This window comes from Vibrio sp. S/42/10 (assembly GCF_029890535.1).
In the GTDB taxonomy this organism is placed as follows: Bacteria; Pseudomonadota; Gammaproteobacteria; order Enterobacterales; family Vibrionaceae; genus Vibrio; species Vibrio cyclitrophicus.
This window is the reverse complement of record NZ_JAKMZC010000020.1, coordinates 1-57,671: the sequence shown is the minus strand read 5'-3', so window position 1 is coordinate 57,671 and position 57,671 is coordinate 1. Positions and strand designations below refer to the sequence as shown.

The 57,671-nt window shown below is 45.2% G+C and carries 53 protein-coding genes (1 of these 53 running past the window's edge); 20 read left to right on the top strand and 33 right to left on the bottom strand.

Translation table 11 applies throughout. The features are described from left to right. Positions 1-281, top strand: partial view of a thiol:disulfide interchange protein DsbA/DsbL gene (locus L8S15_RS18740; RefSeq protein WP_010433299.1) — the end only. It extends 319 nt beyond the left edge of the window; 281 of the gene's 600 nt are visible here — the last part of the coding sequence; its start codon lies beyond the left edge, outside the window; the stop codon is at positions 279-281. Between the two features lie 139 nt (positions 282-420). Beyond that, a complete protein-coding gene (locus tag L8S15_RS18735; protein WP_065100906.1) occupies positions 421-1,374 on the top strand; it encodes a DUF2860 domain-containing protein in 954 nt (317 codons plus the stop codon). 127 nt (positions 1,375-1,501) lie between these two features. Here L8S15_RS18735 and L8S15_RS18730 read toward each other — a convergent pair whose 3' ends face one another. After that, on the bottom strand, positions 1,502-3,025 hold the full coding sequence (locus tag L8S15_RS18730; protein ID WP_280574635.1) for a YifB family Mg chelatase-like AAA ATPase: 1,524 nt from the start codon (positions 3,023-3,025) through the stop codon (positions 1,502-1,504). A 471-nt stretch (positions 3,026-3,496) separates the two neighbouring features. Between L8S15_RS18730 and ilvG the strand changes: the two genes are divergently transcribed. The 5 genes from ilvG to ilvA are packed head-to-tail and all read left to right on the top strand — an operon-like array spanning position 3,497 to position 9,832. Then, on the top strand, positions 3,497-5,143 hold the full coding sequence (gene ilvG / locus L8S15_RS18725) for an acetolactate synthase 2 catalytic subunit (protein WP_010433260.1): 1,647 nt from the start codon (positions 3,497-3,499) through the stop codon (positions 5,141-5,143). Between the two features lies 1 nt (position 5,144). After that, complete coding sequence (ilvM, locus tag L8S15_RS18720) at positions 5,145-5,429, top strand: acetolactate synthase 2 small subunit (protein ID WP_010433257.1); 285 nt, start codon at positions 5,145-5,147, stop codon at positions 5,427-5,429. A 12-nt stretch (positions 5,430-5,441) separates the two neighbouring features. Next, complete coding sequence (locus tag L8S15_RS18715; protein WP_010433254.1) at positions 5,442-6,410, top strand: branched-chain amino acid transaminase; 969 nt, start codon at positions 5,442-5,444, stop codon at positions 6,408-6,410. Between the two features lie 33 nt (positions 6,411-6,443). Continuing rightward, a complete protein-coding gene (ilvD, locus tag L8S15_RS18710; protein WP_280574632.1) occupies positions 6,444-8,285 on the top strand; it encodes a dihydroxy-acid dehydratase in 1,842 nt (613 codons plus the stop codon). A 2-nt stretch (positions 8,286-8,287) separates the two neighbouring features. Then, positions 8,288-9,832 carry a threonine ammonia-lyase, biosynthetic gene (ilvA, locus tag L8S15_RS18705; protein ID WP_016767538.1) on the top strand — a complete coding sequence of 515 codons (1,545 nt, stop codon included), beginning with the start codon at positions 8,288-8,290 and terminating at the stop codon, positions 9,830-9,832. Positions 9,833-9,931: 99 nt separating this feature from the next. Here the strand turns inward: ilvA and punR are convergent, their stop codons facing one another. After that, positions 9,932-10,846: a DNA-binding transcriptional activator PunR gene (punR, locus tag L8S15_RS18700; RefSeq protein ID WP_010433246.1), complete on the bottom strand. Its 915-nt coding sequence runs from the start codon at positions 10,844-10,846 to the stop codon at positions 9,932-9,934. Positions 10,847-11,009: 163 nt separating this feature from the next. Here punR and punC point away from each other — a divergent pair, with 163 nt between their 5' ends. Beyond that, positions 11,010-12,221 carry a purine nucleoside transporter PunC gene (gene punC, locus L8S15_RS18695; RefSeq protein WP_010433243.1) on the top strand — a complete coding sequence of 404 codons (1,212 nt, stop codon included), beginning with the start codon at positions 11,010-11,012 and terminating at the stop codon, positions 12,219-12,221. 78 nt (positions 12,222-12,299) lie between these two features. Here punC and glmU read toward each other — a convergent pair whose 3' ends face one another. The 23 genes from glmU to L8S15_RS18580 form a co-directional block, all read right to left on the bottom strand. Continuing rightward, positions 12,300-13,661: a bifunctional UDP-N-acetylglucosamine diphosphorylase/glucosamine-1-phosphate N-acetyltransferase GlmU gene (gene glmU, locus L8S15_RS18690; RefSeq protein ID WP_010433241.1), complete on the bottom strand. Its 1,362-nt coding sequence runs from the start codon at positions 13,659-13,661 to the stop codon at positions 12,300-12,302. 183 nt (positions 13,662-13,844) lie between these two features. Further along, the gene (locus tag L8S15_RS18685; protein WP_010433239.1) at positions 13,845-14,267 is read right to left on the bottom strand and encodes a F0F1 ATP synthase subunit epsilon; all 423 of its coding nucleotides are present in this window, start codon (positions 14,265-14,267) and stop codon (positions 13,845-13,847) included. Between the two features lie 18 nt (positions 14,268-14,285). Next, on the bottom strand, positions 14,286-15,689 hold the full coding sequence (gene atpD / locus L8S15_RS18680; RefSeq protein WP_009848119.1) for a F0F1 ATP synthase subunit beta: 1,404 nt from the start codon (positions 15,687-15,689) through the stop codon (positions 14,286-14,288). A 34-nt stretch (positions 15,690-15,723) separates the two neighbouring features. Continuing rightward, entirely contained in the window at positions 15,724-16,590 is an 867-nt protein-coding gene (gene atpG, locus L8S15_RS18675) for a F0F1 ATP synthase subunit gamma (RefSeq protein WP_009848120.1), read from the bottom strand. A gap of 48 nt (positions 16,591-16,638) precedes the next feature. After that, on the bottom strand, positions 16,639-18,180 hold the full coding sequence (gene atpA / locus L8S15_RS18670) for a F0F1 ATP synthase subunit alpha (protein ID WP_010433235.1): 1,542 nt from the start codon (positions 18,178-18,180) through the stop codon (positions 16,639-16,641). 13 nt (positions 18,181-18,193) lie between these two features. Continuing rightward, positions 18,194-18,727: a F0F1 ATP synthase subunit delta gene (gene atpH / locus L8S15_RS18665; RefSeq protein ID WP_010433233.1), complete on the bottom strand. Its 534-nt coding sequence runs from the start codon at positions 18,725-18,727 to the stop codon at positions 18,194-18,196. 15 nt (positions 18,728-18,742) lie between these two features. After that, complete coding sequence (atpF, locus tag L8S15_RS18660) at positions 18,743-19,213, bottom strand: F0F1 ATP synthase subunit B (RefSeq protein ID WP_010433231.1); 471 nt, start codon at positions 19,211-19,213, stop codon at positions 18,743-18,745. A 59-nt stretch (positions 19,214-19,272) separates the two neighbouring features. Continuing rightward, entirely contained in the window at positions 19,273-19,530 is a 258-nt protein-coding gene (gene atpE, locus L8S15_RS18655; RefSeq protein WP_004411110.1) for a F0F1 ATP synthase subunit C, read from the bottom strand. A gap of 49 nt (positions 19,531-19,579) precedes the next feature. Next, positions 19,580-20,377 carry a F0F1 ATP synthase subunit A gene (gene atpB / locus L8S15_RS18650; RefSeq protein WP_009848124.1) on the bottom strand — a complete coding sequence of 266 codons (798 nt, stop codon included), beginning with the start codon at positions 20,375-20,377 and terminating at the stop codon, positions 19,580-19,582. 8 nt (positions 20,378-20,385) lie between these two features. Next, positions 20,386-20,775, bottom strand: a complete 390-nt coding sequence (locus tag L8S15_RS18645) for a F0F1 ATP synthase subunit I (RefSeq protein ID WP_010433210.1) — start codon at positions 20,773-20,775, stop codon at positions 20,386-20,388. A gap of 191 nt (positions 20,776-20,966) precedes the next feature. Further along, a complete protein-coding gene (locus L8S15_RS18640) occupies positions 20,967-21,848 on the bottom strand; it encodes a ParB/RepB/Spo0J family partition protein (RefSeq protein WP_010433208.1) in 882 nt (293 codons plus the stop codon). A 23-nt stretch (positions 21,849-21,871) separates the two neighbouring features. Next, the gene (locus L8S15_RS18635) at positions 21,872-22,645 is read right to left on the bottom strand and encodes a ParA family protein (RefSeq protein ID WP_010433205.1); all 774 of its coding nucleotides are present in this window, start codon (positions 22,643-22,645) and stop codon (positions 21,872-21,874) included. A gap of 14 nt (positions 22,646-22,659) precedes the next feature. Then, a complete protein-coding gene (gene rsmG / locus L8S15_RS18630; RefSeq protein WP_016767540.1) occupies positions 22,660-23,292 on the bottom strand; it encodes a 16S rRNA (guanine(527)-N(7))-methyltransferase RsmG in 633 nt (210 codons plus the stop codon). Then, complete coding sequence (mnmG, locus tag L8S15_RS18625) at positions 23,292-25,187, bottom strand: tRNA uridine-5-carboxymethylaminomethyl(34) synthesis enzyme MnmG (RefSeq protein WP_010433200.1); 1,896 nt, start codon at positions 25,185-25,187, stop codon at positions 23,292-23,294. The genes rsmG and mnmG overlap by 1 nt, the downstream gene beginning before the upstream one ends. 482 nt (positions 25,188-25,669) lie before the next feature. Next, positions 25,670-26,104, bottom strand: coding sequence for an FMN-binding protein MioC (mioC, locus tag L8S15_RS18620; protein ID WP_193846897.1), 435 nt, complete (start codon positions 26,102-26,104; stop codon positions 25,670-25,672). 49 nt (positions 26,105-26,153) lie between these two features. Then, positions 26,154-27,515, bottom strand: a complete 1,362-nt coding sequence (gene mnmE / locus L8S15_RS18615; RefSeq protein WP_010433195.1) for a tRNA uridine-5-carboxymethylaminomethyl(34) synthesis GTPase MnmE — start codon at positions 27,513-27,515, stop codon at positions 26,154-26,156. Between the two features lie 130 nt (positions 27,516-27,645). Further along, on the bottom strand, positions 27,646-29,265 hold the full coding sequence (yidC, locus tag L8S15_RS18610; protein ID WP_010433191.1) for a membrane protein insertase YidC: 1,620 nt from the start codon (positions 29,263-29,265) through the stop codon (positions 27,646-27,648). A gap of 2 nt (positions 29,266-29,267) precedes the next feature. Next, positions 29,268-29,525, bottom strand: a complete 258-nt coding sequence (gene yidD, locus L8S15_RS18605) for a membrane protein insertion efficiency factor YidD (protein WP_004735802.1) — start codon at positions 29,523-29,525, stop codon at positions 29,268-29,270. Beyond that, positions 29,492-29,815, bottom strand: coding sequence for a ribonuclease P protein component (gene rnpA / locus L8S15_RS18600; protein ID WP_016767542.1), 324 nt, complete (start codon positions 29,813-29,815; stop codon positions 29,492-29,494). The genes yidD and rnpA overlap by 34 nt, the downstream gene beginning before the upstream one ends. Before the next feature lie 45 nt (positions 29,816-29,860). Next, positions 29,861-29,995 (bottom strand): 50S ribosomal protein L34, encoded by a 135-nt coding sequence (rpmH, locus tag L8S15_RS18595; protein ID WP_004735800.1) that lies wholly within the window; start codon positions 29,993-29,995, stop codon positions 29,861-29,863. 206 nt (positions 29,996-30,201) lie between these two features. Continuing rightward, positions 30,202-30,939: an amino acid ABC transporter ATP-binding protein gene (locus tag L8S15_RS18590; protein WP_010433180.1), complete on the bottom strand. Its 738-nt coding sequence runs from the start codon at positions 30,937-30,939 to the stop codon at positions 30,202-30,204. Then, entirely contained in the window at positions 30,936-31,607 is a 672-nt protein-coding gene (locus L8S15_RS18585) for an amino acid ABC transporter permease (RefSeq protein WP_010433176.1), read from the bottom strand. Before L8S15_RS18585 ends, L8S15_RS18590 begins: the two co-directional genes overlap by 4 nt. Before the next feature lie 130 nt (positions 31,608-31,737). Then, positions 31,738-32,487 (bottom strand): amino acid ABC transporter substrate-binding protein, encoded by a 750-nt coding sequence (locus tag L8S15_RS18580; protein WP_193846898.1) that lies wholly within the window; start codon positions 32,485-32,487, stop codon positions 31,738-31,740. A gap of 310 nt (positions 32,488-32,797) precedes the next feature. Between L8S15_RS18580 and dnaA the strand changes: the two genes are divergently transcribed. The 5 genes from dnaA (at position 32,798) to L8S15_RS18555 (ending at position 39,886) form a co-directional block, all read left to right on the top strand. Next, positions 32,798-34,219 (top strand): chromosomal replication initiator protein DnaA, encoded by a 1,422-nt coding sequence (gene dnaA / locus L8S15_RS18575; protein ID WP_016784132.1) that lies wholly within the window; start codon positions 32,798-32,800, stop codon positions 34,217-34,219. Between the two features lie 81 nt (positions 34,220-34,300). Then, positions 34,301-35,401 (top strand): DNA polymerase III subunit beta, encoded by a 1,101-nt coding sequence (dnaN, locus tag L8S15_RS18570; RefSeq protein ID WP_010433159.1) that lies wholly within the window; start codon positions 34,301-34,303, stop codon positions 35,399-35,401. Between the two features lie 53 nt (positions 35,402-35,454). After that, positions 35,455-36,534 carry a DNA replication/repair protein RecF gene (gene recF, locus L8S15_RS18565; RefSeq protein WP_010433158.1) on the top strand — a complete coding sequence of 360 codons (1,080 nt, stop codon included), beginning with the start codon at positions 35,455-35,457 and terminating at the stop codon, positions 36,532-36,534. A gap of 17 nt (positions 36,535-36,551) precedes the next feature. Then, on the top strand, positions 36,552-38,969 hold the full coding sequence (gyrB, locus tag L8S15_RS18560; RefSeq protein WP_016767545.1) for a DNA topoisomerase (ATP-hydrolyzing) subunit B: 2,418 nt from the start codon (positions 36,552-36,554) through the stop codon (positions 38,967-38,969). Between the two features lie 482 nt (positions 38,970-39,451). Continuing rightward, on the top strand, positions 39,452-39,886 hold the full coding sequence (locus tag L8S15_RS18555; RefSeq protein ID WP_010433156.1) for an Hsp20 family protein: 435 nt from the start codon (positions 39,452-39,454) through the stop codon (positions 39,884-39,886). Positions 39,887-39,993: 107 nt separating this feature from the next. Here L8S15_RS18555 and L8S15_RS18550 read toward each other — a convergent pair whose 3' ends face one another. From L8S15_RS18550 to glyQ, 4 genes are all read right to left on the bottom strand, one after another. Beyond that, entirely contained in the window at positions 39,994-41,244 is a 1,251-nt protein-coding gene (locus L8S15_RS18550; RefSeq protein WP_010433155.1) for a valine--pyruvate transaminase, read from the bottom strand. 256 nt (positions 41,245-41,500) lie between these two features. Continuing rightward, positions 41,501-43,588, bottom strand: coding sequence for an alpha-amylase (locus L8S15_RS18545; protein WP_010433154.1), 2,088 nt, complete (start codon positions 43,586-43,588; stop codon positions 41,501-41,503). Positions 43,589-43,790: 202 nt separating this feature from the next. Then, positions 43,791-45,857, bottom strand: a complete 2,067-nt coding sequence (glyS, locus tag L8S15_RS18540; protein WP_280574611.1) for a glycine--tRNA ligase subunit beta — start codon at positions 45,855-45,857, stop codon at positions 43,791-43,793. A 2-nt stretch (positions 45,858-45,859) separates the two neighbouring features. Next, positions 45,860-46,789: a glycine--tRNA ligase subunit alpha gene (glyQ, locus tag L8S15_RS18535; protein ID WP_004736678.1), complete on the bottom strand. Its 930-nt coding sequence runs from the start codon at positions 46,787-46,789 to the stop codon at positions 45,860-45,862. A gap of 420 nt (positions 46,790-47,209) precedes the next feature. Here glyQ and L8S15_RS18530 point away from each other — a divergent pair, with 420 nt between their 5' ends. Further along, on the top strand, positions 47,210-47,764 hold the full coding sequence (locus L8S15_RS18530) for a TMEM165/GDT1 family protein (protein WP_010433152.1): 555 nt from the start codon (positions 47,210-47,212) through the stop codon (positions 47,762-47,764). Between the two features lie 151 nt (positions 47,765-47,915). Next, positions 47,916-48,170 (top strand): hypothetical protein, encoded by a 255-nt coding sequence (locus L8S15_RS18525; RefSeq protein ID WP_016767550.1) that lies wholly within the window; start codon positions 47,916-47,918, stop codon positions 48,168-48,170. An 83-nt stretch (positions 48,171-48,253) separates the two neighbouring features. On the opposite strand, the gene tusA is transcribed toward L8S15_RS18525, so the two are convergent. Then, complete coding sequence (gene tusA, locus L8S15_RS18520) at positions 48,254-48,505, bottom strand: sulfurtransferase TusA (RefSeq protein WP_004736675.1); 252 nt, start codon at positions 48,503-48,505, stop codon at positions 48,254-48,256. Between the two features lie 149 nt (positions 48,506-48,654). Between tusA and L8S15_RS18515 the strand changes: the two genes are divergently transcribed. Together L8S15_RS18515 and L8S15_RS18510 are read left to right on the top strand one after the other, a co-directional pair. Continuing rightward, positions 48,655-48,840, top strand: coding sequence for a hypothetical protein (locus tag L8S15_RS18515; protein WP_010433144.1), 186 nt, complete (start codon positions 48,655-48,657; stop codon positions 48,838-48,840). Positions 48,841-48,995: 155 nt separating this feature from the next. Further along, positions 48,996-49,937: a LysR family transcriptional regulator gene (locus L8S15_RS18510; protein WP_010433141.1), complete on the top strand. Its 942-nt coding sequence runs from the start codon at positions 48,996-48,998 to the stop codon at positions 49,935-49,937. Between the two features lie 120 nt (positions 49,938-50,057). Here L8S15_RS18510 and L8S15_RS18505 read toward each other — a convergent pair whose 3' ends face one another. The 3 genes from L8S15_RS18505 to fadB all read right to left on the bottom strand — a co-directional run bounded on the left by L8S15_RS18505 (position 50,058) and on the right by fadB (position 54,642). After that, entirely contained in the window at positions 50,058-51,038 is a 981-nt protein-coding gene (locus tag L8S15_RS18505) for an MDR family oxidoreductase (protein ID WP_010433138.1), read from the bottom strand. Positions 51,039-51,280: 242 nt separating this feature from the next. Further along, complete coding sequence (gene fadA, locus L8S15_RS18500; RefSeq protein WP_009848166.1) at positions 51,281-52,444, bottom strand: acetyl-CoA C-acyltransferase FadA; 1,164 nt, start codon at positions 52,442-52,444, stop codon at positions 51,281-51,283. Between the two features lie 26 nt (positions 52,445-52,470). Then, on the bottom strand, positions 52,471-54,642 hold the full coding sequence (gene fadB / locus L8S15_RS18495; protein WP_016767551.1) for a fatty acid oxidation complex subunit alpha FadB: 2,172 nt from the start codon (positions 54,640-54,642) through the stop codon (positions 52,471-52,473). Positions 54,643-54,869: 227 nt separating this feature from the next. Between fadB and L8S15_RS18490 the strand changes: the two genes are divergently transcribed. The 3 genes from L8S15_RS18490 to hemG are packed head-to-tail and all read left to right on the top strand — an operon-like array spanning position 54,870 to position 57,523. After that, entirely contained in the window at positions 54,870-55,493 is a 624-nt protein-coding gene (locus tag L8S15_RS18490) for a YigZ family protein (protein WP_016767552.1), read from the top strand. A gap of 34 nt (positions 55,494-55,527) precedes the next feature. Then, positions 55,528-56,985: a TrkH family potassium uptake protein gene (locus tag L8S15_RS18485; RefSeq protein ID WP_016767553.1), complete on the top strand. Its 1,458-nt coding sequence runs from the start codon at positions 55,528-55,530 to the stop codon at positions 56,983-56,985. 10 nt (positions 56,986-56,995) lie between these two features. Next, on the top strand, positions 56,996-57,523 hold the full coding sequence (hemG, locus tag L8S15_RS18480) for a menaquinone-dependent protoporphyrinogen IX dehydrogenase (RefSeq protein WP_016767554.1): 528 nt from the start codon (positions 56,996-56,998) through the stop codon (positions 57,521-57,523). Positions 57,524-57,671 lie beyond the last annotated feature (148 nt).

The window sequence follows — 57,671 nt, the reverse complement described above, 5'->3', positions numbered from 1 at the left end:
TGATGTTTAACCGCATTCACAACATGAACAAGCCACCACGCGATGAAGCAGAGCTACGTCAAATTTTCTTGGACGAAGGCGTCGACGAGAAAAAATTTGATGCGGCTTACAATGGCTTTGCAGTAGATTCTATGGTTCGTCGCTTCGACAAAGCATTTAAAGATAGTGGCCTGTCAGGCGTTCCCGCTGTTGTAGTCAATAATCGCTACCTGATCGATGCTCAAGGTATTAACTCTCTCGATGAGTACTTCGAGCTGGTTAACTTCTTATTAAAGAAGTAAGTTAATGATTAAAGGAAGCTCAGGCTTCCTTTTTTTTCCTAAATCAAAAACCATCATTGAGAAATAATCAGCCAGGAAATACCGTGCTTTACTGATATTAATAACCCGTCCTAAGAACCGGTGGGCAAGGAGCCCGTAAATGAAAATAAAAATCACACTTCTCGCATTAAGCGTTGCTGCTTCGCCTGCCTTTGCCAAGCTTGCAAACGAACAAGGCTTCAGTGGTGAAATCTCTATCAATACCGGGGTAACCTCTTCCACCTCAAATTTTAATACCGATACTGATAGCACCATCTCGTCAAATAACCAGAAAGCCTCATCTGAGAGCTCATTTCTAGTCGCGCCTTTGGGCAATGTCGCTTACACCTTTGGTGAAAAATTAAATCATCAAGTGTATACGGGTACCGCTCGTGATGACGTAGCAACAGGTACTGTTGTGCTAGAGGTTGGTTATAAATACCAACTAGAGTCAGGTATGGTCATTGACGCTTCACTTCTGCCAACCATTATGTCAGGTAAAACTTGGGCGAATCCATATGCAGAAGACGTTACTCGAAGCAAAACCGATGAAACTGGCAATGCCTTTCGTTTGAAGCTAAGCAGCATTGCAGGCTCAGCTTTTTCGCTAGACATGGCCTACGCCACCAAAGATGTAGAAGATGATTTAGTTAGAGAAGAACTCCAACGTGATGCAGAAACCTTCTACCTGAAAGGCCAATACCGCGTTCCACTCAGCCGTACCATGATGTTAGTACCATCATTGATTTACCAATCAAGCTCTGCAGATGGCAAGGCTGCCTCTTATGAACAGTTTGGCGGTGAGGTAAGTCTATTTGGTGGCATGGGTCGTCACCAATACGCGTTGACTGCGGGTTACAACCAACGATCCTACGATGCTAGCAACCCGATTTACGGCAAAACGCGTAGCGATGACAACATTAACCTGTTTGCCGCATATGAGTATGAGCAGTTCATGAACTGGGAAAACTGGTCGTTTGTTTCACTGGCGGGCTACGGTACCAGCGACTCGAATATTACCTTCTACGATGAGTCTCAATACATCGTCTCAGTAGGTCTGAACTACAAGTTCTAGTTAGGCTTCATTGCTCGCTCATAACCATTAGTTCATAACAACGAAAGCCTGCGTAAAAAGCAGGCTTTCTTGTTTTTATACCAATCGTAGTAAATAAATGACCCGTTGTTTACTACGATTGGTATTACTATACAGCTTGAGCTGTGAGTTGCTTCAACAACCGATCCATGGCTCGATAGCCAAGCGCTTCCGATAGGTGCTTCTTTTCAATCTGCTCATTACCGTCAAGGTCAGCAATGGTTCGCGCCACCTTGATGATCCGGTGGTAAGCGCGAATCGATAAGCCCAATCGGTGCAATGCCGTTTCCAGAAACTCCGCATCCTCACGTCTTAACGGGCAATACTTTTCAATTTCTCGGCTACCTAACAGTGCATTCGATTTATGATTGCGAGATAGCATCAGCTCACGAGCCTGCCTGACCCTTTGCTTTACGACTTGAGTCGTTTCACCACGGTCGCTACCTTCGGCTAACATCCCTTTGGGCAACAGGGGGATCTCTAACGACATATCGAATCGGTCCAATAACGGCCCTGATAGTCGATTGAGGTAGCGAAGGATGATTTGTGGGTTCGCTCGAGCTTGATTGCCTTCATAATAACCTGTAGGGCTTGGGTTAAGTGCACCGACTAATTGAAAGCGCGCAGGAAAACGCGTCTTACCTGCCGCACGAGAGATAATGATTTCACCCGACTCCAACGGCTCTCGCAAAGAATCGAGTACCTTGCGCTCAAACTCAGGCATCTCATCAAGAAACAATAACCCGTTATGCGCCAAAGATATCTCACCAGGGCGAGGCACCGAACCACCACCCACCAATGCTGCCATTGAGCTCGAATGATGGGGGGACCGAAAAGGTCGTTGCTTCCAGTTGTATTGATTGATCTCTTGTTGAGTTAAAGAAGCGATCGAAGCCGTTTCCATCGCTTCTTCGTTACTCATCTCAGGCAATAAATCGCGTAGTCGCGAGGCCAACATCGTTTTGCCAGTTCCAGGCGGGCCGAGGAACAATAAATTATGGTTACCAGCAGCAGCGATTTCTAATGCTCGCTTGCCTTGCTGCTGGCCGATAATATCTTGTAGGTCGCGAAGCACTGAAACATCAGCCTGATGATGTTCCGTTCTATATAGACCAAGCTGAGCCTGACCACACATATCTGCACAAACCTCCAACAAGGTTTGCGCCGACTTATGTGCCCCTTTACCGACTAAAGCAGCCTGATCGCCATTGTGATGCGGTACGACTAAGCAACGCTCAACTCTGTCAGCAGCGAGTGTTGCAGGCAGTACCCCTTTCACCGAGCGCAACTCACCCGACAGCGCTAACTCACCAATAAATTCATGTTGAGCTATTTTTGATGTGGGTAACTGGTCCGACGCAACTAAAATCCCAAGCGCGATAGGCAAGTCAAACCGCCCACCTTCTTTCGGTAAATCTGCGGGAGCTAAGTTAACCGTGATTCTTTTCGATGGAAACTCAAAGCGAGAATTGATGATCGCGCTTCTCACTCGATCTTTAGATTCCTTGACCGTTGTTTCAGGTAAACCCACCAACGTAAAACCGGGCATTCCATTGCTGATATGCACCTCGACTGTCACTTCTGGAGCCTCTACACCCACACTAGCTCGACTATGAATTATCGCGAGTCCCATAACTTTCCTTTGTCTTTGATTTAAAAGTATTCGCCCTGGATATTCATTGCTCACCAAAGCGATAAGGTTGTTATATAGCGTGGTGGAATGGTGTTTTAATGTGAAAAAAGAATGACATTTTCCTTGTCATGCAGCAGATTTGTGTGATAACACTAGAGATGTAGACATTTACTTAAGACAATAAACGAGAAAACTCGAATTTTATGACATTTAACGCTCGCATTTATGCACTGATTAACCTGATTATCGTAGTCATTATTGAGACTGCGCGGGGGCGAGTGGGAAAAAAGTAACCACGAATTAGAAAAAACCCCCGCACTGAAAAGTTCGGGGGTTTTTTCTAATTTAAAGATTCGATTTTTATAATTTTATTATTTTCGGCTTTGCCGATTTACAGGAAGAATGGGAGCACAAGATGTGCAGAGACAATGGAAACAATTACCAAAATAAAGGTAATACGGAGGAATTACGATGAAAGGCGCAGAACTGGTCGTATCCGCACTCAAGCAACAAGGCATTGAGACCGTATTTGGTTACCCAGGCGGTGCCATCATGCCAATCTACGATGCTCTTTATGACGGCGGTGTTGAACATATCCTATGTCGCCATGAGCAAGGTGCAGCAATGGCTGCCATTGGTATGGCTCGTGCAACTCAAGATGTGGCTGTTTGTATGGCAACCTCAGGCCCTGGTGCGACAAACCTAGTAACCGGCCTTGCTGATGCCTTTATGGATTCCATCCCACTCGTTGCTATCACAGGTCAAGTTGCTAGCTCACACATCGGTACTGATGCATTTCAAGAAATGGATGTGATTGGCATGTCTCTGTCATGTACTAAACACAGCTACCTAGTAACCGATATTGAAGACCTCGCTCCAACACTAGCGGAAGCGTTTGTCGTAGCAAAATCAGGTCGTCCCGGCCCGGTTATTGTTGATATCGCAAAAGACGTTCAATTAGCAGAAACACCTGTCGATGTTCTTCCTGAATTTACACCACCAGCGATACCTGTTGCGACAACTGACGCGATTGAACAAGCACAACACTTCCTATCTCAAGCGACTCGTCCTGTTTTATACGTAGGTGGTGGCGTTCAACTGGCTAAAGCAACGGAATCCGTTCGCGAATTTTTACGCCTAAACCCAATGCCAGCCGTAAGCACGCTCAAAGGCTTAGGTACTATCGAGCGTGACGACCCACATTACCTTGGTATGCTTGGTATGCACGGCACCAAGGCCGCTAACCTAGTTGTTCAAGAGAGTGACCTGTTGATTGTTGTCGGTGCTCGTTTTGATGACCGAGTAACAGGCAAGCTCGATACCTTTGCTCCTCACGCAAAAGTCATTCATATCGATATCGATGCGGCTGAGTTCAGTAAATTGCGCCTGGCAGATGCACCAATTCGTGGTGACATCAACAAAATCATGCCTCAACTGGAACTGAGCCAAGACATCTCATCTTGGGTTCACCACTCTGAAGGGCTACGTACTTCGTTCAAATGGCGCTACGACCACCCAGGCGATCTTATCTTTGCTCCACTACTGCTCAAGCAACTATCTGACATGATGCCTTCAAGCTCTATAGTTTCGACAGATGTAGGCCAACATCAGATGTGGGCAGCTCAGCATATTCAACCACGCGATCCACAAAACTTCATCACCTCTGCTGGATTGGGCACCATGGGCTTTGGTTTACCAGCAGCAATGGGTGCATCGGTTGGTCGTCCTGATGACCAATCTATTCTTATCTCTGGTGACGGTTCATTCATGATGAACGTACAAGAACTTGGCACGTTAAAACGTCGTCAAATCCCAGTGAAGATGGTACTGCTTAATAACTCTCGCTTAGGCATGGTTCGCCAATGGCAATCTCTGTTCTTTGATGGCCGCCATAGTGAAACCATCTTGGATGACAACCCAGATTTCGTAATGCTGGCAAAAGCATTCGATATCCCGGGCAAAACCATCACACGTAAAGAAGAAGTAGAACCTGCATTAAAAGAGATGCTTGAGAGCAAAACCGCTTACCTACTTCATGTTCTTATCGATGAAGAAGAAAACGTATGGCCACTAGTACCGCCAGGTGCTTCAAACAGCGAAATGTTGGAGAACACATAACATGAAAAGATACTTACTAGACATCAAAGCCGATGATAAACCAGTACTACTAGAACGTGTTCTTCGTGTTATCCGTCACCGTGGTTTCATCGTTAAACAAGTGGCAGGAACCCAAAACCAAGAAAGCAAAGTGGCAAGCGTTGAGATCATTGTTGACAGTGACCGTCCGATTTCATTCTTGGTTAATCAAATAGAAAAGCTGTGGGATGTGCGTACCGTTGACGTTATCTCTATCAGCCGTAATGAATTGCCAAACAACAACTTACAACAAAAGATAAGCGCATAAGGAACCGCAAACATGACAGCTAAAACAGCAGACTATATTTGGTTTAACGGTGAAATGGTTCCTTGGGCAGAGGCGAACGTTCACGTCCTGACTCACGCAATGCACTACGGTACTTCTGTATTTGAAGGCGTTCGTTGCTACAACACGCCAAAGGGTCCGGTTATCTTCCGTCACCCAGAGCACGCAAGACGTCTAAAAGACTCAGCGAAAATCTACCGTTTCCCAATTCCTTTTACTGAGGAAGAAATTATGGAAGCGACTCGCGAAACGCTACGTCAAAATAAGCTAGAGTCAGCGTACATCCGCCCTCTCGGCTTTGTGGGTAACGTAGGTCTAGGTGTTTGCCCTCCAGAAAACACAGAAATGGATCTGATCATCGCCGCTTTCCCATGGGGTTCTTACCTTGGTGAAGAAGCGCTAGAAAATGGCGTAGATGCGATGATCTCAAGCTGGAACCGTGCAGCGCCAAATACTATCCCAACCTCAGCAAAGGCTGGTGGTAACTACCTATCTTCATTGCTAGTTGGTGGTGAAGCGCGTCGTCATGGTTACGATGAAGGTATTGCTCTGAGTGTTGATGGTTATCTTTCAGAGGGTGCAGGCGAGAACATTTTTGTTATTCGTAACGGCATTCTCTCTACACCACCAGCAACCAGCGCGATTCTGCCGGGTATCACTCGTGACTCGATCATGACACTAGCAAAAGACATGGGTTATGAAATCCGTGAAGAGAACATTGCTCGTGAAGCCCTGTACCTTGCTGACGAAGTCTTCATGACAGGTACAGCAGCAGAAATCGTTCCGGTTCGCAGCGTAGACAAAATTACAGTAGGTGAAGGCAAACGCGGTCCTATCACTGAAAAAGTTCAAGCGGCTTACTTTGGTTTATTCAATGGCACGACTGAAGATAAGTGGGGCTGGTTAGATTATGTTTACCCAGCAGACCACGCGTCAGAAAACCAAACGCAAACAACTAAGTAAGCAACAGCCAAATATTTTATAAGGATTTAAGCAATGCCAATCTATCGTTCAGCAACGACTACCCACGGACGCAACATGGCTGGTGCGCGCGCTTTATGGCGTGCAACTGGCGTTAAAGATGATGACTTCGGTAAGCCAATCATCGCGGTTGTAAACTCGTTCACTCAATTCGTACCAGGCCACGTTCACCTTAAAGATATGGGTCAACTGGTTGCGGGTGAAATCGAGAAAGCGGGCGGTATCGCTAAAGAATTCAACACCATCGCTGTGGATGATGGTATCGCAATGGGTCACGGCGGCATGCTGTACTCACTGCCATCACGTGAGCTTATCGCAGACTCAGTAGAGTACATGGTGAATGCGCACTGTGCAGATGCGATGGTGTGTATCTCTAACTGTGACAAAATCACTCCGGGAATGATGATGGCTGCAATGCGCCTCAACATCCCTGTAATCTTTGTTTCTGGCGGCCCAATGGAAGCCGGTAAAACCAAGCTTTCAGATCAAATAATCAAGCTAGACCTTGTTGATGCGATGATTCAGGGTGCCGATCCAACCATTTCTGATGCGCAAAGTGAGCAAGTAGAACGTTCTGCATGTCCAACATGTGGCTCATGTTCAGGCATGTTCACGGCTAACTCAATGAACTGTCTGACAGAAGCGCTTGGCCTCTCTCAGCCAGGTAACGGTTCTATGCTAGCAACGCACGCTGACCGTGAAGAGCTATTCATCAATGCTGGTAAACGCATCGTTGACCTAACTAAGCGTTACTACGAGCAAGATGACGAATCAGCACTGCCACGCAACATTGCTAACCGCGCAGCCTTTGATAATGCAATGGCGCTAGATATCGCGATGGGTGGTTCAAGTAACACAGTACTTCACCTTTTAGCGGCAGCTCAAGAAGGTGAGATTGATTTTGATATGGGTGATATCGACGAGATGTCTCGCCGCGTTCCACACCTATGTAAGGTTGCTCCTTCAACACCTAAATACCACATGGAAGACGTGCACCGTGCTGGTGGCGTAATGGCTATCCTAGGTGAGCTTGATCGTGCAGGTCTATTGAACAACCAAACTCGCACCGTTCTTGGTCTAAGCATGCAAGAGCAACTTGCTCAATACGACATCATGCAGACAGAAGACGAAGCCGTACTTAAATTCTTCCGCGCTGGCCCTGCGGGCATCCGTACCACCAAAGCTTTCTCACAAGATTGTCGTTGGGATCGTCTTGATGACGACCGCAAAGAAGGTTGTATTCGTACCAAAGAGAACGCATTCAGCCAAGAAGGTGGCCTAGCGGTACTTTCGGGTAATATCGCCGTTGATGGTTGTATCGTTAAAACCGCGGGTGTTGATGAAGAAAACCTTAAATTCCAAGGCCCTGCAATCGTATTCGAAAGCCAAGATACGGCAGTAGACGGTATCTTAGCGGGTAAAGTAAAAGCAGGCGAAGTGGTTGTTATTCGCTACGAAGGTCCTAAAGGTGGTCCGGGCATGCAAGAGATGCTCTACCCTACCACTTACCTAAAATCTATGGGTCTAGGTAAGTCTTGTGCACTATTAACTGACGGACGTTTCTCTGGTGGTACATCAGGTCTGTCTATCGGTCACGCCTCTCCAGAAGCAGCAAGCGGTGGTGTAATTGGTCTAGTGAACACAGGCGATATTATCACTATCGATATCCCTAGCCGCTCAATCACGCTTGATGTTCCTGAAGAAGAACTAGAAGAACGTCGTGTTAAGCAAGATGCACTAGGCTGGAAACCAGAAAACCGTCAACGTGAAGTGTCTTTCGCATTGAAAGCTTACGCAAGCATGGCAACCAGTGCTGACAAAGGCGCTGTACGTGATAAGTCTAAGTTAGAGGGCTAACTATGAGTGATGACGCCTCCAGTCCCCAGAAACAAACTGGCGCAGATTATCTGCGTCAGATCCTGAGAGCGCCAGTTTACGAAGCGGCGATTGTGACACCTCTACAGGATATGCCACGTTTAAGTGCTCGAATTGGTAACCTGGTTCAGCTAAAACGCGAAGATCGCCAACCTGTGCACTCGTTCAAGTTGCGTGGTGCCTACAACATGGTATCAAGCCTCAATGAGCAACAGAAAGCCGCTGGTGTGATTGCGGCATCGGCTGGTAACCACGCTCAAGGCATGGCACTGTCGGGTTCTAAATTGGGTATTCAGACCACGATTGTGATGCCAAAAACCACACCAGACATCAAGGTTGATGCGGTACGTGGATTTGGCGGTAATGTTGTTCTGCACGGCAGTAACTTTGATGAAGCGAAAGCGGAAGCGGAACGCCTTTCGGCTAAACATGGCTACACTTTTGTTCCTCCTTTCGATCACCCATTGGTGATTGCTGGGCAAGGTACGATGGGTATGGAGATGCTGCAGCAAAACGGCCACATGGATTATATCTTTGTGCCTGTTGGTGGCGGTGGCTTAGCGGCTGGTGTTGCTGTGTTAATCAAGCAGCTGATGCCAGAGATTAAAGTCATTGCGGTTGAACCGGAAGACTCGTCTTGCTTGAAGGCAGCGCTGGATGCAGGCGAGCCTGTGGTCCTGGATCAAGTCAGCATGTTTGCAGATGGCGTTGCGGTTAAACGTATTGGCGAAGAAACCTTCCGGCTTTGCCAGCAGTACATCGATGGCCATGTTGCGGTTTCTAGTGATGAGATCTGTTCTGCGGTTAAAGACATCTTTGAAGACACCCGTGCGATTGCCGAACCTTCGGGAGCACTTGCTCTGGCTGGCTTGAAAAAGTTTGCTGAGCAGAACCAACTGCAAGGCAAGCAACTGGCGACGGTACTGTCTGGTGCTAACACCAACTTCCACGGTCTGCGCTATGTGTCTGAACGTTGTGAGTTAGGTGAGAAGCGCGAAGGTTTGCTTGCGGTGACTATCCCTGAGCGACAAGGGGCATTCCTAGAGTTCTGCAATATTATTGGCGGCCGAGCGGTGACGGAGTTTAACTACCGCCACAACGACGAAAGCCTAGCGAATATCTTCGTTGGTGTACGACTGCAAGGTGGTCAAGAAGAGCTCGAGCACATCATCAATGACCTACGTGAGGGCGGCTATCCAGTCGTCGACCTTTCTGATGATGAGATGGCAAAACTGCACATTCGCTACATGATTGGCGGCAAACCATCGAAGCCATTGAAAGAACGCCTATACAGCTTTGAGTTTCCGGAATACCCAGGTGCCTTGATTAAGTTCCTTGATACCTTAGGTACCCATTGGAACATCAGCCTGTTCAACTATCGTAACCACGGTGCCGATTATGGTCGCGTATTGTGTGGCTTCGAACTTGGCGATGATGATTTAGCTCAGTTCTCAACACATTTACGAGAGCTTGGTTATCAGTGTAAAGATGAAACCGATAACCCTTCTTACAAGTTCTTCTTGTCTTAAGAATTAAGCTATCGAACCAAAAAGAGCGAGTTTTTACTCGCTCTTTTTATTGGTGAATATTCAGCTCAAGCTTGAAAAAGATCATCTTATAAAGAGTTATTAGATCGCCTTTCGATGATCCAACCAATCTTGATGAAGTTGCTCACTCGATCCTAAGTACTTCACCATCCATTCGATCAATTTATGGTTATCGTCTTTTCGCCACACCAAACAGCAATGACTCTGCGGGCTTGGTTCTGGCAGTATTTTCTCCACCAGCAAGCCTTGCTCGATAATAGGCGCGGCAATGTGCCTTGGCATGTAACCTACACCAACGCCATTTTTTAGACATTCAATCGCACTATACCAGTTAGGTAACAACAGTCGCCTTTGATTCGAAAAGTGTCCTGTGTGTCGCTTAGGCAGTACACTAGAAGTATCATCCAAACATATTGCTGGGTATTGGCTAACAAACGCTTCATTAAGGTTTTGCTCACGGACGCATGGGTGACTTGGCGACATCACAAATGCCCAATCTAAACGCCCCATATCCTTTACTTCGAAGTCGCCACCGACCGGAATCGCCGAAGTGGCTCCAATGACGACATCCGCCCTGCCCTGTGCAATGGCTTCCCAAGAACCATTAAACACTTCCATGTTGATCTGCAGCTCAGCGAACTCAAAGGTTTGATAAAACTCTTCAATCATCGGCTTCATCTTATCGAGCTTAACCACGTTATCGAGCGTTAGGCGCAAGGTTTTCTTCCAACCACGTGCCGCTCGGCGAGTCTGGGCACTGACCTCCTCCATCTGTCTCAGTAACGCACGTGCCTCTTCAATGAACAACTCACCTGCTGGTGTCAGCTCTACCTTTCTCGGTAAACGTCTGAAAAGTAGAACATCCAGTTCTTGCTCGACTTGCCGAACACCATAGCTGATCGCTGAGGGTACTTTGTGTAATTGCTCTGCAGCCGCAGTAAAACTGCCTAAGCGAGCAACCGTATCGAGCATTTCTAAAGAGGATTTAGAGAACATAAGCCTTCAAAATTTTTGATTGATAACCATATATTTTAGCGTTTTATTTTATCAGTTCTGAAAAATAGAATGTCAGCATAAACAAACAGGGACTTTAACCTCTGTATATCAAACAATTTTTTTGATGATAAAAACATCACTACCTTTAGTTTAATGGCATCTTATGAATATTTCTAAATTTCAATTGGTCTATCTTGCAGTTCTCTCAATGCTTGGTTTTATCGCGACTGATATGTACCTCCCTGCATTTAAGGCAATGGAGATTGATTTCGCAACTGGTCCAGAACAAATCGCACTGTCTCTAACCGTATTCCTTGGCGGTATGGCAATGGGTCAACTTCTTTGGGGTCTAGCGAGTGACAAGTATGGCCACCGAAATACACTGGCGGTTGGTCTTGTTATCTTTACTGCAGCGTCATTCGGCTTAGCATTCAGCACCGAGGTATGGCACCTACTGACACTACGATTCATTCAAGCAATCGGTGTATGTGCCCCAGCGGTAATCTGGCAAGCAATGGTTATCAAGCGCTACTCGCAAAGCAGTAGCCAGCAAATTTTTGCGACTATCATGCCTTTGGTAGCGCTATCTCCTGCACTAGCACCTCAGTTAGGTGTGTTGCTAGCAGACAGTTTTGGTTGGCACAGTATCTTTATCACATTGACGCTAATGGGCGCATTGTTGATCGCAACGACCATGGCTCAACCAAAAGAAGCGCCAGAAGTAAAACAAACATCGATCAAAACCGACATCAAAGCACTGCTTCATTCAAAGCCATACATGGGCAACGTATTGATGTTTGCATCGGCGTCAGCTGCGTTCTTCGCTTATCTAACGGGTATGCCAGAGATCATGGCTCAACTGGGTTATGAAGCAAAAGATATAGGCCTTAGCTTCATTCCACAGACAATTGCATTCATGGCTGGTGGTTATTTCGGTAAGCAAGCAGTGAAGAAGTACGGTGATGGTGTGGTACTAAGAAACCTTATCGGCTTGTTCAGCGTAGCGGCGATGCTTATCTTTATCGCATCACAGTGGGAACTGACATCAATCTGGCCTCTACTAGCACCTTTCTGTTTGATTGCTGTAGCAAATGGCGCACTTTACCCAATCGTGGTAAACCGTGCTCTATCAAGTGCCAAGCAAAGCCCAGCAACGGCGGCTGGTTTACAGAACAGCCTGCAAATCAGTATCAGTGGCCTATCAAGTGCCTTGGTGGCAGCAATGGCTAGCCAAGCATTGAGCGCAACAGGTATCGCAGTGGTAATTTGTTTAGGTGCATTGTGGGTTGGCTACATCATTTCAAACAAAGAGCTATCTGAACATTTCGCTACACCGGATAACTCTCGAGTGGTGACAGATGAGAAACAAGACTAGTTTCTAATCCAATCCCCAAAAAAAAGAGCGATATTATTCGCTCTTTTTCATATCTAGATAATCATGTTTATTACGAGACTATTTTTTCTTAACCGGACGTTGCCAGTTCGCGATCTTGCGCTCTTTAGCTCGGCTGATAACTAATTCATTTTCAGCAACATCACGAGTTACTGTAGAGCCAGCACCAACGGTAGCGCCGTTGCCAATAGTAACTGGTGCGATTAATTGGCTGTCTGAGCCAACAAATACGTCGTTGCCGATGATAGTCTTAAACTTATTAGCACCATCGTAGTTACAAGTAATTGCACCCGCACCTACGTTTACACGCTGACCAATTTCAGCATCGCCTAGATACGTTAAGTGGTTCGCTTTAGAACCTTCACCAAGGCGAGTGTTCTTCACTTCTACAAAGTTACCAACGTGCGAGTTATTACGCATGTCAGCACCAGGGCGTAGACGAGTGAAAGGACCAACCGTACAGTCTTCACCGACCGTTGCACCTTCAATTACGCTGTATGGACGAACGATGGTGTTGTCATCAATCTCACAGTCTTTCAATACACAACCCGTACCGATAACCACGTTGTCGCCGATGCTTACGCTGCCTTCGATGATAACGTTAGTATCAATCTCAACATCCATACCGCACTGCAATTCACCACGCAAATCGAAACGGCTTGGGTCGCGTAACATTACGCCTTGCTTCAATAGCTTATCAGCCTGCTCAGCTTGGTAAGCGCGCTCTAAACGAGCCAGTTGAGAGCGGTCGTTCACGCCTTCCACTTCAATAGGGCTTACCGGGTGTACTGCTTCAACGGCACGACCTTCATCGTGAGCTGCAGCAATAACGTCAGTCAGGTAGTATTCACCTTGTGCGTTATCGTTGCTTAGGCCTGACAACCAACGTTTCAGATCGCCACCAGTAGCAACCATAACGCCAGTATTGATCTCTTTGATAAGCTTCTGCTCATCCGTAGCGTCTTTTTGCTCAACGATAGCGACAACAGGACCGTTACGACGAATAATACGACCGTAGCCCATTGGGTTGTCCAACACGACCGTTAACAATGCAATACCACCGTTGGGTTGAGCGTCTAATAGATTTTCAATGGTTTCTGGAGAGATGAGAGGCACGTCGCCGTATAGCACAAGTACTTTTTCATCATCCGCGAAGTGCGCAGATGCTTGATCAACCGCATGACCAGTACCCAACTGCTCAGCTTGTAGTGCCCAGTTAACAGACTCTTCAGCTAAAACAGCTTTCATCTGATCACCACCGTGGCCGTAAACCAAGTTGATGTTTTGAGCGCCTAGCCCATTACAAGTGTCGATCACATGTTTCACCATTGGCTTGCCCGCAAGCGTATGCAGAACCTTTGGTGTGTTTGAATACATGCGAGTGCCTTTGCCCGCTGCGAGAATCACTGCGCTAAACTTCATTGTAAACCTATCCAACATTATTTTTATTAAGCCGATATTGTAACCGTTTTGGGTCTATAAATTAAATCTCAATCACACTAAACCATTATTAATACGTAAAACTGAACAATTTCGATGTATCAAAAATGCAAAAAGGCGACCCGTAGGTCGCCTTTATCTCAGAGCCAATAATCTTATAAAAGATTAACGGCGCTGCTTCGTCAGTTCGATAACTCGTAACTGAGCAATGGCTTTAGCCAGTTCACCGGCCGCTTGTGCGAAGTCCATGTCGCCATGCTGATTTTGGATATTCTCCACAGCCTTGCGCTTAGCTTCTTCCGCCTTTGCTGCGTCTAGTTCTTCACCACGGATAGCAGTATCAGCCAGTACAGTCGCTGTACCAGGTTGAACTTCTACCATACCACCAGAAACATAAATGATTTCTTCGTGGCCGTGCTGCTTAACAATACGCACCATACCAGGCTTGATAGCGGTCAGCAGTGGAGTGTGACCATGGAAAATACCAAGTTCACCTTCACTACCGGTCACCTGAAACGTTTCAACAAGACCAGAGAAAAGTTGTTTCTCTGCACTTACAACGTCTAGATGAAAGGTTATTGCTGCCATATCGCCTCCTAGTTAGCCTTATAGCTTCTTAGCATTCTCGATAGCTTCGTCAATTGCACCACAGTACATGAACGCTTGCTCTGGAATGTCATCGTATTCACCAGATAGAAGACCTTGGAAGCCACGTAGAGTCTCTTTAAGAGGTACGTAAACGCCTGGGTCACCTGTAAATACTTCCGCTACGTGGTAAGGCTGAGTTAGGAACTTCTCAATCTTACGAGCACGAGATACAACTTGCTTATCTTCTTCAGATAGCTCGTCCATACCTAGGATAGCAATGATATCTTTCAGCTCTTTATAGCGCTGAAGTGTAGACTGAACGCCACGAGCGATGTCGTAGTGCTCTTGTCCAACTACCAATGGATCCAGTTGACGTGAAGTAGAATCTAGCGGGTCGATCGCTGGGTATAGACCCATAGATGCGATATTACGGTTAAGTACTACCGTTGCATCCAAGTGAGCGAACGTTGTTGCTGGAGACGGGTCAGTCAAGTCATCCGCAGGTACATATACCGCCTGTACAGACGTGATAGAACCAGCTTTAGTTGACGTGATACGCTCTTGCAGAACACCCATTTCTTCAGCTAGTGTAGGTTGGTAACCTACCGCAGAAGGCATACGACCTAGAAGTGCTGATACTTCAGTACCTGCTAGTGTGTAACGGTAGATGTTATCAACGAACAGTAGAACGTCACGACCTTCGTCACGGAAGCGCTCTGCCATTGTTAGACCAGTCAGTGCAACACGTAGACGGTTACCTGGTGGCTCGTTCATCTGACCGTAAACCATCGCTACTTTTGATTCTTCAGGTTTTTCGATGTTTACAACACCTGCTTCCTGCATTTCAAAGTAGAAATCGTTACCTTCACGAGTACGCTCACCTACACCTGCAAATACAGATAGGCCTGAGTGTTGAAGTGCGATGTTGTTGATAAGTTCCATCATGTTAACGGTCTTACCTACACCAGCACCACCGAATAGACCGATTTTACCACCCTTAGCGAATGGACAAATCAAGTCGATTACTTTAACACCAGTTTCTAGAAGAGCTGTCTCGTTAGACTGCTCTTCGTAGCTTGGAGCTTCACGGTGAATGGCGTAATGCTCTTCAGCACCAATCTCGCCACACTCATCAATCGCGTCACCTAGGACATTCATGATACGACCCAATGTCTTAGTACCTACTGGTACTGAGATTGGAGCGCCAGTATTTTCAACTGTCAAACCACGACGTAAACCATCAGAGCTACCCATTACGATTGCGCGAACTACGCCACCGCCAAGTTGTTGCTGAACTTCAAGAACTAGACGCTCTTTCACTTCATTAACATTCAGAGCATCGTATACACGAGGTACTTCGCCCTGTGGGAACTCTACGTCGACTACCGCACCGATGATCTGTACGATCTTACCTGTAGCCATCGTTAATCCTCTAACTATTTAGTTTTACCTAAGCTTAAACCGCAGCTGCGCCTGAAACGATCTCAGAAAGTTCTTGTGTAATCGCCGATTGACGGGCTTTGTTATACACAAGTTCTAAGTCATCAATAATGTCACCAGCGTTATCTGTTGCTGATTTCATAGCAATCATTCGAGCTGCTTGCTCACAAGCAAGATTCTCGACCACACCTTGGTACACTTGAGATTCGACATAACGAACCAATAGTGCATCTAGTAGTGGTTTTGGCTCGGGCTCATAAATGTAGTCCCAAGAATGACTGCGTTTCATTTCTTCGCTATCTGATTTAGGCAAAGGAAGTAATTGATCGATCGTTGGTTCTTGAACCATAGTGTTTTCAAACTTGTTGAACACTACGAACAGGCGATCTAATTCGCCTTCATCATATTTCTTCAGCATAACGCTTACAGAGCCAATCAAGTCTTCAAGGCTTGGACGATCGCCCAGACCTGAAACTTGAGCTGCTACTTTCGCGCCGCTGTTGTTGAAAAATGCTGTTGCTTTAGAACCTACAATTGCAAGCTCTACATCAGCACCTTTCTCAGACCAATCTTTCATGTCGTTCATGGCTTTCTTGAACAAGTTAATGTTCAAACCACCACAAAGACCACGGTCTGTAGAAACGATGATGTAACCAACACGTTTGGCTTCACGTTCCTCAAGATAAGGATGCTTATACTCGAGGCTACCATTAGCCAAATGACCGATCACTTTACGCATTGTTTCTGCATATGGACGAGTAGCTTCCATTGCGTCTTGAGAACGACGCATTTTTGAAGCTGCTACCATTTCCATTGCTTTCGTAATCTTCTGTGTGCTTTTAACACTACCGATTTTATTACGTATCTCTTTTGCGCCGGCCATCGTTACTCTCCGTTAATGGTATGAGGTGGCCCTAAGACCACCTACCAATTACCAGGTCTGGGTTGCCTTGAAATCGTCAACAAGCTTCTTCAGCTCAGCTTCGATTTCTTTATTGAAAGCACCCGTTGTGTCGATCTGTGTTGCTAGATCGGCATATTGACCACGAGCAAACGACAGTAAAGCAGCTTCAAAATCTAGAACTTTTGACAGTTCAACATCTTGAAGGTATCCACGCTCTGCAGCGAAGATTACTAGAGCTTGGTCAAATACAGACATAGGAGCGTATTGCTTCTGCTTCATCAGTTCTGTAACTTTTTGACCGTGGTCTAGTTGCTTCTTAGTCGCTTCATCAAGATCCGATGAGAATTGTGCAAATGCAGCAAGTTCACGGTATTGAGCTAGAGCAGTACGGATACCGCCAGATAGCTTCTTGATGATTTTAGTCTGCGCCGAACCACCTACACGAGAAACTGAGATACCTGGGTCAACAGCTGGACGTACGCCGGCGTTGAATAGCTCAGTTTGTAGGAAGATCTGACCATCAGTAATCGAGATTACGTTCGTTGGTACGAATGCAGATACGTCACCAGCTTGCGTTTCGATGATAGGAAGAGCAGTTAAAGAACCAGTCTTGCCTGTCACTTCACCGTTAGTGAATTTTTCTACGTATGCTTCGCTTACACGAGCAGCACGCTCTAGTAGACGAGAGTGAAGGTAGAAAACATCACCTGGGAACGCTTCACGACCTGGTGGACGCTTAAGTAGTAGCGAGATTTGACGGTAAGCTACAGCTTGCTTAGATAGGTCATCATAAACAATCAGTGCATCTTCACCGCGATCACGGAAGTATTCGCCCATCGCACAACCAGCATACGGTGCAAGGTATTGCAGCGCTGCAGATTCAGAAGCCGATGCAACAACAACAACAGTGTTTGCTAGTGCGCCGTGCTCTTCTAGTTTGCGAACTACGTTAGCAATAGTCGACGCTTTTTGGCCGATAGCTACGTAGATAGAGAAAATACCAGAATCTTTTTGGTTAATAATCGCATCGATCGCCATTGCTGTTTTACCAGTCTGACGGTCACCGATTACTAGTTCACGTTGACCACGACCGATAGGGATCATTGAGTCAACAGACTTGTAACCAGTTTGAACAGGTTGATCTACCGATTTACGGTCGATTACACCTGGTGCGATAATTTCTACAGGCGAAGTCAATTTAGCTTCGATTGGACCTTTACCATCAATTGGCTCACCTAGCGTGTTTACAACACGACCAAGCATTTCAGGACCTACTGGTACTTCTAGAATACGACCAGTACCTGTAACTTTCATGCCTTCCTGTAGGTCAGCATACGGGCCCATTACAACAGCACCAACCGAATCACGGTTCAAGTTCAGTGCTAGAGCGTAACGGCCACCCGGTAGTTCGATCATTTCACCTTGCATCACGTCCGCTAGGCCGTGGATGCTAAGGATGCCATCGCTTACAGAAACGATAGTACCTTCATTGCGAGCTTCACTAACAACGTCGAAAGATTCAATACGTTGTTTAATTAGATCGCTAATTTCAGTGGAATTAAGTTGCATGCTCCAATCCCCATTAAGACTGCAATGCATCGCTCAGGCGGTCTAAACGACTGCGCGCTGAGTTATCGATGACTAGGTCTCCGGCTCGAATAATAACTCCACTAAGTAGAGTCTCATCTATACTGCAATTCAGCTGAACTTTGCGCGCAAGGCGCAGTTCCAATTTGCTGATAATGCTTGTGCGTTGTTCTTCAGAAAGTTCAACAGCTGAAGTAACTTCAACGTCGATCTCTTTCTCATACTCTTTTTTGAGTATAAAGAACTCTTTACAAACATCAGGAAAAGCCATTAAGCGGCCATTCTCTGCCATCACTTTAATTAAGTTCTGGCCGAATTCATCAAATTGTTCGCCACAAATTACAATGAATACTTCAGCTAATTTTTCAGCAGTCATAGAACCGCTTAATAAATTGTGAACATCATCATTTTGTGCCACTTCGGCAGCAAAAGTAAGCATTTGACCCCATTGGTCTAGCTCACCTTTATCTACCGCAAAGTCAAACGCTGCTTTAGCATAGGGGCGTGCGATTGTAGTCAAATCAGACATATACAGCCCCTTGCTTTAAAGTTTTGCAGTAATGTTGTTAAGAAGATCATCGTGTACATCTTTATCGATTGTACGCTCAAGGATTTTCTCAGCACCAGCTATAGCCAGAGTTGCGACTTGTTTGCGCAGGTCATCACGGGCACGTGTACGCTCTGCTTCAATTTCTGCTTCAGCTTGCGCTAAGATTTTCTGGCGTTCTGCCTGAGCTTCTTCGCGTGCTTCATCAATAATTTGAGCTTTACGTTTGTTTGCCTGATCAATAACCTCAGTTGCAGTGCGCTTTGCTTCTTTCATTTGCTCAGAAGCGTTGGCTTGTGCCAGGTTCAAGTCTTTAGCAGCGCGTTCAGCGGCTACAAGACCGTCAGCAATTTTTTTCTGACGTTCTTCAATTGCTTGCATGATTGGTGGCCATACATATTTCATGCAGAACCAAACAAACAGTGAAAAAGCAATTGCTTGACCTAGCAGAGTTGCGTTCATATTCACAACAGCTACCCCTCGTTAAGAATCAACTACAAAAATTTAATTAACTATTAAAGAGTTAATTAGCCTGCTAGTTGACCAACAAATGGGTTAGCAAACGTGAATAGTAGTGCGATTACGATACCGATCATTGGAACAGCATCCAGTAGACCAGCGATGATGAACATCTTAACTTGTAGCATTGGAGCCATTTCAGGTTGACGCGCAGCGCCTTCTAGGAATTTACCACCAAGAATAGCAAAACCAATTGCAGTACCTACGGCACAAAGACCAACAATAATAGCAACAGCGATTGCTGAAAAACTTAGTACAGTTTCCATTTACGTTCTCCGATTAACATTAATAGTTAGAATAAAGCTTAAAAATTTTTTAGTGATCACTATCTTCATGAGCCATTGATAAGTAAACGATTGTCAACATCATGAAAACAAACGCTTGAATCAATATAACTAAGATATGGAAGATAGCCCAAGGTAGTGCACCTACCCATTGTAAGTACCACGGTAGCATTGCCGCGATAAGAATAAACACCACCTCACCCGCAAACATATTACCAAATAAACGCATACCTAGAGATAGTGGCTTCGCTAATAACGAAATTACCTCAAGTACCAAGTTAAATGGGATCATGATTGGGTGATTAAATGGATGCAGTGCCAATTCTTTAGCAAATCCGCCTAGGCCTTTCACTTTGATGCTGTAGTAGATCATCAGAGCAAAAACACCCAAAGCCATTGCCATGGTTATATTTACATCAGCTGTAGGAACCACTTTCAAGTAAGGGATACCTAGCCAATGCTCTGCAGGATATGGTAAGAAATCGATAGGCACTAAGTCCATCAAGTTCATAATGATAATCCAGCAGAATATAGTCAGTGCTAGTGGGGCAATCAGAGGGTTGCGACCATGGAAAGTTTCTTTAACGTTGTCGCCAACGAATTCCACTACCATTTCAACAAAACACTGAAGCTTACCAGGTACACCTACTGTTGCTTTCTTAGCGACTGAGCGAAAAACCCAAAGGAATAACATCCCTGTCAACACCGAAAAAAACAGACTGTCTATATGTACGTTCCAGAAACTTGTCTCCTCTACAAGACCAAACTTAGCTAAAGAAAGGTTTTGTAAATGGTGTTCAATGTATCCGGATGCTGTTGGCGCAGCCATAACTCATCCTATTTTTTATTGTTAATGAAAAGCACTGGCGCAAAGATATTAATACCTAGAACCAGTAAATAGGTCAGTTTGAGGGGAATTAATTCCACCTGCATATACATGTAGACAATAGAGAATAGTAGAACTGTGATAAGGATCTTTAGTGCTTCGCCTGCGTAAAACGACGCCGCAACTAACTTAGTTGCGCGAGCTCCACAAAATAGGAAAGCACACACACAAAAAACCACATTCGCGATGACAAAAATACCGCCACCAACCAATGCAGCAAAACCCCAATCAGGATTAACAGCTAAACCTAACCCTATCGCCACTAATATAACCGCGCTAAGCTCGATCAATAACATTTGCTTTGCAAGCACTCGTCCTGGTCTTGCTAACGCCGCTACCATGTATTCGTTCCTCTTTAAGCCCACTTTACCACTCGCTTAAAAGCGTGCTGAGAAATTGGCGAAAATTATACGTTCAGCCAAATTGATTGCAATAAGAATGCAGCAATCATTTACATTTCTGTATACAAACCGACAACTTTTGTAAGAAATTACTTGTTTATTTCATAATTGACCTAAATCAATTATCTCATTTAGTACTCTAGTTTAGCAATAAGTTGCTCTAATTTGTGAGGCTCATCAAGAGTAATTGTCACTTTTGACTTACCGCTAACAGAACGAGTAACTGAAACGTTTGCTTGCAATTTTTCCGTGAGTCTTCGTGAAAGTTCGATGGCCTCAGTGTCTTCGGGCTTCGATTCAGCTTCAACGTCTGGTTTTAAGCACTTTTTGACAAGTTGCTCAGTTTGACGCACGGTCATTTTTTTGGTTGCTGCAGTATTCGCTGCCTCAACCTGGGTAACACCTTCAAGCGCAAGCAATGCTCTAGCATGCCCCATTTCTAGTTGTTTACTGGAAACTAAACCTTTTACTTCATTTTCGAGCTGATTTAGACGTAATAAGTTACTAACGGTAGCTCTGGATTTACCAATCACATCGGCGACCTGCTGATGTGTCAGTGAAAACTCGTTCTGCAAGCGCTCTAGCGCTTGTGATTCTTCGATAACATTCAGATCTTCACGTTGAATGTTCTCGATCAATGCCATCGCAATCGCGGCCTTGTCTTCTACTCTCTTGATCAAGCATGGAACTTGTTTAAGACCAGCTTGACGAGCCGCTCTCCAACGACGTTCACCAGCAATAATCTCAAATTGGTCGTGCGCTAAAGGGCGTACAACGATCGGTTGGATAATGCCTTGAGATTGGATAGATACCGCTAACTCTTCTAGCGCTTCCGGCGCAATATCCTTACGCGGTTGATATACACCTGGCTTTAAGCAACCGACAGCAAGTTCGATGAGCTCACCATCAGCCGATAACGCTTGACTATGAGAAGCTACTTGTTGTTTTTCACGAGCCAGAGAGCTAGTTGCAAGCAATGCATCTAGCCCCTTTCCTAAACCGCGCTTAGACATTGAGCGAATTCCTTTGGTTAGACCTATACTGGGACTTCTTCACGACGCAACATTTCGCCTGCAAGAGCAAGATATGCCTTCGCTCCTGCGGAATATTTGTCGTAGTACATTGCTGGCTTGCCATGACTAGGCGCTTCTGCCAGACGCACATTTCTAGGGATAACAGTTCGGTAGACTTTGCTACCAAAATGTTTTTTGAGTTGATCAGATACTTCGTTCGATAAGCGGTTACGAGGATCGTACATAGTACGTAGAAGACCTTCGATCTTAAGATTCTCGTTTACTACCGCAGCGAGTTTACTGATGGTATCCATCAACGCAGTCAAACCTTCCAATGCAAAATATTCACATTGCATCGGAACCAATACGGAATCAGCCGCAGCCATCGCATTGATTGTAAGCAGGTTTAAAGAAGGTGGGCAATCGATAAAGATGAAATCATAGTTATCGCGAACTGATGCGAGCGCGTTCTTAAGACGAACTTCACGAGCAAACACTTCCATTAATTTGATTTCTGCCGCAGTCACATCACCGTTTGCGGCGATGAGGTCATAATTGCCAGATGTACTCCGACAAACTACCTCATCAAATGGGGTGTCTTCAACCAACAAATCGTAAGCAGTTGCTTCAACCTGATACTTGTCGACACCGCTCGCCATAGTGGCATTACCTTGAGGATCGAGGTCAACAACCAATATCTTGCGTTTTGTTGCCGCCATTGATGCTGCCAAATTAATGCAAGTTGTTGTTTTTCCTACGCCACCTTTCTGGTTGGCAATTGCTACTATTTTACCCACTATGGCCTCGCTGATTATCCCTGACGCGATAAAGTAACTAGATGACGCTCTCCATCAAGCTCTGGTACTTGCAAAGCTTTAATGTCTGTCACTGAACACCATTCAGGTAACAGATCAATTTCGTCTCTAGGATGTTGTCCTTTAAGAGCCAAAAATACACCGGATTGCTCTTTAGGTAAATGGTGACACCACTCTACCATGTCTGTCATTGACGCAAACGCACGACTGAGCACTGCATCAAACTTTTCTTCAGGTTGAAATTCTTCAACGCGACTTTGAACCGGTACTACGTTGTCGATACCCAGCTCATGAATCACCTGCTTGATGAAACGAATACGCTTACCTAAGCTATCTAACAAGTAAAACTCACGGTCAGGGTTCATGATTGAGAGCGGAATCCCAGGAAGACCAGGGCCGGTACCGACATCAATAAAGCGCTTGCCTTGTAAGTGAGTGCTAACAATGATGCTATCTAAGATATGTTTCACCATCATTTCTTGCGGGTCACGAACAGACGTTAAATTATAGGCCTTGTTCCATTTATTGAGTAACTCAACGTAGCCCACTAATTGGCTACGTTGTTTTTCCGATACTTCAAGTTCAGTCTGGCCAATCAGGTGATCTAGTTTTTCGCGCAATACGCTCATTATGCTTCCTCACCTTTTTTCAACAGGCCATGCTTTTTCAGATAAACCAACAAAATCGAGATTGCAGCAGGTGTAATACCAGAGATACGCGATGCAATACCGATCGAGTCAGGTTTAGCGGTAGTTAGTTTTAGAACCACTTCATTAGAAAGCCCTTTTACCTTGCTGTAGTCGATGTCAGCCGGCAGTTTGGTGTTTTCATGACGCAGTGATTTTTCAATTTCATCTTGTTGACGCTGGATATAACCATCGTACTTTACTTGGATCTCAACTTGCTCAGACGCTTGTTGATCTTCCAGTGCCGGACCAAAACGATCCAATGCAGTTAGCTGTGAATAAGTCATTTCAGGGCGACGAAGAAGATCTTCACCGCTCGCTTCACGAGACATTGGTGTTTTAAGAATTTGGTTCAGTTGATCAATATCTTCAGATTTAGGATTAATCCACGTTTCTTTCAGACGTTGACGCTCTTTCTCCATGTTTTCTACTTTCTCATTGAATCGAGCCCAACGAGCGTCATCCACCAAGCCAAGTTCACGTGATTTTTCCGTCAAACGGATATCAGCGTTGTCTTCACGAAGGAGCAAACGGTATTCCGCGCGAGACGTAAACATACGGTAAGGTTCTTTGGTGCCCATCGTCGATAAGTCATCGATAAGAACGCCCATGTAAGCTTGATCGCGACGCGGGCTCCAGCCTTCTTTGCCTTGAGTAAACAAACTTGCATTGAGACCTGCCATCAAGCCTTGTGCAGCTGCTTCTTCGTAGCCAGTGGTACCGTTGATTTGACCCGCAAAGAATAGACCTTTAATAAACTTAGTTTCGTAAGTCAGCTTAAGGTCGCGAGGATCAAAGAAATCGTACTCAATCGCATAGCCAGGGCGAACGATATGAGCATTTTCAAAGCCCTTCATCGAACGAACAATTTGAACCTGTACATCAAACGGTAGACTGGTAGAGATACCATTCGGGTATAGCTCATGAGTCGTTAGACCCTCAGGTTCGATAAAAATTTGGTGACTGTTCTTATCAGCAAAACGCATCACTTTGTCTTCAATCGAAGGACAGTAGCGAGGGCCAATACCTTCAATCACACCCGCGTACATTGGGCTGCGATCTAGGTTAGCGCGAATAACGTCATGCGTATTTTCATTGGTATGCGTGATGTAACATGGAATTTGACGAGGCTGTTGAGTTCGGCTACCCATGAACGAGAAAACAGGCGTCGGGTTATCACCGTGCTGAACCTCAAGCTCAGAAAAATCAACGCTACGCGCATCGATACGAGGGGGTGTACCTGTTTTCAGGCGATCAACTCGGAATGGAAGATCACGAAGACGGTCAGCAAGTGCGATCGATGGTGGATCACCGGCTCGACCACCAGAAGAACTTTCCATACCAATATGGATCTTTCCGCCTAGGAAGGTGCCAACAGTCAGTACCACAGCATCAGCGCGGAACTTAAGGCCCATCTGCGTCACCACACCGACCACTTGATCTTGTTCAACGATCAAATCATCAACCGATTGTTGGAACAAAGTTAGGTTTGGTGTGTTTTCAAGAGCATTTCGAACAAAAGCTTTGTAAAGTGCGCGGTCAGCTTGTGCACGAGTCGCACGAACTGCAGGGCCTTTTGATGCGTTCAATGTTCTGAACTGAATACCTGCATGATCAATAGCTTGCGCCATTAATCCACCCATTGCATCGACCTCTTTAACCAAATGGCCCTTACCGATCCCGCCAATAGCTGGGTTGCAAGACATTTGTCCTAACGTATCGATATTATGAGTAAGTAATAACGTACTTTGACCAGTACGTGCAGATGCGAGTGCGGCTTCCGTTCCTGCATGGCCACCACCAACAACGATGACGTCAAATTTTTCGTGATAAAGCATGAACCAACCTCAGGTATTCAAATGTTTTCTAGACAGATAAAAAGGAGCGATATTCTACCTGTTTTCATAGCTTGAGAAAACGTTTTTGGAATTTTTCGAAAAAGCAGTTTTTAATTAATATAGATAAGATCTTTAAAGAGATCTTTTATTAGATCTATTATTAGGATCGAGGGTGTCTGTGGATAAGTCAAAAATGATCAACAAGATCATGGATCTTTTTTGGATCAAACCATGTGATCTAACTTTGATCATAATGAGGATTAGCTGGGATCAAAATGGCTACTTATTCACAGGGAGAAATTAGTCTAAAACTTGTTATTTGGATAACTATAGGTTAATCACCGTATATGTATGATCTTATCCACAGAAGAAATTGAAAATAAATGGATAGTTTTTAATTTTTTTGGAAAAAAGTTATTCACAATCACGATATTCAGAGGCAAAAAAAGCGGCATAAGCCGCTTTTTGGGATATAGGAGAGTTTAAAACTGGTCACTATGATCGTTAAACCATGCTTCTGCAGCGTCTTCAGGTACCGGAGTTTCCAATACATCGATGGTAAAACAGTCAGAAATAGGGTGGGCATCGAGCTCTTTCAGCAAGCTGTGGACTGATTTTCCCGCCAAACAGAAGGTATCGTAACTTGAATCCCCAAGCGCTACGACAGCAAAGCGAATCTGACTTAAATCTGGTGATTGCTGGGTCAATGCGTCGATAAACGGCTTAATATTATCTGGAAACTCGCCAGCACCATGAGTTGAAGTCACTAACAACCAAAAGCCTTGTTGGGGAATGTCATCGTATTCCGGCTGGTTATGAAGGGTTATCTCTTGACCTTGCTCTTCAAGAAGCTCATTAAGGTGATCGCCAACGTACTCAGCACCACCTAAGGTACTGCCTGTAATAATGTGGATCATTAAACTGTCCTTACTAAAGAAAAGGCCAGCATAAGCCGGCCTTTAAAGATTATTTGCCAATACAGAATGAAGAGAAGATGCGACCTAATAAGTCATCTGAACTAAATTCACCCGTGATCTCATTAAGATGTTGCTGAGTGATTCGAAGCTCTTCTGCCAAGATCTCTCCGGCCATATAACCTTCAAGCTGTTGTTGGCCGATGTCCAAGTGCTCTGATGCACGTTCTAAGGCGTCTAAGTGACGACGACGTGCCATGAAACCGCCCTCATTCCCACCAGCAAACCCCATGCACTCTTTAAGGTGGCTGCGCAATGCGTCGACCCCTTCGCCTGTTTTCGCTGATAAGCGAATTAGAGTGGGATCGTTAACGTGGCAAATACCTAGTTCTTCACTGGTTTGATCCGCTTTATTTCGGATCACTGTCATACCGATATTATTTGGTAGTCGATCAACGAAATCTGGCCAGATATCTTGCGGGTCAGTTGCGTCTGTTGTGGTGCCATCGACCATAAATAAAACTCGGTCTGCCTGAGCAATTTCTTCCCAAGCTCGTTCAATACCAATTTTTTCTACTTCATCTGAAGCATCACGCAGGCCTGCGGTATCAATAATATGCAGTGGCATACCATCAATATGGATATGTTCACGCAGTACATCACGTGTGGTGCCTGCAATATCGGTAACAATTGCAGATTCTTTGCCTGATAATGCATTCAATAAGCTCGATTTCCCCGCATTTGGGCGCCCGGCTATCACCACCTTCATGCCTTCACGCATGATGGCACCTTGATTGGCTTCTTGGCGCACGGCTTCCAGATTGTCGATGATAGCCTGTAAGTCAGCACTTACTTTACCGTCGGCAAGAAAATCAATTTCTTCTTCAGGGAAATCGATAGCCGCTTCAACATAGATTCGTAGGTGTATCAGTGAATCAACCAGCGTGTTAATGCGTTTAGAGAACTCACCTTGTAGAGACTGTAGTGCCGATTTTGCCGCCTCTTCCGAACTTGCATCAATTAAATCAGCAATGGCTTCGGCTTGCGTTAAGTCCATCTTGTCGTTCAAGAAGGCACGCTCTGAGAACTCACCAGGACGTGCAGCACGCACGCCTGTGATAGTTAGGATGCGTTTGATTAGCATGTCCATAACCACTGGTCCGCCGTGACCTTGCAGCTCTAACACGTCTTCGCCAGTAAACGAATGTGGGTTAGGGAAGTAAAGCGCGATACCTTGGTCGAGTTCGATGCCATCCTGAGATTTAAACGGCAGGTACTCCGCATAGCGAGGCTTGAGTGTTTTGCCTGTTACTTCTAATGCAACCTGAGTGGCCAGTGGGCCGGAAACGCGGATAATACCTACGCCACCACGGCCAGGCGCGGTCGCTTGAGCAACAATCGTATCTGTAGTCATAGTTGTGCCTGCTAGCATGTGAAAGCCACAATGGGGCGTTCACGATTAATCAATTAGCTGAATTGTAATCAGCTAAAAACAAAAAGGCGACCTTTTGGTCGCCTTTCTTTATCTCTTTCTGTTATCGAACTTACTTAGAATGTAAGCCTTTCTTTTCCAGCGCGCGATAGATAAGCGTTTGCTGAATCAGAGTTACGATGTTCGATACTAGCCAGTAAAGAACCAGACCTGAAGGGAAGAACAGGAAGAAGAATGTGAACATAACCGGCATAAAGGTCATGATCTTCTGCTGCATCGGATCCGTTACAGTTGTCGGGCTCATCTTCTGGATTAGGAACATTGAAGCACCCATCAGAAGTGGCAAAATGTAGTATGGGTCTTGTGCTGAAAGGTCAGTAATCCAACCGAAGAACGGTGAATGACGCAGTTCAACTGACTCCATTAGTGCCCAGTATAGTGAAATGAAGATAGGCATTTGTAGAAGGATAGGTAAACAGCCACCCAGTGGGTTTACTTTTTCTTTCTTGTAAAGCTCCATCATTTCTTGGCTCATGCGTTGACGGTCGTCGCCAATACGCTCACGCATTGCAGTCAGCTTAGGCTGAAGCATACGCATTTTCGCCATAGACGTGTACTGAGCTTTCGTTAGTGGGTACATAGCACCACGAACGATGAACGTTAGACAGATGATTGCCAGACCCCAGTTCACAACGATGCCTTGAATGAACGAAAGCAGAGTATGAAGTGGTTTAGCAATGAACCATAACCAACCGTAGTCAACTACTAGGTCTAGGTTTGGTGCAACAGCAGCCATTTGGTCTTGAAGTTTAGGACCAACCCAAAGCGTTGCTTTAAAGCTTGCTTCGTCGCCAGTAGCAATGGTTTTGTTCGGCATGCGAACACCGATGTCGCCAAGGTTACCAATGACACGAGTGTAAAGGTTGCTGCCTGCTTCGTCGCGTGGAATCCATGCACTTGCAAAGTAGTGCTGAATCATCGCTGCCCAACCTTGACCATTTGCTAGGTTAAGAGACAGGTTGCGATCTTGCATGTCGTCGAAGCTGTATTTTTTATAGCGTGTATCTTCCGTAGAGTAAGCACCACCACGGTAAGTTGGCATTGTTAGGCTACCACCGTCGTCCATAACGTTCTGACGTAGGTGAGCGTACATGCCGAATGTCGCGTTGTTACCAGAGTTGTTGACTACATCGTATTCAACATCCATTGCGTAGCTACCACGCTTAAGGACGAATGTTTTCGTGTACTCAAGGCCGTTCGCTTGGTAAGTCATCGGGATGCGTAGTTCATCCTGACCATCAGCAAGTGTGAAGCTATCTGCTGAAACTGTGTAGCTAGGGCGGTTTGTGCTGCTTAGGTCGATACCTTGAGGACCCACTAGACCGCTTTGAGCGATAAATTGGTGACCTGGTTCGTTCTTAAGAAGAACAAAAGTATCTTCAGAATCGAACTCTGCAGAGTAATCATTTAGATTTGCTTTAACGACATCACCACCAACCGTATCAATTGACAGAGTCAGTACATCAGTTGTTACTGTGATAGTTTTTGCAGAAGCAACTTGGCCCGGAGCTGGGTCTAGATCATCTGCATAAGATGGCGCTGGTAGGGTGCTGCCAGATTGTGCCTGCTCAATCGCTTGTGGAGCCGGGTTCTTAGCTACATTCCATTGTTGGAAAAGTAGGAAAGAAACCAAAGCCAATGCGATTAACAGGATATTACGTTGAGAATCCATCGTTATTTATCTCTGTCTTGTTTTTGGACTGGTGGAACGGGGTCAAAGCCCCCTTCGTTCAAAGGATGGCATTTTAATAGACGTTTGCCTGATAACCAACACCCTTTTACAAAACCGTGAGCTTTCAACGCTTCTATCGCATATAAAGAGCAGGTTGGAGTAAATCGGCAGCGTGGGCCGATGAGTGGACTAATAAACCATCTATAAAAATAGATGGGTATTAGCGCTATCCACGCGAAGGGCGAGACAGGCGAAGCCATAATTTGTCGAGTAGCTTGAACATTTCTTCATTGCTTAAATCTTGCGCGCTCTTTTTAGCTATTACAACATAATCTTTGTTAGGAAGTTTGTGTTGAATGTTACGAAAGCTTTCACGAGTAAGACGCTTGAATCGGTTACGACCCACGGCGGTTTTAATCTGTTTTTTCGGAACGGCTAATCCAAGGCGAGGATTTGAAAGAGAGTTATTTCGGGCAATGATGGTGAAATGAGGGGAGCCAGCTCGATGAGCTTGCTTGAAGACATTCTGATAATGTTCGGGAGTTAACAAGCGTAACTCCCGACCGAAGGCTAGCTTATTCAAAATAATCAAAGATTACTTAGAAAGACGCTTACGGCCTTTTGCACGACGTGCATTGATTGTTGCGCGACCGTTCTTAGTAGCCATGCGAGCACGGAAACCGTGAGTACGCTTACGCTTTAGAACTGTAGGTTGAAAAGTGCGTTTCATTGTAATTACCTTACTGATCAGTAGTTTTAGGTTTTTGTTAAACCCGGCGTGGGCATTTTTTCTCTTCTTTATATAAGAAAGGAAAACCGACGCCTCTCAACAAAGAGGCGGAATTGTAATCACTGTCACAAAAAGTGTCAATGATTGGGTTAACTAAAATTCCGGTCGGGGGATTATACGTAGAATAACTAAAATCACAAGGATCCTTAGTCGATCCCAACCTTATTTAAGAATTTTTTTAATTTTGGATCCTGTGGATTACCAAAGATATCCTGTGGAGATCCCTGCTCGACAATGTGGCCATCGGCCATGAAGATCACTCGGTCTGCGACCTCTCTAGCGAACTGCATTTCATGGGTAACCACCAGCATAGTTTGATGCTGATTTGCTAATTTTTTCATGAGGTTAAGTACTTCACCAACCCATTCAGGATCGAGCGCTGAAGTAGGCTCATCGAACAACAAAAGCTCTGGTTGAAGGGCCATTGCTCGGCCGATCCCAACGCGTTGTTGTTGACCTCCAGAAAGCGCAGCAGGGTAGCTATCTGCTTTTTCTCCTAGACCAATATCATCGAGTATTTGTTGCGCTTTTTCATGGGCTTGCTTCTTTTTCCAACCTCGAACGGTAATCAAACCTTCAGCAATATTCTGCTTCGCAGTTTGGTGAGCAAATAACGCATAGTTTTGGAATACAAAACCGGTCTTACGGCGCAGTGCCAGCACCTCTGCTTTGGTATGTTTCTTAGCATCAACCTTGATATCGTCAATCGAAATCGTACCTTGATCGGCTTGCTCGAGAAAATTTACGCAACGTAGCAGTGTGGACTTACCTGTTCCACTCGAACCTATGATGACAATTATCTCACCTTGTTTGATTTCAAGGTCGATCCCTTTCAATACTTCGGTGTCACCAAACTGCTTGTGGATATTTTGTAATTTGATCATCGTACATACGCCTTATTCAGTTTCACTTCGGCCCAAATTTGAATACGAGTGAGGATAACGACCACGCCCCAATAAATCAGCGCTACAGCTAAGAAAGCCTCGAAGAAACGGAAACTTGAAGACGCTTCCATCTGAGCTTTGGCCATGATTTCGGCTACACCTAGGGTGAATGCAAGTGAAGTCGATTTTATCATGTCGATGAAGTAGTTCATCAATGAAGGCAATGCCACGCGAGTTGCTTGCGGTAAGACGACTCGTCGCATTGCTTGGCTAGTTGTCATGCCTACAGACAAACTGGCTTCCATTTGGCTGCGATCAATACCAATAATCGCGGCACGAATACTCTCTGCCATATAAGCGGCAAAGTGAAGGGTTAAACCAATCACGGCCGCGCCAAACGCATCGAGTCCAACCATCCACGGAAATACCTGCGGTAGGCCGTAGTATAGAAGGAACAACTGTACTAGCAGCGGAGTTCCGCGAAAGAAGCTAATATACAGCTGACTCAGTTGATCGAGCACTGGGATTTTGAATACACGAATATTTGCCAATATCAAAGACAGGATAAGAGCAAAGAACAAACCCCAGGTCGCCATCTCCATGGTTGTGCCAAGATACTTCAGCAGTATTGGCAGTAGCTCTAGCATGTAATTAAAGTCAAATCCCATAATCTATCTCGTATTTTTATTGGAAGTGTTGTTTGGAAATACTGTTATATCAGGCTTTTTAATCTGAACTCAAAAGCAAAAAGCCCACCGCTGTGTAAAGCAGTGGGCTTTGAATGGAGAAAGTGAGTAATTACTTATGAGTAATATCCGCACCAAACCATTTCTGAGAGATACTTTCTAACGTACCATCTTCGCGCATTGCTGCTAATGCTTTATTTACTTCTGCTTGCAGTTTTTTACCGTTGTCGTTGTCAACGAAAGGCCAAGCGTTTTCAATTGTTTCGAATGGTTGTCCCGCTAGCTGTAATGGTAGACCTGTCTTCTTGATAAGTTCTAGTGCTGATAGGCGATCCATAACGAACGCATCTGCACGGCCAAGAGCGACATCATGCTCAATACCTGTATCGTAGGTTTTCACATTGATTTTGCCATCTTTGTCGTAGCTGCGCAGCAGTTGCTCAAAGTTTGAGCCAAGGTTTACCGCAACCGTCTTACCATCTAGGTCTTCGATTCCTTTGATGGTGTCATTACCTTTACGAACGGTAATTTGTGCGCCGTCTACTACGTAAGGGTCTGCGAAAAGATATTTCGCTTTACGCGCATCCGTCATTGTAATTTGGTTTGAAATGGTATCAATTCGACCCGTTTCAAGAAGACCAAACAGACCAGAGAAGTTTGCCGTTACGTATTCAACGTTGTAATCGTTACGCTTACCGATCTCATCCCATAAATCCACTTCAAAACCTTGTAGTTGGTCTTGTTTAACGAACGTAAACGGGAAATAGCGACCAGACATACCGACTTTAACTTCAGTCGCAGCTTGAACAGTAGCAGCAGAGAGTGCGATAGCCGCAATTGCAGCCTTAATCCAGTTATTCATTTGGTAACTCCTTATATTTATGGGATTGGATGTTACTGGGAAAATGCTCTCTAGAATAAATAACCAGATGTTATTAACCATAACCAGATTGAATTCCCATTTTGGGGATAACTAGTAAGGATCCGGGCATAAGTGGATCATTATGTGAGTAAATTAGGGGCAAGATGTGTGGATCCACCGATAAATTACAAATTTATTGTGAATAACTTGGATCTTATTCACTGGATCTGTGATCAATTGCTGGTGATCTGACTTATCAACAGGTAAAATTAGCAGTCATTTCATATTACTTAAATAGAGTGAGGGCACCGTGTCATCTTCGCTTTGGTTGCAGTGTTTGCAACAGCTTCAAGAAGAGTTACCAGCTACAGAATTCAGTATGTGGGTTCGTCCGTTACAAGCGGAACTCAATGACAATACTCTAACTCTATTTGCACCGAACCGTTTCGTACTCGATTGGGTTCGCGATAAGTATCTAAATAGCATTAACCGTTTACTGCAAGAATATTGTGGTAACGATATCCCACATCTGCATTTTGAAGTGGGAAGCAAGCGCGTGATTGCTCCTAAACCTGCGACACCAGCACCGGCGCGTACACGTACGGCAGCCGATGTGGCCGCTGAGTCATCCGCACCTGCGCAGTTACAAGCTCGTAAGCCTGTTCACAATATCTGGCGCGATGAAGAGCCTGTGGCGGTTGACCTTAACCACCGTTCAAACGTGAACCCAAAGCATAAGTTTAATAACTTTGTTGAAGGTAAGTCGAACCAACTGGGTTTGGCTGCGGCACGTCAGGTTTCTGATAACCCAGGAACAGCTTATAACCCGTTGTTTTTGTATGGTGGTACTGGTTTAGGTAAAACGCACTTGTTGCATGCGGTGGGTAATGCCATTGTCGATAATAAACCGAATGCTAAAGTGGTTTACATGCACTCCGAGCGCTTTGTTCAAGACATGGTGAAAGCGCTCCAAAACAATGCGATCGAAGAATTTAAACGTTACTACCGTAGTGTTGATGCTTTGCTTATCGATGATATCCAATTCTTCGCTAATAAAGAGCGCTCTCAAGAAGAGTTCTTCCATACCTTTAACGCACTGCTTGAAGGCAACCAACAGATCATCCTAACTTCTGACCGTTATCCTAAAGAGATCAACGGGGTAGAGGATCGCCTTAAATCTCGCTTCGGTTGGGGTTTGACGGTTGCGATTGAGCCACCAGAGCTTGAAACGCGGGTTGCTATCTTGATGAAGAAAGCAGAAGACCACCAAATCCACCTTGCGGATGAAGTGGCTTTCTTTATTGCTAAGCGTCTACGTTCTAACGTTCGTGAACTGGAAGGCGCATTGAACCGTGTTATCGCGAATGCGAACTTCACTGGTCGCCCGATTACGATCGATTTCGTACGTGAAGCACTGCGTGACCTACTTGCACTGCAAGAGAAATTGGTCACCATTGATAATATTCAGAAGACAGTAGCCGAGTACTACAAAATCAAAGTAGCCGATCTCTTGTCGAAACGTCGCTCTCGTTCTGTTGCTCGTCCACGTCAATTGGCGATGGCTCTGGCTAAAGAGCTAACAAACCACAGCTTGCCTGAGATTGGCGATGCATTCGGTGGCCGTGACCACACGACTGTACTGCATGCTTGTCGTAAAATTGCTCAGCTGCGTGAAGAGAGCCACGACATTAAAGAAGATTATTCGAACTTGATTCGTACCCTTTCTTCTTAATACACAGTATTCTTAACCTTAATAAGCAGAATCTTGGCCACGTACTATTACGCAGTGCCATTTAGACCGTAAGAGCAAGATATGAAATTTACCATTGAACGTAGTCACCTGATTAAGCCATTACAACAAGTATCTGGCGCACTCGGTGGCAGGCCAACGCTTCCAATTCTAGGAAACCTACTAATTAAAGTAGAAGATAACGTGTTGTCGATGACAGCGACGGATCTAGAAGTTGAATTGATCAGCCGTGTAACGCTTGAAGGTGATTTCGAAGCGGGCAGCATTACTGTGCCTTCACGTAAGTTCCTAGATATTTGCCGTGGTTTACCAGACAGCTCAGTGATCACTGTGGTATTGGATGGTGACCGTATTCAGGTTCGCTCTGGTCGTAGCCGTTTCTCATTGGCAACATTACCAGCGGCAGATTTTCCAAACATTGAAGACTGGAGCAGTGAAGTTGAAGTGTCTGTGACACAGGCTGAGCTACGCGGTCTTATCGAGAAAACCCAATTCTCAATGGCGAACCAGGATGTTCGTTACTACCTCAACGGCATGTTGTTTGAGATTGAAGGTTCTATCTTACGCAGCGTAGCGACTGATGGTCACCGTATGGCAGTATCTCAAGCGCAATTGGGTGCTGACTTTGCCCAGAAGCAGATCATTGTTCCCCGTAAAGGTGTTCAAGAGCTAGTGAAGTTATTGGATGCGCCTGAACAGCCTGTAACGCTGCAAATTGGCAACTCTAATGTGCGTGCTGAAGTGAACAACTATGTCTTTACTTCTAAGCTCGTTGATGGTCGTTTCCCTGATTATCGCCGCGTAATGCCGCAAAATACTACCAAGACACTTGAAGCCGGTTGTGATGAATTACGCTCCGCATTTTCTCGTGCAGCGATTCTGTCGAATGAAAAATTCCGTGGTGTTCGAGTTAATCTTGTGGATAGCGAGATGCGTATTACAGCGAACAACCCAGAACAAGAAGAAGCAGAAGAAGTGCTAGATGTTAATTTCGACGGTGACGCGCTAGAGATTGGCTTTAACGTAAGCTACGTATTGGATGTTCTGAACACACTGCGTTGTGAACAAGTTCGTATCTCAATGTCAGACGCTAATGCGAGTGCCTTGATTGAAAATGCACAAGATGACAGCGCGATGTACGTTGTTATGCCAATTCGTTTATAAGCTGCAATATGTTGACCTACCGAGTCGTGATTGAAGATTAATATGAAGACGTTATGCCTTTATCGCGCTTAATCGTTAAGCAATTTAGAAATATAGAAGCCTGTGACATTCAACCGTCATCAGGCTTTAACTTTCTTATAGGGGCTAACGGTAGCGGCAAAACCAGTGTCCTGGAAGCGGTGTATCTGCTCGGACATGGTCGCTCATTCAAAAGCTCATTAACCGGTCGTATCATTCAAAATGAGTGTAGCGAACTGTTTGTTCATGGCCGTTTTATGACCTCGGATCAATTTGAGCTGCCAATTGGCATTAATAAGCAGCGCGATGGCACGACAGAGGTTAAAATAAGCGGTCAAACTGGGCAAAAATTAGCTCAGCTAGCTCAAGTATTACCATTGCAGTTGATTCATCCTGAAGGGTTTGATTTACTGACGGATGGACCTAAACATCGCCGGGCATTCATTGATTGGGGAGTCTTCCATAGTGAGTCTGGTTTTTATGATGCATGGGGCAGGGTCAAGCGACTCAATAAACAGCGTAATGCATTATTGAAAACGGCAACGAATTATCGAGAGCTAAGCTATTGGGATCAAGAATTAGCCCGTTTAGCAGAAAGCATCAGCCAATGGCGCGCTACCTACGTTGAGCAGTTAAAAGAAGTGGCAGAGGAAATCTGTGCGACCTTCCTTCCTGAGTTTGAGATAAAGATTAACTACTATCGTGGTTGGGATAAAGACACCCCATACGCTGAGATATTAGAAAAGAATTTTGAAAGGGATCAGCAGCTTGGTTACACATTTAGTGGGCCAAACAAAGCGGATCTAAAGATAAAAGTGAACGGCACTCCAGTGGAAGATGTCTTGTCACGAGGTCAATTGAAGTTGATGGTGTGCGCGTTGCGCGTAGCACAAGGGCAGCACCTCACCCAAATGACAGGTAAGCAGTGCATCTATTTAATAGATGACTTCGCTTCCGAATTAGATAGCCAACGCCGAGCACGTCTTGCTGAGTGTTTAAAGGCGACTAAGGCTCAAGTTTTTGTAAGCTCTATTACCGCTGATCAGATTGCTGATATGCATGACGAAAATAGCAGGATGTTTCATGTGGAACATGGCAAAATAGAGCAAGGATAATTAGTCAGAGAGTAACTATGTCAGATAATTACGATTCATCGAGTATTAAAGTACTGAAGGGTCTGGATGCGGTACGTAAGCGTCCTGGAATGTACATTGGCGACACGGATGATGGTACCGGTCTGCACCACATGGTTTTTGAGGTGGTAGATAACTCTATTGATGAAGCGCTAGCTGGTCACTGTAATGACATTATTGTAACTATCCATGAAGATAGTTCTGTGTCTGTAAGCGATGACGGCCGTGGTATCCCAACAGAATTGCACCCAGAAGAAAACGTATCAGCAGCAGAAGTAATCATGACGGTTCTTCACGCTGGTGGTAAGTTCGATGATAACTCGTACAAGGTATCTGGTGGTCTGCATGGTGTTGGTGTTTCAGTAGTTAACGCACTTTCTAAGCAAGTTACTCTTACTATCCACCGTGGTGGCAAAATCCACACTCAAACCTACAGCCACGGTGAGCCTCAAGCGCCACTAGCTGTTATCGGTGACACGGATAAAACCGGTACAGAGATTCGTTTCTGGCCGAGTGAAGAAACCTTCACTAACATCGAGTTCCATTATGATATTTTAGCTAAGCGTCTACGTGAGCTATCATTCTTGAACTCAGGTGTGTCAATTAAGCTGATTGACGAGCGCGAAGAAGACAAAATGGATCACTTCGAATACGAAGGCGGTATCCAAGCGTTTGTTGAGCACCTTAATACTAACAAAACGCCAATCATCCAAAAAATCTTCCACTTTAACTCTGAGCGTGAAGACGGTATTACCGTTGAAGTTGCGATGCAGTGGAATGATGGCTACCAAGAAAACATCTACTGTTTCACCAACAACATCCCTCAACGCGATGGTGGTGCTCACTTAGCAGGTTTCCGTGCTGCACTAACTCGTACATTGAATAGCTTCATGGACAAAGAAGGCTTCTCGAAGAAAGCGAAGACTTCAACATCAGGTGATGATGCTCGTGAAGGTTTGACGGCGATTGTTTCGGTGAAAGTGCCAGATCCTAAGTTCTCAAGCCAAACTAAAGACAAGCTGGTTTCTTCAGAAGTGAAGTCTGCCGTAGAGTCTACTATGGGTGAGAAATTGTCTGAGTTCCTCATTGAGAATCCAGGTGAAGCGAAAATCGTTTGTTCGAAAATTATCGATGCAGCACGAGCTCGTGATGCAGCGCGTAAAGCGCGTGAGATGACACGTCGTAAAGGCGCATTAGATTTAGCAGGCCTTCCAGGTAAACTCGCTGACTGTCAGGAAAAAGATCCTGCACTGTCTGAACTGTATATTGTGGAAGGAGACTCTGCTGGCGGATCAGCTAAGCAGGGGCGTAACCGTAAGAACCAAGCAATCCTACCGCTTAAAGGTAAAATCCTTAACGTAGAGAAAGCACGTTTCGATAAAATGCTGTCTTCTCAAGAAGTCGCAACGCTAATCACTGCACTTGGTTGTGGTATTGGCCGTGACGAATACAACCCAGATAAACTGCGTTACCATAACATCATTATCATGACCGATGCCGATGTCGATGGTTCTCACATCCGTACACTGCTACTGACGTTCTTCTACCGTCAAATGCCTGAGCTGATTGAACGTGGTTACATTTACATTGCTCAACCGCCACTTTACAAAGTGAAGAAAGGTAAGCAAGAGCAATACATTAAAGATGAAGATGCGATGAACCAGTATCAAGTATCTTTGGCTTTAGACAATGCAGAACTGCACGTAAACCCTGAAGCGCCAGCGTTCGCAGGTGAAGGTCTAGAGAAGCTTGTTCAGCAATACAATGCGGGTATTAAGCTTGTTGACCGCATGAGCCGCCGTTACCCACGCGCATTGGTTCACGAACTGATTTACGTTCCTCGTCTAACGGCTGAGCAGTGTCATGATGACGTGGCAGTTGAAGCTTGGGGTAAGCAGCTTGTAGAACAGCTAAACGCGAAAGAAGTCGGTGCTAGCCAATACAGCCTTGAAGTTGAAAAACATGAAGAGCTAGGTTTGAGCGTACCTAAGATCGTGGTTCGTACTCATGGTGTAACTCATGAACACCTACTAAGCATTGATCTGATTAACTCGAAAGAGTTCGCGAAGCTGGCTGATCTATCTGAAGCCCTTGATGGCTTGATTGAAGAAGGCGCTTACATCAAGCGTGGTGAGCGTACTCAAGCGGTTTCTAGCTTTGTTGAAGCTCTGAACTGGTTGGTGAAAGAGTCTCGTCGTGGCTTAAGCTTGCAACGATACAAAGGTCTAGGTGAGATGAACCCTGACCAGCTTTGGGAAACGACAATGGATCCTGAAACTCGCCGTATGATGCAAGTAACCATTGACGATGCCGTTGGTGCAGATCTGTTGTTTACAACGTTGATGGGCGACCAAGTAGAGCCTCGTCGTAACTTCATCGAAGAGAATGCATTGAAAGTAGCAAACTTAGACGTTTAATTACTGCGATGCGTCGTTATTTCGCTTGAACTAATGCGAACTAACTTAGCCTCGAAGCAATTAAATTGATGTCTTCGTTGTATTGATTAAGTTCATAAAATTATGAAAGCACTGCCTATTGGCGGTGCTTTTTTGTCTCTGTAAGGTCTTGAAAAATATTGAGTTGAAAAAATAATTGAAAATAATCCCTTGAAACTATTTTGCTCAATCCACATATCTAGTTGTGAAGAGGATGACTGTCTTGCTCTACAAGAGAAGAAACAGAACCTTCATAACCGTTGCTAGAGTATCGCTCAATAGAGGATAACTTTGGCAGCACACAATTTAAAAATTGATTCATTGTCATGTCCCAGCGTTGTCGCCAAAAGAGGCGAAACCCGAGGAATGCAAACTGAATCCCTTAGCTGTTTACTGGGTCACTCACAAGTTCGATCTTAGTAAAAATCACAGCTAAGACTATTGCTTACTAAAAGGATAGCATTATGAGAACTGTAGATTTCACTCCACTTTACCGCAACGCAATCGGCTTCGATCGTCTATTCAACATGATGGAAGCGAACACATCGAAAAATACTTCTGGCGGTTACCCTCCTTATAACATCGAGCAAAAAGACGAGAATAACTACCGTATTACTATGGCAGTCGCTGGCTTTGCAGATGACCAATTAGATCTGACTCAAAAAGAGAATACGCTAATTGTGAAAGGTGAGCGTAAAGAAGAAGTAGAGAAAACCTTCGTATATCAAGGTATTGCAGAGCGCGATTTCGAACGTAAATTCCAACTGGCTGACTATGTAAAAGTGGTAGGCGCAAGCATGGAAAATGGTCTCCTTCACATCGACCTAGAACGCGAGATCCCAGAAGCGATGCAACCGCGTAAGATTGCTATTAATGGTAATAGTCTTCTAGAAGGTTAAGCGTTATTAGCTCATTTGAGCTAATAAATATCGGAAAGTAAAAGTGAAAGAGCACCTTATGAGGTGCTCTTTTTTGTATTTGGCCTACAGTAACCTAAAAGCTTTGATTACTGTTCTGAGTAAGCCTTTTTCACTTCCTCTGCAATGATTGAAATGCCTTTCTGCATTGCTTCATCATCTTGCACGTAGTTCATACGTAAGCACTGGTGGGCATGATCCCACTCATCTTCTTGGCCGATAAAGAAGTATTCACCAGGAACAATCAATACGCCACGAGCTTTGAGGCGGTCGTACAGCTCCATGGTGGTAATTGGCAACTCATCAAACCATAGCCATAAGAAAATCGCGCCTTCAGGCTTGTGGATACGGAAGCGAGGGTCGTCGATCGCTTCTTGTAAGAGCTCAACTGCACGTAGAGACTTATCTTTATAGAAAGGTTTGATTACCTCGCTACTTAAGCGCAGTAAATCGCCTTTTTCAATCATGTGGTTAGCAATCGCAGGGCCAACACTATTAGGTGCTAGGCTGATAATGCCATTCATGTTGGTCAGAGCTTGTGTTACTTCTTCGCTCGCAATCACGATACCGCAACGCACACCAGGCAAACCAAGCTTAGATAAGCTCATGCACAGAATGGTGTTTTCATTCCAGAACGGTTCGACATCTTCAAAGATGATGTTTGGAAACGGCAAGCCATAGGCATTATCGATCAGCAGCGGGATGTTGTTTTCACGCGCTAGCTTATCCAGTTTACGGACTTCTTCGTCGGTCAGCACGTTACCAGTTGGGTTGGTTGGGCGAGAAGCACAGATAGCGGCAACCGAGTCATCAACCTTGAGCTTCTCAAAATCAACGTGGTATTTGAACTGTCTGTTTTCAAGCAACTCTATTTCTGGGTGATATGAGATAAATATATCGTCATCAATGCCAGCATCGCCGTAACCGATGTACTCAGGCGCGATTGGCAGCAAGATTTTCTTGTGTGAGCCATCTGGCTGCTGACCTGCTAACAAGTTGAATAAGTAGAAGAAGCCACTTTGGCTACCATTAGTTAGGCTAATGTTCTTCTCACTGATGTCCCAGCCGTAAGTATCTTTTAGCATTGTAGCTAACGATTTGATGAAGCTGTCTTTGCCTTGCGGACCATCGTAGTTGGCGAGGGCGGCGATGAGTTCTCCACTGGCGAGCATGTCGGCACTGGCTTGGTTAAAGTAATCGAGCATGGCTGGGATAGCGGCTGGGTTGCCACCACCGAGCATGATTGCTCCAGGAGTGCGCAGGCCATCATTCAAATCATCCATTAAACGAGTGATTCCAGAGTATCGATTAAATTTTTCACCAAACTTAGAGAACTGCATTACTTATTTTACCTAATTCATTGTGATTGCTTGTTATGTGTCATTAAGGCAGACCTTATGTCTACCAACAGTGTATTCCTTGAACATACCGCAATGTTTTTGCGACGCATAGCGCCAAATGCTCTAACACGAAAAAAACTTCTATAAAGTTTAACTAATGAGTGTCTGCTTTCTTATTGAACGAGTGTTTCGTGATCAAAAAAAGGAGAAGCCTAAGCTTCTCCTTTTAATTCCTGTGGGTTATTTCAATCAGCGCTTACTTTGAGCCAGTATAAACGACTAATACCTTGTCATCTTGGTATTGGCGTTCGAACGCATAGTAGCCCTTGCTGTTACGGATGATGTGCTTACCTTGGGCTACCGCTGGGTGGCGTTGGCGGAATTGGCCAAGCGCTTGCCAGTGTTCTAGCAACTCTGCACGTTCGCCGGTGATTTGATCCCAAGGCATGTCAGAGCGAGTACCTTGCATTGGGTCTGAGCCTGTTGGGCCGAAATCACGAGCGATTTCATCTCCGTAATAGATCTGCACCGCACCGGGAGCCAGCATCAACGCGTTTGCAGCTTTGGTCTGTTTCGCAAAGTCGCTGCCATGTTGTGTCCAGAATAGAGAGGTGTCGTGAGACGATAGGTAACTCAGTACGTTGAATTCGCTGTCGTTGTTGATCTTCTCTGCGTAACGAAGGTAATCAGCATCAAGATCGGATAGGCACTTGAGCGCCTTTGGTGCGATATCACTCTGGAATTCAAAGTTGATGATCGAATCAAAGCCGTTAGCAAAATAGTCTGATTTGACTACGCTGTGTGCCCATACTTCGCCTGTCATCCAAAAAGGTAGGTCATCCAGGGCTTTGTCTGGGTTGTTTTGCTTCCATTCTGCAAGCGCTTGGTTAGTGCTCTCTTTAAGCTCTGCCCACGCGTCTAACTCAACGTGCTTGGCGGTATCGACTCTAAAACCATCAACGCCATATTCACGTACCCAGTCAGACAACCAAGTGATTAGATGTTCACGAGGGGTTTGGAGTTCATCCGTGGCGCTGGTGGACTTGTTGCGATAGAAGTTAGGTAGCCCAGTGGTCTCTGTCGATTCTGTTTTGAAATCGGGTAAATGCGCCAAAGACATGGTGAGGTTATTGTAACCTGGAGAGTCATAGGCTCCGATATCACTGCGCAGCCAAGCTTTGCCCCACCACTTTTCCCATGCTTCTTTATCGCTGTATGAGATGTAGTTGTTGAAGTAGTGCCAGTTCTGACCTTTAGCGGGTTGCCAATCTGTCCAGTTTTCACCAAGCGTTTGTTTAGCTTGTTCATCGGTCAGGTTGAGTTTACCAAAATCAAACTCTTGCATGTCGGCAAGCGTGGCGTAGCCAGTGTGGTTCATCACCACGTCCCAAACAACACGAATGCCTTTGCTGTGCGCGGTATCGATGAAGGTTTTCAGCTCGTCTTCGGTACCCATGTTGTCATCAAGCTTGGTCCAGTCTTGATGGTAATAGCCGTGATAGCCATAGTGTTTGAAGTCACCGCGATCACCACCGCCAACCCAGCCGTGGATTTGCTCTAGTGGAGAGGTAATCCAGATAGCATTGGCCCCGAGCGATTCAATGTAGTCGAGCTTTTCGGTTAAGCCTGCTAGGTCACCACCGTGGAAGGTGCCGATTTCATCTTGTCCGTCTTGGCTGCGACCATAGCTGTTGTCGTTGTCAGGGTTGCCATTGTGGAAACGGTCAGTCATTACGAAGTAAACCGTGGCGTTATCCCAACTAAAATCGGCTTTGGTTTCTGGTTCTACTTTCTCTAGTAGCAGAATACCTTGGCTGTTTTCTGCAGGCTGCATGGTGACGCTGCCATTAGTTACTGTGATTTGTTTGCCTGAAAGGGCGTCTCTTACCAAGGTACCATCATCAAAGGTTTGAGCAACGTTGATGGTGGTTGGCTGGTCACTAGGTATTGGGCAGGCAAAGCTTTGAACTTGTTGCTGCTTTGGCTTTATCTGAACCGTGAGTTCATTGGTCTGTGGGTTGAGCGTAAATTGATAGGTGTTAGCGCGAAAGACTTTAATAGCGATTTCGGACTTTTCGGCGCAGTCGTCTAGGCGAAGGGGTTTATTGAATTTGATGCGACTCTCTTCAGCCAGAGCAAAGTTAGTACCACAGGTACTTTGAGCGTCGCTGATAGAGAAGGTATAACTACCTTTAGCGAGTTCCTGTTCTGCAATCACGGTGCCTTTACCGGATGATTCGAATACGACAGTGTCGTTATCAATTGTCAGCAGTAGATTGTTGTCATTGGTTTGGCTGCATGCGCTGAGTGCGAGTATTGAAAGCGCGAGTACTGTCTTTTTCATTGTTCCCTTCCCCTGAATAAACAGGTTATTTATAGCAAACAATACCCTCTACAGTCTGAGTGCTGTTTCATTCAGTTAATCAATAACACCTCTACAAACAAATGCTTGGTTCACAAAAACAAAAAGGGAAGCTTTCGCTTCCCTTTGGGTATTTACTGTTAGTTACTCAGAGTATGACTAAGAGCAACTGTCTCACTCGTGCTTATTTTTGCAGTAGAGAGATGTCAGCAATCTGTAGGAACAGGTTACGTAGGTTGTTCAGTAGTGTTAGACGGTTCTTCTTAAGCGCTTCATCATCAGCCATAACCATTACGTTATCGAAGAATGCATCAACGGGTTCACGTAAGTCAGCAAGTTTGCTTAGGGCTTCTTGGTAGTCGCCTGTCGCGAATGCTGGTTCTAGTGCTTCTGTCATTACTTCAACGTTTTCAGCCAGTGCTTTCTCTGCGTCTTCTTGAAGAAGTGCTAGATCGATTTCTGCTGGTAGCTCGCCATCGAATTTCGCAAGGATATTACCTACACGCTTGTTCGCTGCTGCTAGTGCTTCTGCTGCTTCCAGTTCACGGAAGTGAGAAACCGCTTTAACACGTTGGTCAAAATCAGCAGGTTTAGTTGGACGACGTGCTAGTACCGCTTGGATGATATCAACGCTGAAACCAGCATCTTGGTACCATGCGCGGAAACGACCTAGCATGAAGTCGATAACGTCAGCTTCAACGTTGTCGTTAGTTAGCTTGTCGCCTAGTAGCTCTTTCGCTTTACCGATTAGATCGGTTAGGTCTAGGTTGTAGCCGTTTTCAACGATGATACGTAGCACACCTAGTGATGCACGACGTAGAGCGAATGGGTCAGAACCTTTTGGTGCTTGGCCAATACCGAAGATACCTACGATAGTGTCTAGCTTGTCTGCCATTGCGACTGCAGAAGAAATACCAGTGCTTGGTAGTGTGTCACCCGCGAAACGAGGCATGTACTGCTCGTAAAGTGCCAGTGCTACTTGCTCGTCTTCACCATCGTGAGTCGCGTAGTGCATCCCCATCACACCTTGAGTATCCGTAAATTCGAATACCATTGATGTCATTAGGTCACACTTAGCCAGTAGGCCAGCACGCTTAGACTTTTCAACGTCAGCATCGATTTGCTCAGCAATGTAGCCAGCAAGTTCTGTGATGCGGTCGGTTTTGTCTTTGATAGTGCCCAGTTGCTTCTGGAAGATAGCTTGCTCTAGTTCAGCAAGACGGTCGATAAGCGGACGCTTACGGTCTGTGTTGAAGAAGAACTCAGCATCAGCTAGACGTGGACGTACAACCTTCTCGTTACCTTCGATTACGTGACGAGGCTCTTTAGACTCGATGTTCGAAACGAAGATGAAGTTTGGCAGAAGGTTCTTATCAGCGTCATACACTGGGAAGTACTTCTGGTCGCCTTTCATGGTGTAAACCAAAGCTTCAGAAGGGACTTTTAGGAATTCTTCTTCAAACTTCGCTGTAAGTACTACTGGCCATTCAACCAGAGACGTTACTTCTTCAACAAGGTCATCTTCTAGGTCAGCTTTACCGCCAACCGCTGCTGCCGCTTTTTGCGAATCAGCAAGGATGATCGCTTTACGTGCTTCGTAATCTGCCATTACTTTACCGCGCTCTTCTAGGATCGCAGGGTATTGGTCAGCAGAATCGATTGTAAACTCTTGTTCGCCCATGAAACGGTGGCCACGGATAGTACGAGCAGATGCTACACCTAGGATTTCGCCTTCAACAAGCTCATCACCTAGTAGTACTGTCAGTGTTTTTACTGGACGGATAAATTGAATGTCTGAGTTACCCCAGCGCATCGCTTTAGGGATTGGTAGGCCAGCCAGTGCTTTCGCAGCGATATCCATCACCAATTCTTGAACAGGTTTGCCAGCTACTTCTTGTTTGAAAAGAAGCCACTCGCCTTTGTCTGTTTTCAGACGGTCAGCTTGCTCAACAGTGATACCGTTACCACGAGCCCAACCTTGTGCTGCTTTAGTCGCGTTGCCTTCAGCATCGAATGCTACAGAAACAGCAGGACCACGCTTTTCAACGACTTTGTCAGCTTGGCCTTCAGCCAGTGCGGTTACTTTAAGAGCTAGACGACGAGGTGCTGCGTACCACTTGATGCCTTCGTGAGAAAGCTCAGCCGTTTTAAGACCCGCTTCAAAGTTAGAAGCAAAGGCTTCTGCTAGAGAACGAAGTGCCGTTGGTGGAAGCTCTTCCGTACCCAGTTCAATTAGAAAATTCTTCGCCATGATTATTTACCTTCCTTTTCTTCTACAGATCGGCACATTGGGAAGCCAAGTGCTTCACGTGACGCGTAGTACGCTTCTGCAACAGCTTTAGTCAGGTTGCGGATACGAAGGATGTAACGTTGACGCTCTGTTACAGAGATAGCTTTGCGCGCATCAAGGATGTTGAATGCGTGACCTGCTTTTAGAATGCGCTCGTAAGCTGGAAGCGGCAGTGGCTTCTCAAGCTCAAGTAGCTCTTTACACTCTTTTTCGCACTGGTCGAAGAAAGTGAATAGGAAATCTACGTCTGCGTGCTCGAAGTTGTATGTTGATTGCTCAACTTCGTTTTGGTGGAAGATGTCACCGTAAGTCACATTAGAACCGTCTGGTGCTACGTTCCATACAAGGTCGTAAACAGAATCTACTTCCTGGATGTACATTGCTAGACGCTCGATACCGTAAGTGATCTCGCCAGTTACAGGCTTACACTCAAGGCCGCCAACCTGTTGGAAGTAAGTAAACTGAGTTACTTCCATGCCGTTTAGCCATACTTCCCAACCAAGGCCCCATGCGCCTAGTGTTGGGTTTTCCCAGTTATCTTCAACGAAGCGAATGTCGTGAACAAGTGGGTCGACACCAAGAACTTCAAGCGAGCCTAAGTACAACTCCTGGATGTTATCTGGAGAAGGTTTTAGAGCTACTTGGAATTGATAGTAGTGCTGCAGGCGGTTCGGGTTTTCACCGTAACGACCATCGGTCGGACGACGAGAAGGTTGAACGTACGCCGTAGACATTGGCTCTGGGCCAAGTGCACGTAGACATGTCATTGGGTGAGAGGTGCCAGCACCTACTTCCATATCTAGTGGTTGAACAATGGTACAACCGTTTTGTGCCCAGTAATCCTGCAGCGCGAGGATCATTCCCTGGAAGGTTTTGATATCGTATTTTTGCATAGTCAGGTTCGCGCGATTCTTTTAAATGAATGATAAAAATAACCTCTGAGTATACCGAGATATTGGTAAAGCGAGTAGGGGTAATCTTGTTTAATTAGTGGTCTAAAATGTCGTTTAGTGGATTTTTTTGCCTTTAATGTTTGTTTTTCGGCACAAGTGGATATTTTGATAAGTTTGACACTTGTGTTTGAAAGCGTGGGTGATTAAAATCTCGCGGTCTTTGGGGAGTAGCTTACTTATTCATATCCTATTGAATGAGTTCGTCCGTCAACATAATTGATGCAAAATCATCATGGCGTTCGAGGCAACCACCACCTTGGTGGCGCTTAGCAAGACCTTAGACAAGCATCGTGAACCGGGATGGGGCGCGAGGTTTGTCTTTGGTTAAATATAATAATCTCCATCCCAAATGAGCATGTCGTGAGCGTTTTAGCAATTTCAATTACAACTGTCGCCTTAGCCGAGATCGGTGATAAGACCCAGTTGCTATCCCTTTTATTAGCCAGTCGATATCGAAAACCGATACCTATCATTGCGGCTATCTTCTTTGCCACCATTGCCAATCATGCCCTTGCTGCATGGCTCGGGGTTGTAGTCGCCGATTATCTTTCACCTGAAGTTTTAAAGTGGGTGCTGGTGGTCAGTTTCATCGCTATGGCGGGCTGGATTCTGATTCCCGATAAGTTGGATGACGATGAGCAGATCTCAAACCGAGGCCCGTTTGTCGCCAGTTTCATCGCGTTCTTCATTGCTGAGATTGGTGATAAAACCCAGATAGCGACCTCCATTCTAGGGGCTCAATACTCTGATGCATTAATGTGGGTGATTCTAGGTACTACGATCGGTATGTTATTGGCGAATGTGCCAGTGGTTATCATCGGTAAGTTGTCGGCAGATAAGATGCCGCTTGACCTGATTCGTAAGATCACGGCCTTATTATTCGTGGGTTTAGCTATCGCTGCGGCTTTCTATTAACAGGTAGTATTGAGTCTTATTATACTCAATCAGTAGAGTAATGTGTTGTAGGTCATACTCTTACAGTATTGTGGGGTTTATCGAGCGAATGGACATATAACTGTCATACTTGTCATGATATTTTAATATTGTGAGTTAAGAACACGAGGGCATGATTATGTTGACGCGTTATATGGGTATTACTCCACAAAGCCAAAGTTATCTATTTACTTTTGGTCTTGCACTTACATTATTAGGCATGGTGTTGACGGACATGTGGCTACCAATGGTCGCGGGTGCCATCATCATGACTGCGCTTGCGGTAGAGGCTTGGATTCGGGTCGCGCATATTATTCCGATGCGCAAAGATATCCGAGAAATTCAGCATCAGCTCGAGCATCTGCAAAACAAGTCTAGAAACGAATAAACAAAAAGCCGCTCGTACTCTGAGTTCTGTTTAAGAACATAAGGTACGAGCGGCTTTTTTGATACTTGATACTCGGTGGGGCGTTACGCCTCCAATCCCTTTCTGATCAAATACTGGTAAGGCAAAGTTTCTGTCGCTTGGCCTACCAACTGATGATCCATGAATCGACAAAAGCTCGGAATATCTCGAGTTGTCGAAGGATCGTCAGCTTTTACCAGTAATACATCGCCATCCTGCATGTTTCTAATTGTCTTCCTGACCATCATTACTGGCTCCGGGCAACGCAGGCCTTCAGCTTCTAAAGTATGGGTTGCCAGTTCAGGTTTGAATGTCATGGTTTGTATCTCTATATCTATCTAACGAGTGAATAATACGTCTGCAGAAAAAATATGCAATAAGTGCTTGGCAAACGGAATTATTTCCTATAACTTAATTAACAAGTTGATAACAACTTGAAACAAAGGCAACTAGCTAAGGAGTGGCGATGTTGACAGGATTAGATAGATTAACAATTTATTCGGTTCTCTGTTTTATTTCTTTTTGTGCGTTAGTACTACGCTCACCGACAGAGACTTCACTGATGCCTATCTTTGGCATAGTAGCAACGATTATTGGTATTTGGGTCGAGATGCGCCGTTGGCAAAGCATAGCCGAAGAGCAAGAGCACTAACCTTAATACAACAAGTAAATTCCGATACGACAACATTCCGACACTATCCCCAATTTTCTTGGGCTTCCCCGCGTAATTGCGGGATTTTTTTTATCTAAAGCATGCTATAAACAACGTAGTGATCAATGGTGATAGTATACAGCTAGGTAAGTGGCGTGGAATTAGAAGACATCTATCGTAGAGACCTGAACTTATTGGTCGCCTTAAAGGTATTGATTGAAGAAGGCAGTGTTAGCCAGGCTGCGCTTCGTCTCAATTTAAGTCAATCTGCAACCAGTCGTGTATTAGGGCGTCTTAGAGAGCTACTTAATGATCCTCTATTTACGCGCCAAGGTCAGCATCTTATTCCTACCAAGAAAGCACTTGAGATCAGCCAGCGTATTGATCAACCGTTAGAATCTTTCCGTCAACTGCTTAGCCCGAGTGATTTTGACCCTTACTATTGTAGTGAGCGTTTTTTAATTGCGACCACTGACTACGCGATGCAAACCATCTTGCCTTATGCATTGCCTAAGATTTATGAACAAGCGCCGAATATCTCGTTGGAATTTGCGCCGTTGCAGCATGAGCATTTGTTTAAGCAACTCAGTACTGAGCGCGTTGATATGGCGATTTGTCGTCCGAGTGGCAGCATCGCACCACTTCATAAAGACGTATTAGGGCCGGTTGGTGTGTCTTGCTTGTTATCCCAAAATCACCCATTGGCCGATCAACCATTAAGCCTTGAAGATTATGTCTCACTTCCGCACGCGATGATCGCGATCAGTGATGGCGTTAAAGCTTTACTCGATAACGCTTTAGCTAATCAAAACCCACGTAAAATGGTGTTGCGTGCTTATCACCTTGAGGCTGCATTGGCGATTGTCGATAGAATGCCGTTGGTGATCACTGTGCCTGCTGATTTAGCTTACTTGGTGGCTGAGCGTTATGACTTAGTCGTTAAACCGCTGCCATTCGAGTTTATGCCGTTTGATTACTCATTGATCTGGCACTCGCGTTGCGATTCTTCCGCCTCGCAACAATGGTTAAGAAGAGTGGTTAAAGAGGAGTGTGGCGAATTGATTCAAAAGCGTATTGCGGATGTAGGTTTGGGTTAACTAGGACTGAGTCTGGATTCACTTGACCTGAATGACAAAAACGCAAAAGGGCTGATACAAATCAGCCCTTTGTTGTTTTGGGTTATCCAAGCCTAAAGCTGTTGCTTAAGGTTTGAGAATCTATAGCTTAATGACTACGCGACCAGTGATTTGACCGTTAGTGATGTCTTCTGCAGCTTGAATTGCGCCATCTAAAGACACTTCTTTAGTTGCTTGCGCGTAGAAAGACTCAGGTAGCAATTCCGCTAGTTGTTCCCACGCTTTAATACGTTTTTCACGAGGGCACATTACCGAGTCCACACCCTGTAGGCGAACGTTACGCAGAATGAATGGCATTACCGTGGTTGGTAAGTCAAAACCGCCTGCTAGACCACACATTGCAACCGCACCGTTGTAATCAATTTGCGCCAATACTTTTGCAAGTACTTTGCTACCTACCGTATCGATAGCACCAGCCCACAGTTGTTTCTCAAGTGGCTTCGCCGGTTCTTCTAGTTCAGCACGCTCTACAATGCGTGTTGCGCCTAGTGATTTTAATAGTTCGCCATTTGCAGAAGCACGACCAGTTACAGCTGCGACTTTGTAGCCCAGTTGGTTTAGTAGAGTGATAGACACACTGCCTACGCCGCCACTTGCACCTGTTACTAGGATTTCACCGTCTTCTGGTTTGATGCCTGCATCTACGATAGCTTGCACACAAAGCATTGCTGTAAAGCCTGCTGTACCAATAGCCATTACTTTTTTAGCGTCTAGACCTGATGGCATTGGCACTAACCAATCACCGTTTAGGCTTGCTTTCTCCGCCATGCCGCCCCAGTGGCCTTCACCAACACCCCAACCCGTTAGAACAACTTCGTCGCCCGCTTTGTAGCGTGGGTCATCAGATTGTGAAACCACACCAGAAAGGTCGATACCAGGAACCATAGGGAAGTTACGAACGATGCGTCCTTTACCTGTAATCGCCAAACCATCTTTGTAGTTCAAAGAAGAGTAGCTAACATCAATCTTCACGTTACCTTCTGGTAATTGAGACTCTTCAATTTGAGAAACTGACGCGATAGTTTTTTTGTCTTCTTGGTTTAGTACAAGTGCTTTAAACATGATCTGCTCCGTGGAGGAATATTAGGAAACTGAAGTAACTTTAGTTGAATCATTCAAGAAAAAATAATGAAACATCAACATTGAATATATGCGTTTTGTGCATAGACGTCAGTGTTGGTTTTTCTCTCTTAGAGTTTGCTGAACGAAATCGATGCATTGTTGGATGCCAAGTAATAAAAAGTGCAGCTATATAAATATAGCTGCACAAAAAATTACCCTTCAAGTATTACAGTCAGTAAACGCTATGGACGTTCAAATACCGTTGCAATACCTTGGCCTAAACCAATACACATGGTCGCTAAGCCGTATTTCACATCTTGTGCTTCCATCAGGTTGATTAGCGTCGTCGAGATACGAGAACCAGAACAGCCTAGCGGGTGACCAAGAGCAATCGCACCGCCGTTAAGGTTTACTTTCTCATCAACCACATCCAATAGACCTAGATCTTTCGCACAAGGTAGAGATTGAGCGGCAAACGCTTCGTTTAGCTCAATCACACCCATATCTTCAATGGTTAGGCCTGCACGTTTCAGCGCTTTTTGCGTAGCAGGTACTGGGCCGTAACCCATGATTGAAGGATCGCAACCTGCGATAGCCATAGACTTCACGCGAGCGCGAATCTTAAGGCCAAGTGCGTTGGCTTTCTCTTCGCTCATGATAAGCATTGCAGAGGCACCATCAGATAGTGCTGATGAAGTACCTGCTGTTACCGTACCGTTTGCTGGGTCAAATACTGGGCGAAGCTGAGACAAGCCCTCAACCGTAGTTTCTGGACGAATGACTTCATCGTAATCCAGAGTGAACAATGAACCGTCTGCTGCGTGAGCTTCTGTTGGTAGGATTTCGTTCTTGAAACGACCTTCAACCGTAGCTGCTTGAGCTCGAGCATGTGAGCGTGCTGCGAATGCGTCTTGGTCTTCACGGCTAATACCGTGCATTTTACCTAGCATCTCAGCCGTTAGGCCCATCATACCGGCAGCTTTCGCTACGTGTTTAGACATGCCTGGGTGAAAATCAACACCATGGTTCATTGGTACATGACCCATGTGTTCGACACCACCTATCAGGCAGATTTCAGCATCACCAACCATGATAGAGCGGGTTGCATCATGCAGAGCTTGCATAGATGAGCCACATAAACGGTTGACCGTTACCGCACCAATCTCAATCGGTAGACCAGCAAGCAAAGCAGCGTTACGTGCGACATTGAAGCCTTGCTCTAGCGTTTGTTGTACACAACCCCAGTAAATGTCTTCAATTTCGACAGGGTTTACTTCTGGGTTACGCTCTAAAATGCCTTTCATTAAATGTGCCGACAGATCTTCAGCACGAGTGTGACGGAAAGCTCCACCTTTGGAACGTCCCATTGGGGTGCGAAGGCAATCAACAACAACTACATTATTCATTTTGCTATTCCTTTTCCAAATGTGGGTTACAGAGAACTGGCTTGTTGGCCGTCGTAAAAGCTTTCGCCCTTCGCTGCCATATCAAGCAATAGTTGAGGAACTTGGTACATTGCACCTAAGTCTTGGTAGCTCTTCGCCATTTCAACGAAGTTACCAATACCCACACTGTCTAAGTAGCGGAATACGCCGCCTCTGAATGGAGGGAAACCTAAACCGTAAACCAGTGCCATATCCGCTTCTTGCGGTGTCGCGATGATGCCTTCTTCTAAACAAAGCACCACTTCGTTGATCATTGGAATCATCACGCGCTGGATAATTGTCTGGTCATCAAAGTCTTGTGGCTGTTGGCATACGTCAGCCAAGATAGGAAGAATGTCTTCAGAGAAGGTCTTTTTAGGGCGACCGCGTTTGTCCACGCTGTATGTATAGAAACCGCTGCCGTTCTTCTGACCATATTTTTCAGCGACGTAAAGTGCGTCAATCGCATCACGACCTTCTTTGCCCATACGTTCAGGGAAGCCTTGTGCCATTACTGCTTGTGCATGGTGTGCTGTGTCTAAACCTACAACGTCTAGCAAGTAAGCTGGGCCCATTGGCCAACCGAATTTGCGCTCCATGACTTTATCGATCTTTGTGAAATCAGCACCGTCGCGTAGCAACATGCTGAAACCGCCGAAGTAAGGGAAAAGTACACGGTTAACGAAGAAGCCTGGACAGTCGTTAACAACGATAGGGGATTTACCCATCTTCGCTGCGTAAGCGACTACGCGATTAATGGTTTCTTCTGAAGTGTGCTCACCTCGGATGATCTCAACCAAAGGCATGCGATGTACTGGATTAAAGAAATGCATGCCACAGAAATTTTCTGGGCGTTTCAAAGATTTCGCTAACAGGTTGATTGGAATCGTTGAGGTGTTTGATGTAAGAACTGTGTCTTCACCAACCAAACCTTCCACTTCGCTCAAAACTGCTGCTTTTACTTTAGGGTTTTCTACAACCGCTTCCACAATCACATCTGACTGCTCAACCCCAGCGTAATGTAGGCTTGGGGTAATAGAAGACAGAATGCCTGCCATTTTGAATCCATCTAGGCGACCGCGTGATAAGCGCTTATTCAACAACTTAGAAGCTTCGCTCATACCAAGATCTAGAGACGCCTGTGCGATGTCTTTCATCATCACTGGCACGCCTTTCAATGCTGACTGGTAAGCAATACCGCCACCCATGATGCCAGCACCAAGTACTGCTGCACGTTCAGTAGCTTTGTTGGCAGACTTACCCGCTTGTTTCGCTAGGCCTTTGATGTATTGGTCATTAAGGAATAAGCCGACCAATGCTTTCGCTTCCTCAGATTTTGCTAGCTTAACGAAGTGTTTACGCTCGATATCCAATGCAGCATCACGATCACTACGTGCTGCTTCTTCGATAGCGATAACAGAAGTGATTGGGGCTGGGTAATGAGGTCCTGCTTTTTGAGCTACTAAGCCCTTAGCCATAGTAAAGCTCATCATCGCTTCTAGTTTGCTTAGCGAAAGCGCTGATGTTTTTTGTTTACGGCGTAGCTGCCAATCAAGTTTCTCATTGGCTGCCAAAGAAACCGTGTTAATCGCTGATTCTAGTAGTTGGTCGGTTTCAACAATCGCATCTAACAAGCCAACTTTAAGTGCTTCATCTGCACGACATGCTTTGCCTTGCGTGATAATTTCCATTGCGCTGTCAGCACCTATAACACGTGGCAGGCGTACACAACCACCAAAGCCAGGCATGATGCCCAGTTTGGTTTCTGGGAGACCTATGCTGGTGGTCTTGTCACCGATACGGAAATCGGTCGCTAAGACACATTCACAGCCGCCACCTAGGGCATGGCCACGCATCATTGAAAGAGTTGGGACAGGAAGGTCTTCGAGCTTGCTGAAGATTGAATTCGCGAATCTTAACCATTCATCAAGTTCTGCTTCTGGCTTAGCAAATAGGCCAAGAAATTCAGTGATGTCTGCGCCTACGATGAACGCGTCTTTGTTTGAAGTTAAGATTAAACCACGTAATCCAGCGTGAGCATTAAGAGCATCTAACGCTTTATCTAGTGATTCTAAAGTAGCAAGGTCGAGTTTGTTTACAGAGGCTGGCGCACAGAAGCTAAGTTCTGCAATACCGTCTTGTAATTCCTTTACCTGTAAGGTGTTAGCTTGGTAAATCATTGTCTATCTCCATGACATACAATCCACGATTGTTTGAGAGAATCTTGTTATCTTTCTATTATTGTAGAATACCTGGTAAGACCAGTTATGTTAGTCTGTACCTCTGCTTGATTAATTTCAATACATTTTTTAAACAATTGTTTAACATTGTGCGATAGCACAGATCCTCTAACCGTTATTATTCACGCGTGATACACTTCGCTGCTCTTATTAATTAAGTTAGCGATATGAATGAACAGCCTTATTTAATACCGTCAGCATCGGCTCTGTTTGAAGAAGAGATAAAGAAGAGCGTTTTCATTACTCAGCTTGCTCATACACCAAGTGTAGAAGCTGCTAAACAGTTCGTAGAACAGGTAAAAAAAGAGCATTCTTCAGCTCGACATAATTGTTGGGGATTTGTTGCAGGGCGACCTGAAGACTCGATGAAGTGGGGCTTTAGTGATGATGGTGAACCTTCTGGTACTGCTGGAAAGCCTATCTTGGCGCAACTGTCTGGTTCGGGTGTTGGCGAGTTAACAGCTGTTGTGACTCGTTATTCTGGCGGAATAAAACTCGGAACGGGTGGTTTGGTTAAGGCATACGGTGGAGGGGTACAACAAGCTCTCAAGCTGCTTCAAACTATCGAGAAAAAAATAACCACAAAATTACGGCTAGAGTTAGACTATGGTTTCGTGCCAATTGCACAATCTATTATGGCTCAGCATCAGGCTGTTGAGGTCCAAGCGGATTATGGTGTTCAAGTTGAGTTTATCATTGAGATAGAGCTCCTGCAGGTAGATTCGTTTACTCAGACCATGATCAATAAAAGCGGTGCCAAGGCACTGGTAACGAAAGTTAAAGACAACTAGGAAGTTTGAAGCATTTAGCTTCGTTCAATAGCTCATGCAATTTCGCTCAATTATTCGAATCGTCGGATTATTATTAGCACTTTTTAGTGTATCAATGCTCGCACCTGCGCTCGTCGCACTTATCTATAGAGATGGTGCGGGTGTACCATTTGTGACGACTTTTTTCGTTCTATTATTCTGTGGGGCAACTTGTTGGTTCCCCAACCGACGTTATAAACATGAGTTGAAAGCGCGAGATGGCTTTCTTATTGTGGTGTTGTTCTGGACGGTAATCGGCAGTGCGGGCGCATTGCCGTTTTTGATCGCCGATAACCCGAACGTTTCGGTAACCGATGCTTTCTTCGAATCGTTTTCTGCATTAACGACGACCGGTGCAACGGTAATTGTTGGCCTCGATGACCTACCTAAGGCAATTCTATTTTATCGCCAGTTTCTACAGTGGTTTGGTGGCATGGGTATCATCGTATTGGCGGTCGCCATCCTTCCCGTTCTCGGTATCGGTGGTATGCAGCTATATCGTGCTGAAATCCCAGGTCCAGTTAAAGACAGTAAGATGACTCCGCGTATTGCTGAAACGGCAAAAGCGCTTTGGTACATCTATTTGAGTCTAACTATTGCTTGTGCGGTAGCGTTTTGGCTTGCAGGTATGAGTTTCTTTGATGCAATCAGCCACAGTTTCTCTACTATTGCGATTGGTGGCTTCTCGACTCACGATGCGAGTATGGGCTATTTCAACAGTCCGGCGGTTAACATGATTACGGTCGTGTTCCTTCTTATATCTGCGTGTAACTATTCGCTTCACTTTGCTGCATTTGCTTCTGGGGGGGTCCATCCTAAATATTACTGGAAAGATCCTGAATTCCGCGCGTTTATCTTTATTCAGGCGGTCTTGTTCTTAGTTTGTTTTTTGTTACTGCTTAATCACCATTCTTATGACTCTTATTACGATGCCTTTGATCAAGCCTTGTTCCAAACGGTATCTATATCTACGACAGCAGGCTTCACCACTACTGGTTTCTCCGAGTGGCCATTGTTCTTGCCCGTTTTGCTTCTATTCTCTTCTTTTATAGGTGGATGTGCAGGCTCAACAGGCGGTGGTATGAAAGTCATTAGAATCTTATTACTTACTCTGCAAGGTGCTCGTGAAATGAAGCGTCTTGTGCACCCGCGAGCTGTCTATACCATCAAGGTCGGAGGTTCTGCGTTACCACAACGTGTCGTTGATGCGGTTTGGGGCTTCTTCTCTGCATACGCATTGGTTTTTGTGGTTTGTATGTTGGCTCTTATTGCTACAGGGATGGATGAGCTAAGCGCTTTCTCTGCTGTAGCGGCAACATTGAATAACCTTGGCCCAGGCTTAGGTGAAGTGGCAATGCACTTCGGCGATGTGAATGACAAGGCTAAATGGGTGTTGATCGTATCCATGCTGTTTGGCCGTTTAGAGATATTCACCTTATTAATTTTATTGACCCCTACGTTTTGGCGTAGCTAAGGACAACATTGTGGCAAAAGCTCTATTTTTGTATTCAAGCCGTGAAGGGCAGACCAAGAAAATATTGAACTATATAAAAGAAGAAATGAATGAATTCGAATGTGAGCTGCAAGATCTGCACACCATTGATAATGTCGACTTTGCTCAATACGACCGAGTTTTGATTGGTGCATCTATTCGCTATGGGCACCTCAATAAGAAGCTATATCAGTTTATTGATGCCAATCTTGCTCAGCTGCAATCAAACAAGGTTGCTTTCTTTTGCGTTAACTTAACAGCTCGTAAAGAAGAGCAAGGCAAAGATACTCCCGAAGGTAGCGCCTATATTAAGAAGTTTCTTCTTAAGTCCCCGTGGCAACCAACTTTGATCGGTGTGTTTGCGGGTGCCCTCTATTACCCTCGTTATAACTGGTTCGATAAAACCATGATTCGCTTCATTATGAATATGACAGGTGGAGAAACGGATACAACCAAAGAAGTCGAGTACACAAATTGGGAAAAAGTCTCTTTATTCTCTAAGAAACTGCAAGAGATGTAAGAGAAAAGCTTACTTTTGAGGCGTTTTGAGTTCTTTTTAATCGAACGAATAAAAAAACGAGAAAAACTTCAAAAAGGGCTTGCCAGTGTGATCGAAATCTCTATAATGCGACCTCGTTGAAACGGGAAGGCTTCTTAGGAAACCAAAG

Coding starts and splice junctions, on each gene's coding strand:
- L8S15_RS18645 (WP_010433210.1), bottom strand. CDS start 20,775: ATGGTAGCGGCGTTAGCAAGACCAGGACGAGTGCTTGCAAAGCAAATG.
- yidC (WP_010433191.1), bottom strand. CDS start 29,265: ATGGATTCTCAACGTAATATCCTGTTAATCGCATTGGCTTTGGTTTCT.
- ilvG (WP_010433260.1), top strand. CDS start 3,497: ATGAAAGGCGCAGAACTGGTCGTATCCGCACTCAAGCAACAAGGCATT.
- punR (WP_010433246.1), bottom strand. CDS start 10,846: ATGTTCTCTAAATCCTCTTTAGAAATGCTCGATACGGTTGCTCGCTTA.
- mnmE (WP_010433195.1), bottom strand. CDS start 27,515: ATGACTACAGATACGATTGTTGCTCAAGCGACCGCGCCTGGCCGTGGT.
- L8S15_RS18505 (WP_010433138.1), bottom strand. CDS start 51,038: ATGTTTAAAGCACTTGTACTAAACCAAGAAGACAAAAAAACTATCGCG.
- L8S15_RS18730 (WP_280574635.1), bottom strand. CDS start 3,025: ATGGGACTCGCGATAATTCATAGTCGAGCTAGTGTGGGTGTAGAGGCT.
- L8S15_RS18485 (WP_016767553.1), top strand. CDS start 55,528: ATGCAATTTCGCTCAATTATTCGAATCGTCGGATTATTATTAGCACTT.
- L8S15_RS18490 (WP_016767552.1), top strand. CDS start 54,870: ATGAATGAACAGCCTTATTTAATACCGTCAGCATCGGCTCTGTTTGAA.
- atpA (WP_010433235.1), bottom strand. CDS start 18,180: ATGCAACTTAATTCCACTGAAATTAGCGATCTAATTAAACAACGTATT.
- mnmG (WP_010433200.1), bottom strand. CDS start 25,187: ATGCTTTATCACGAAAAATTTGACGTCATCGTTGTTGGTGGTGGCCAT.
- L8S15_RS18555 (WP_010433156.1), top strand. CDS start 39,452: ATGAGAACTGTAGATTTCACTCCACTTTACCGCAACGCAATCGGCTTC.
- gyrB (WP_016767545.1), top strand. CDS start 36,552: ATGTCAGATAATTACGATTCATCGAGTATTAAAGTACTGAAGGGTCTG.
- ilvM (WP_010433257.1), top strand. CDS start 5,145: ATGAAAAGATACTTACTAGACATCAAAGCCGATGATAAACCAGTACTA.
- ilvD (WP_280574632.1), top strand. CDS start 6,444: ATGCCAATCTATCGTTCAGCAACGACTACCCACGGACGCAACATGGCT.
- atpB (WP_009848124.1), bottom strand. CDS start 20,377: ATGGCTGCGCCAACAGCATCCGGATACATTGAACACCATTTACAAAAC.
- fadA (WP_009848166.1), bottom strand. CDS start 52,444: ATGAATAATGTAGTTGTTGTTGATTGCCTTCGCACCCCAATGGGACGT.
- glyS (WP_280574611.1), bottom strand. CDS start 45,857: ATGGCGAAGAATTTTCTAATTGAACTGGGTACGGAAGAGCTTCCACCA.
- L8S15_RS18590 (WP_010433180.1), bottom strand. CDS start 30,939: ATGATCAAATTACAAAATATCCACAAGCAGTTTGGTGACACCGAAGTA.
- rpmH (WP_004735800.1), bottom strand. CDS start 29,995: ATGAAACGCACTTTTCAACCTACAGTTCTAAAGCGTAAGCGTACTCAC.
- atpH (WP_010433233.1), bottom strand. CDS start 18,727: ATGTCTGATTTGACTACAATCGCACGCCCCTATGCTAAAGCAGCGTTT.
- tusA (WP_004736675.1), bottom strand. CDS start 48,505: ATGACATTCAAACCTGAACTGGCAACCCATACTTTAGAAGCTGAAGGC.
- glyQ (WP_004736678.1), bottom strand. CDS start 46,789: ATGCAAAAATACGATATCAAAACCTTCCAGGGAATGATCCTCGCGCTG.
- L8S15_RS18545 (WP_010433154.1), bottom strand. CDS start 43,588: ATGAAAAAGACAGTACTCGCGCTTTCAATACTCGCACTCAGCGCATGC.
- L8S15_RS18525 (WP_016767550.1), top strand. CDS start 47,916: ATGATTATGTTGACGCGTTATATGGGTATTACTCCACAAAGCCAAAGT.
- rsmG (WP_016767540.1), bottom strand. CDS start 23,292: ATGAGCGTATTGCGCGAAAAACTAGATCACCTGATTGGCCAGACTGAA.
- punC (WP_010433243.1), top strand. CDS start 11,010: ATGAATATTTCTAAATTTCAATTGGTCTATCTTGCAGTTCTCTCAATG.
- recF (WP_010433158.1), top strand. CDS start 35,455: ATGCCTTTATCGCGCTTAATCGTTAAGCAATTTAGAAATATAGAAGCC.
- L8S15_RS18715 (WP_010433254.1), top strand. CDS start 5,442: ATGACAGCTAAAACAGCAGACTATATTTGGTTTAACGGTGAAATGGTT.
- yidD (WP_004735802.1), bottom strand. CDS start 29,525: ATGGCTTCGCCTGTCTCGCCCTTCGCGTGGATAGCGCTAATACCCATC.
- atpD (WP_009848119.1), bottom strand. CDS start 15,689: ATGGCTACAGGTAAGATCGTACAGATCATCGGTGCGGTAGTCGACGTA.
- dnaN (WP_010433159.1), top strand. CDS start 34,301: ATGAAATTTACCATTGAACGTAGTCACCTGATTAAGCCATTACAACAA.
- atpE (WP_004411110.1), bottom strand. CDS start 19,530: ATGGAAACTGTACTAAGTTTTTCAGCAATCGCTGTTGCTATTATTGTT.
- L8S15_RS18585 (WP_010433176.1), bottom strand. CDS start 31,607: ATGGGATTTGACTTTAATTACATGCTAGAGCTACTGCCAATACTGCTG.
- L8S15_RS18735 (WP_065100906.1), top strand. CDS start 421: ATGAAAATAAAAATCACACTTCTCGCATTAAGCGTTGCTGCTTCGCCT.
- mioC (WP_193846897.1), bottom strand. CDS start 26,104: ATGATCCACATTATTACAGGCAGTACCTTAGGTGGTGCTGAGTACGTT.
- ilvA (WP_016767538.1), top strand. CDS start 8,288: ATGAGTGATGACGCCTCCAGTCCCCAGAAACAAACTGGCGCAGATTAT.
- L8S15_RS18550 (WP_010433155.1), bottom strand. CDS start 41,244: ATGCAGTTCTCTAAGTTTGGTGAAAAATTTAATCGATACTCTGGAATC.
- L8S15_RS18580 (WP_193846898.1), bottom strand. CDS start 32,487: ATGAATAACTGGATTAAGGCTGCAATTGCGGCTATCGCACTCTCTGCT.
- L8S15_RS18685 (WP_010433239.1), bottom strand. CDS start 14,267: ATGGCAGCAATAACCTTTCATCTAGACGTTGTAAGTGCAGAGAAACAA.
- L8S15_RS18515 (WP_010433144.1), top strand. CDS start 48,655: ATGTTGACAGGATTAGATAGATTAACAATTTATTCGGTTCTCTGTTTT.
- glmU (WP_010433241.1), bottom strand. CDS start 13,661: ATGAAGTTTAGCGCAGTGATTCTCGCAGCGGGCAAAGGCACTCGCATG.
- L8S15_RS18640 (WP_010433208.1), bottom strand. CDS start 21,848: ATGTCTAAGCGCGGTTTAGGAAAGGGGCTAGATGCATTGCTTGCAACT.
- atpG (WP_009848120.1), bottom strand. CDS start 16,590: ATGGCCGGCGCAAAAGAGATACGTAATAAAATCGGTAGTGTTAAAAGC.
- fadB (WP_016767551.1), bottom strand. CDS start 54,642: ATGATTTACCAAGCTAACACCTTACAGGTAAAGGAATTACAAGACGGT.